A 56,387-nucleotide genomic window follows, 5' to 3' on the forward strand; every position below is an offset into this window, starting at 1 on the left:
TCCCCGGACTTGTAGCGCTGGCCACCGGATACCGGTGGGGTGCGTCGCCTCGGTCTTCCTTACCGTCTCAATCAGCTCGCGCGGCCCGCCTGCCTGTAGGCATCCAGTGCCGCGACGACCACGGATGGATCGCCGTCATACGCGAGGTGAGGCTCGTCAGGCTCCGGGGGTACGAAGCGATTTCGGTACCGCCGCAGGTCACTTTCGGAGAAGTAGATCGAGTTGGGATCGTGCGCGTGGGCTTCGTTGCGCTTGCTGATCCTCGCCCAAAGTTCGTCGTGGCTCGCTTCGAGATACACGAGCACCGGGGCGGCGCCGGCGTCCTCGGCGATGGCTCGCCACCGGGCGCGGTCGTCCGGTGTCCAAAAGCCGTGGTCGACCACGACATCGTGCCCTGCCTGAAGGAGCTGCCGCAGTTCGACCGCCACATCCTCAAGCACCGGGCGTTCCAGGATCGGGAAAGTGCCCGGGGGAAGTCCACCCCGTACACACCGTGACGCCGGTACATCTCTTCGTCCGGGCACAGGCGCACGAATCCTCGATCGGTGAGTGCTCGGGAAAGGGTGGTCTTACCTGAGCCGGGGAGGCCGGCCATGAGGACGCAGAACGGAGGGTGCTCGGACATCGGCCTCGTCAGGGTCTGGGAGATCACAGCCATTTCCGCTTCGGCTTCGGGGCTGAGCTGGCCAGTACGGCGAGCGGTGAGGAGAGCGCCCATGCGGTCTTCGAGCACACGTAGGAGCGTGTCGTCGACGGCTCTCACTGGGAAACCTCAGATTCCGTCCGCCAGGTGCGACCGGGGCCTCCGAGGTCCACGCCGTACTCCACGACGTTGCTCTCGCTGTCGATGAACTTTGCCGTCATCACCACCACGGGTTCCGTCGGCAGGTTTTCGGGGTCCAGCTCCAAGAGCCGCGCGTCATCCGCTGTTAGCAGGCGCGCTGAGGCCGTGTCGATCCGATGAGTGATCGGAAGGCCGGTCGCCTCGGCGATGAGCTGGAGGGACGTACCTCCGGTCAGCCGCTCGCTTATGGCCAACTGCGGGATGAGCTTCCCGTAGCGAGCCGGAATCCATGACGTACTGTGCGCGACGATGCCGTGCCGGTCCCTGTACACCCGGCGCCGGCGGATCACGTCAGTGTGTGGCTCGGTACCAAGAGCCTGTGCCACATCCGGAGGTGCAGGCACGATGGCTGCCTCATGCGAATCGGACCTTTCGCCTGAGCCCCAACTTGAGCCGGTACGGCGACCTCGGTCCTGACGCTGAGATCCCGAAGACATCGGAGCGGGTCGGTCCAGAACCTCCGTCCCGATCCCGTGAATGCCCCTAACCAGGCCCTCGTTTCGCAACTTGCGTAGTGCCTTCTCGGCCGTAGCGGTGCTTACCCCCCACTCCTCCGAGAGGTTCTTGATGCTTGGCAGGAGTGATCCCGGCGGTAGCTGGCCGGACTCGATCAGCTCCGTGTAGTGGGCGGCAATCTTCGCGTACGGCGCCCGGTTGTCGGCCTGACCGGCCATGTCGTCAGCTCCCTCATCAGCGGTTCCCTGCGGTTCCCTAGCTTACTGCTTGACACTGCAGGGAACCCTAGGGAACCCTAGGGATGTGCCCGGAGGAAAGCCCGCGGGGGTGAGTACGAAGTGAGCGCCTGTGCCTTGAGAACTCAACAGCGTGCCTGGGAGGCCGTCCCTCCCCTGCCAATAAGAGGACGGATGCGTGCGGGCGAGCCCCGGGCGCGACTGCACGACCAACCTCCGCAGCACTCGCTGCGGCCGGTTGCCTCCGCCGCTCGTCTCGCACGAGCGGCGCCGAGGGGAGCCGGATCTACCGACTTCAACGGCGCGCGGCTCCCGGGGTGCCTCCCGGGAGCCGCTGTTCGGGCCGTTCCACCACTGAGAGGAACACGACCGCAGATCATCACCCTGGACCGCACGCCGAGCGAGCTGGACGAACGCCGCATCCGCCGGGCCGCCTGGAGCGTCGGTCACGACCTCACCCTGGCCTGGCCCGCCCGCATCGCCGGCGGCGCCGGCATGGGGGTGCTGCTCGCGGCGGCCGGGCTGCTGCTGCGCTCGGTCCGCCCGAACCTGAGTGGCCGGCACGGCTTCCCGTTGTGGGCCACGCTCACCGCGCACGAGATCGCCGACACCGTCTCGCGGGACCTGGCCGCCGACATCGCCGGCCTGTCCCGCCTGGCGGTCGCCAAGTTCACCTGCCTGCGTCGCGCGGTCGACCTCACCCTGGCCGGCGGCGCCCTGCTCGTGCTCGCGGTCCTGCTGGCGATGGGGGGTGCGGCGTGAAGGCCAAGACCGTACTTCCGGCCGTCGCGATGACGGCCGTGTCCATGGTTCTCACGCTGGCCGTGGTCGTGATGTGGCTCGGTGGTGCGATGCCGTGGCTGGTCGCCCTGGTGGTCGGTCTCGGGATCGACGGGGGATGGCTGGCCACCCTCGCCTACGAACGCCGGCTCGCCGCGCAGGGCGACCACAGTCGGACCGTGACAGCGGTCGGCTGGTTCTTCGGGGCGATCGCGACCGGTGTCCTGGTCACCCACGCCCTAACTGCCGACCATGCGGTCGGCGCGTGGCTGGCCGTGGCATGGCTGCCGATCGCCGCGAAGGCGCTGTGGCTGGTCCACGGACTGTGGGAGCGGACCGCGCTCACCCCGACCGCGCTCGATCAGATTCAGTCGATCCAGCAGGAAGCGCGCGACGAAGCGGCCGTGGCCCGTGCCCGGCTGCGGGCCGGGGCGGTGACCGAGGAGACCCGGCTCACGGCCGTGACGGCGGCCGGTGCCCGCGTCGCCCGCGTCCAGGCCAAGACCGCCGGCCACCTCGCCGGCGCATGGTCGGAACTGGAAGGCGCCCGGCAAGGTGACGGCACGGGGCAGGCTCTCGCGAGCGTCGCCACCGGGTGGGAACTGCCCGCCTGGAGCACCACACCGACCACCGATATGAATGTGGAGGAATCGACCGGGAACGGTCGAGAACGGTCTATGGCTGACCAGCCGGAATCGACCCCGGCCACGGTCACACTGACCCGGCTTGTGGTGCCCGATCCTGTGCCGGTCGATCTGGGCAAGCAGGCCACCCCGAGCAAGCCGATCCCGGCGGTCGTTCCGGTCGTCCGGCCGGTGCCGATCGAGGCGCCCCCCGCCCGCACCAGTCCGGCGGAATCGCCCCGGCCGCGTCGGGTGACCGGCCGGGTTCCGGCGGCTGCGAAGTCGCCCCGTACCCGCCGGACGCCCGAGCAACTGTTGGCGCAGGCACGGAAGGCGACGGCCGAACTCGACGCCGGGCAGATCACCGCCGAGGGCATCCGCCGCGAGCTGCGCACCTCGCCGGCCAACGCCCGCAAGCTGCGTGACGCCCTGCTCGCCGAGCGGGCCGCGTGATGGGTGCCCTGCCGGTCTATCGGTGGCGGCTCGCCCCGGACGGCTACGCCACCCGCCGGCAGCTCCGTGCGCGGGGTCTGCGGCCGGGTGGTCAGGAGGTGGCGGCGCAGCTCGAACGGCCGCGCCGCCGCCGTGGCCCGCTGGTCGCCTACCTCTACCGCGTCGACCTGGCCAAGCCGTTGCGCCCGATGACGCCGGCGCGGTGGGCGGCGCTGGCCAAGGCCAACGCCGCGCGCCGCTTTTGCCCCGCCTGCGGCCGGGACGCGGGCTACGTCATCCGCGCCTCTCTTGGGACGTGCGAGCCCTGCGACTCCGCCCGCCGCGCCACTTGATCCCTCGCCTCTTCTGCGCCGAAAGGACCCATCCGATGGGCCTGTACGACCGGATCATGAGCGCCACCAACGACCCCACCAACGTCCTGAGGGTGAACTCCGCCGCCCAGGGCGCCGCCCGTGTGGCCAGCGACACCGGTCACTCCGGTCTCGCCCTGGCCGCCGCTGCCGGCGCGGCTTTGTTCGCGGCCGTGGACACCGTCATGCACGCTCCCAAGGCCAGCGACGGCCCCTACGCCACCTTCCACACCGACGACCGCCGCTAGGAGGCGCTGACATGGGCAAGCCCGACACCCGCCGCCTGGACCGTGAGATTCAGCAGACGGAGCGCAAGTTGAAGGCCGTGCGTGAGCGGGAGATGTGGCCGCTGGACGGCAGGGAGCGCCGTGCGGTCGTGGCCGCGCTGGCCGGCGGCTCGTACCGCGTCGTGCGGGGCAACAGCCCCGGCCGGGCGGAGCGGAAGCTGGAGACCGCCTGGGAGTCGGCCGAGACGCGGCTGAGTGCGGAGATCGACGCCCTGCGTGCCGAGCGTCAGCGCGTCGTGACCGAGGCCGCCGCGACCAAGGCCGCGAAGAAGTCGTCCGGGTGGTGGTGAGCGTGGAGCGCCGTTGTCCTGCCACCCACCCGGACGACCCGACCGGCTGCACGGGCCCTTTCGTGGTGACTGTGCTCGACGCCCAGAACGTCGGGGCTGACGGGTGCGAGCACCACGGCGCCCGGCTGCTGGCCTCCCTGAACGGCGGACGCGTCTTCCCGTTGCCGGACTCCCCGCCGGGTGCCGCCATCCGCGTCTTCAAGGCCGCCGCCGGCATCCGCCCGTTCTGCTGGCTCGACGGCCCGCGTACCGAGCCGTCCTAGCTCAGCCACGCCGAGCCCCGCGCCCCCCCACGGCCGCTGACCTGCTGGCGTCACCCCGCCCGCGCCGAGACCGGCGGGGTGACGCCCCCTCAACTTCCCGCCCCCTGTGGGGCAGTCAGGAGAACCCTTTCTCATGTCCGAACCCGCCACGGTGGCCCCCGAGATGGGGACCGTCCACGACCTTGACGAACACCGGGCCGCCCGCACCAACACGGCACCGGTCGACCTGACCAAGCCCACCCTCACCTCCGTCCCGGCCAGCGAGGAGACGCCCGCGGCGGAGGGTGAGGCCGTCGACCGGCCGGACAACCCGCTGGCCGACTGGCTCACCGTCCCCGACGCGCCCGTGCTGCCCGCCTGGGCCCGCTCCCGCGCCTCCGTGGTCGCCAACGTCCGCGCGTTCGGCCGGCTGACCTGGTGGCACACCCGCTACCACGGCTTCCGCACCCCGAAGTACCTCATCAAGACGGTGCTGCTGGCCGCCCGCGGTTTCTACCGGGCCACGGTCGGGCTGTGGCCGACGCTGTCCGCGCAGGACCACACCGCGACCGTCCGGGCGCTGCGCGCGCAGGTCAAGGCCCGCCCGGAAGACGTGGACCTGGCCGCGCGGTTGCAGGCCGCGCACTACGCCCGTACCCAGACCCGCCGTTGGCGGTTCGGGGCCGCCGCTGTCGGGGTCGCCGCCGCCGCTGTCGGCATCGCGCTCGCGCCGCCGCTGCTTCAGGCAGGCATCACCGCCGCCGTGGTCACGCCCCTGGCCTACCTCGGCCGGGGCAAGGAGACCCACATCCTGGACCAGGCGGCGCCGCCGCTGAAGGTGGAGATGTCCGCGCAGCAGCTCAACGACGCGCTGCGGGCCGCCGGCCTCCTCAAAAGCGGCAGCGGCAAGGACGACAAGGATCTTCCGAAGGTGCACTGCACGATGGGCCCGGTCCGGGACGGCCGTGGCTGGGCAGTGATCTTCGACATGCCCCGTGGTGGCGGCAAGACCGCCTCCGACGTGCTGGCCAAGCGTGAGGTCATCGCGCAGGAACTCGGCGTGGATGAGATCCAGGTCATCATGTCCCGCGTCCGGGCCGCCAAGGGCGGCAACGCCGGCCGGGTGTCGATGTGGGTCGCCGACGACGACCCCTACCTTGGCACCCCGAACCCGTCCCCGCTGGAGAAAGCCGAACGCTTCTCGATCTGGGACGCGGTGCCGTTCGGGCAGGACGCACGCGGCAACCGCATCAACGTCCCCGTCATGTGGCAGTCGATGTTCTTCGGCGGACTGCCCCGCCGGGGCAAGACGTTCACCCAGCGGCTGCTCACGGCGGCCGGTCTGCTGGACGCCTACGTGCGCCACTACGTCGCCGACGGCAAGGGCGGCGCCGACTGGATGCCCATGAAGGCCGTCGCCCACCGCCTCGTGATGGGCGCCGAAGACGACGCGATCGAAGCACTCAAGGCCATGCTTCAGGAGCTGCTGGCGGAGATGGAACGCAGGTTCGCGCTGCTGCGGGACCTGCCGACCTCGGTGTGCCCGGAAGGCAAGCTCACCCCCGACATCATGGTCAAGTACAACCTGCCGGTCATCTTCGTCACCATCGACGAGTTGCAGGAGTACTTCACCGCCATGGAGCGCGACGACCGCGAGCAGGTCATCAACGACCTGTGCCGCATCGCCCGCCGGGGACCCGCCGCCGGGTTCATCTCCAACTTCGCCTCCCAGCGCCCCGACGCGGAGTCGGTACCGCCGAAGCTGCGAGAGATCATCACCATCCGCTACTCCACCCAGGTCGTGGACCGCACCAGCAGCGACATGGTGCTGGGCAAGGGCAAGGCCGCCCAGGGCGCGGACGCCTCCGTGCTGTCCGAGGACCACAAGGGCGTCGGCGTGCTGGTCACCGGCCCCGCCTCGTACGTGACCGTGCGCGCGGACTACCTCGACGGGCCCGCGTTCGCCGCGCTGTGCCGCAAGGGCCGCGCCCTGCGCGAGGCCGCCGGACAGCTCACCGGCGACGCGGCCGGCGACGTCACCGCCGCCGCCGACGCCGCCGGACTGACCGTGCCCGCCATCGTCTCCGACGTGCTGGAGGTCATGCGGCACTCCCCGCGCATGTTCACCACCGACCTGCTCGCCGGTCTCGTCAACCTGGACGAAGACGTCTACGGCGACTTCAACGCCGAACGCCTCGCCTCCGAACTCGAAGCGGCCGGCGTCAAGCGCACCAGCAAGCAGGTCAAGATCAGCGGCGCCAACGGGGCCGGCTACCAGCGGCGCGACATCGAAGCCGCCGTGCCCGCCGAGATCCTGCTCAGCACCGGCAGGTAAAGCCCCCCGGCCCTACCTCACCCCCTCCCCGCACCCCCTCTACTCCACGACGCGGCACCTGCCGTGAGCGCTACCGAGTAGAGGGGGCTCTTTACCCCGGTAGAGGGGGAGGTAAGGGCCCCTGACCTGCAAGGTAAGGCCGGTAAAGGGGGCCGCGGCGCCCCCTGCCCGCACCCCTCCACAGCCCCTCTCAGCGGCCCAGCCGCACCCCCGCCGAGCACCGGAAGGGACCCCCGCATGCACCCCGAGACCACCCCCGGCACCACCCAGCCGCACACCGTGATGAGCGACGCCCAGGCCGCCGCCGAAGCCCGCCGCATCCTCGCCGACGCCTACGGGCCCACCGCCTACCGCGACGACACCCCCGCACCCGCCTACGGCCACACCCCGCCCGTCACCCAGCCCGGCCGGCCGCCGATGAGCCAGGGCGCCACGGACGCCAGCGTCATGATGCTCGCCGGCGGCGCCTCTACCGCCATGGTCGGCGGCACGGCGGCCGTGCTGATGTACGTCTCCCAGTTCGCCGACCCGGTCGTGTGCGGACTCGTCTTCAGCGCCCCCACCGCCCTCGTCCTCGCCCTCGCCCGGCTGGTCAAGCGCGCCAAGCCCACCCCGGACGTCCACCACCACTACACCGGTCCCGTCTACCAGGACCAGCGCAACGTCCACAGCACCACGCGCGGTGTGTGGGCCAAGACCACCAACCAGCAGTGACAGCAAGGGCGGCCCCCCTCTCGCCAAAGACCGAGGCCGCCCTGCTCCATCCATCCAACTGAACAGTGGAGGACTCCCAGCATGACCCAACTGACCGACGTTCGGCGAGTGTCCGGCAATTGGTCGCGCCCCACGCATGATCTTTTGCGCGCCGCCCTGGACCTCACGGCGGCCGGCGTGCCGGTGTTGCCCCTTCGCAAGGGGAAGGTGCCGTTCGGGAACTGCCGTGCGTGCGCCAAGAACGTCTGTGGCGGACGGCCGAACATGAAGACTTCCGGTCCCTGCCAGTGCCCGGCGCCCTGCCACGCGTGGGCCGCTGCCACGACCGACCCGCAGGTGATCACCTCGCCCGCGTGGGTGCCGGCATGGCGTGAGGCCGTCTGCATCGGCTACCACCCCGGCGGCGCCGGGCTGACCGTGGTGGACCTCGATAACGCGGACGCCATCGCATGGGCACGTACAGCCCTGCCCGCCACGCAGACCGTGGCGACGACGCGCGGTGAGCACTGGATCTACCGGGGCGCCATGACCTCCCGCAACGCGGTTCGCCCCGGTGTCGACATCAAGTCGTCCATGGCCTACGCCCGCTACCTCGGCCCCGGCACCGGCAGTATGGCTGACCTGCCGGACGCTGTACGCGCCCTGGCCGTCAAGGCGCCCTCCCCGGTCCGGCCGGCGCTGCACGCCGCCCCCGTGCCCGCACGCACCGGCGGCGGGGAGTGCCCGCACCGTACGCCCGTCTTCCTGGAACGCGGCATCGTCATGGCCGTGGAACGCATCACCGAGGCGCGCAGCGCGGTCCACGCGACCGTGTACCGGACGTTCCTCGCCGTGCTGTCCACGCACGGCCGGTGCGGCTGCCTCACCGACGCGCACGTCGCGCGGCTGTTCGCTGCCGCGCAGAGCAAGGGCGAGTCCCCGCGGCACTGCTCGGACGCGTGGGCCAATGCCCGCACGACGTTGGGACTGTGACCGTGGCCGATGACGACAAAAACCCGGCCCGCGAGATCATCACCAACTACGCGCAGGCGCACTTCCGGTACTTCCGCACCGCCGACGGAACCGTGTACGCGCAGCGCAACGGCCACCCCGTGGCCCGCCCGATCCGCTCCCAGGGCACCACCGGAAGCCACCGCCAGGAACTCATGGTCGACCTCTTCCGCGACGGAGTCGGCGTGTTCAACGGCACGGCGCTGAAGGAGGCGTTGGACCTGATCGAGGCCCTCGCGCTGACCGAGGACGTACAGCCCGTCCACATTCGCGTCGCCCCCGGACTCGACGGGGCGACGTGGCTGGACCTGGGCCGCGCCGACGGGCAGTCGGTCCGTATCCACCCCACCGGCTGGGACATCGCCGTACCCGACCCGCGCGAAGTGTGCTGGCGGCGCACCCAACTCACGGGGGAGCTGCCCCTGCCCGCCAAGGACACCGGCGGCATAGGTATCGACCTTCTGCTTCGGCTGTGCAACTTCGCCAACGCGGAAACCGAATGCCTGGCCATCGCCTGGCTCATCGGCTGCCTCGGGCCGTCCGTACCCGTCCCCGCCCCTTTTCTCACCGGCCCGCAGGGGGCGGGCAAGTCCACCGGCGGGCGAATGCTCGTCCGGGTTATCGAAGGCATGAGCGGGGACCTGCGCCGAGCCCCGAAGGACGAAGAGAACCTGATCGCGGCAGTAGCCGCCGGATGGGTCACCGCCCTGGACAACCTCTCCCACATGACGCCGGACCTGTCCGATGCGATGTGCTGCATCGTCACCGGCGCCGAGAACGTCAAGCGCGCCCTGTTCACCGACGGGGACGTCTTCCGCGCCCGCTACCGCCGCCCACTCCTCCTGACCGGCATCGACGTCGGCGTCATCCGGCCCGACCTCGCCGAACGGCTCCTGCCTCTACGGCTGGAGCGGCCCAAGGTCCGGCGCACGGAAGCGGAACTGTGGGCCGAATACGCTGAGGCCCTACCGGTCATCCTCGGTTCTCTGCTCGACCTCACAGTCAAGGTCCGCGCAGCACAGGCGGACATCCCCACCGACCTGCGGATGGCCGACTTCGCGCACCTGTGCGCGCAGCTCGACGCGGCGACCGGCCTCGGAGCGCTGGGCGCCTACCGGGCCAGCCTGGACGACCTCAACGACGATGTCATTGAGGGGGACTTGCTGGCGCAGACCGTCCTCAAGCACGCCGCCGGCATCGAGCCGGGCACCGAGCAGCGGATGACGTCCGCTGAGTGGCTGCATTGCCTCACGGGCCTCTACACGGGTGAGGACTTCCGCCCCCTGCCCAAAGGGTGGCCGACCACAGGCAAGGTGCTCTCAGACCGCCTCAAACGCCTTCAGCCCACCCTCGCTGCCCGGGGCGTCCTCATCGACTGGGGCCGCACCAAAACGTCCCGCTACATCGAGATCGTGCGGCCGTCCGCCCCACCGTCCCCGCACGAGCAAGCAGCGGCCTTCTGACCGGGCACCACGGCCCCGCACAAGCAAGAGGAGCACCCGGCGGCGCGTGCTCCTCTTGCTGTTCGGCGGCGGCGCCGCCCTGTGATGGTCGCGCCGCGAAGCGGCCCGTTCTTCACTCCCTGAGACGCGCACCACAACAGACACCACCCCCCTCTTTGTCCGAAGTAGAAAGACGCTGCGTCACCTGCGTCACCCACACCCCGCAAACGGCCGGTGACCTGCTGAAGAAGCGATGACGCAGACGGCCGATCTCTGCGTCACCCCGCGTCACCTGCGTCACCCGGTGACGAAGGTCTGCGTCACCGGTGACGCACCCCTCAAACCCTGCGTCACCTCCAAACCGCAGGTCAGACGCGCGAATGACGCAGATGACGCGGGTGACGCAGAAATACGAACCTCGGACACACGCGGCCCTGCCCTCCCCGCTTGGAGCCCCTATGGCAAAGCCGACAGACCCTGACCCCCGCGCCACCCTCCGAGGCGGCCTCCCGGACCGGTACCTCACCCCCGACGACATCGCCGAGATGTTCGGCGTGCCCCTGGAGACCGTCTACCAGTGGCGCAGGAAGCGCACCGGACCGCCCGGCTTCCGCATCGGCAAGCACCTCCGCTACGACCCCGCTGACGTACGCGCCTACGTCACCAACCGCAAGGGCGTTGACCGCGACGCCGCCTAGCCAACCCATCCCAGGAAGCAGGGAGAGCCCCAGCGGGTGGCTCTCCCTGTGGCATGTCGAGAGGACCGCCTACCTGTGGCAGGCCATATCCAAGACCGTTGGTACAAGACAGAGACGGCATCCAACGGCAAGACGATCAGGGTAAAGACCGACCGATACGGGACCGGGTTACGGTATCGGGCCCGGTACGTCGCCCCAGATGGGAGCGAACGCAGCAAATCATTCCCTGACAAGCAGAAGCGACTCGCCGAGTCGTGGCTGACACAGATCGCGGCCGACATGAACCGCGGCCAGTACGTCGACCCGTCGGCCGGCAAGGTGACGTTCAAGGAGTTCGCCACTCAGTGGCTGGCATCCCAGACCACGGACCCTTCCACGATCGTGAACATGGAGTTGCGGTTCCGGCTGCACGCCTTTCCCTATTTCGGCTCTCGCTCCCTGAGTGCGTTCCAACCCGCTCACATCCGCACGTGGGCACGGGCCCTCGCAGACTCCGGCATGGCAGCGTCGTATCAACGGACCGTCTTCGCAAATGTCTCCGCTGTGTTCGGTGCTGCCGTGGACGACGGCCTTCTGACTCGCAATCCCTGCCGCGCGGGTTCCGTACGGGCACCCAAGCTGGATCGGCGGAAGATCAAGCCGTGGACGCGTGACCGAGTGGTCGCAGTCCGGGACGGCCTTCCGAGCCAGTACGCGACGACCGTCGACGTCGGTGCAGGGTGCGGTCTACGGCAGGGCGAGATCTTCGGGCTTGCCATAGACGAAGTCGACTTCGTCGGGGGGGTCGTGCACGTCGTGCGACAGGTCAAGTTGGTTGGCCCGCACATGGTGTTCGCCCCGCCCAAGGGCGGCAAGCTACGAGACGTGCCGCTGCCCGACGTGGTCTCGGATGCGCTTGCCACTCACATCACCCGCCGGCCCCCCATCGACGTCACGTTGCCGTGGAAGACCCCGGACGGCCCGCCCGTCACAGCGAAATTGCTGTTCTACTCGCGGGAGCGTAAGGCGCTGAACAGGAACTACTTCAACATGTACCTGTGGAAGCCCGCCCTGATTGCTGCCGGCGTCATCCCGGAACGGGCGCCGGGGGAGCGGTTCAAACCGTCGCGTGAGCACGGCATGCACGCCTTGCGGCACTACTACGCGTCGGTGCTGTTGGACTCGGGGGAGAACATCAAGGCCCTGGCCGAGTACCTCGGTCACTCCGACCCGGGATTCACGCTCCGGACGTACACGCACCTCATGCCGAACAGCCAGGACCGTGCCCGCAGGGCCATCGACGCCGCGTTCGGCGTGCGGGATGCGGACACCGGCCCCGGCGGAGCCGGTGCGCAGACCTGAGCGGCGGGGCCAGAGCGCTCGACGGCCGTTCGCGGCGCAGGGCCCGAAACAGGCCGTCGGCCGTGCCTTCCCGAGGAGGAAGAGCACGGCCGACGGCCCACAGGCGGCCCAGGCGAGCGGTTACCCGCTCTGACCTGGGGCGATATCACACGTCGAAGTACAGCTCGAACTCGTGCGGGTGCGGACGCAGCTGGAGCGGAGCGATCTCGTTGGTGCGCTTGAAGTCGATCCACGTCTCGATCAGGTCGGACGTGAACACGTCGCCCTGGAGGAGGAACTCGTGGTCGGCCTCGAGGGCGTCGAGGACGGCGTTCAGCGAGGTCGGGACCTGGGCGACGTTCGCGTGCTCCTCGGGAGCCAGCTCGTACAGGTCCTTGTCGATCGGCTCGGCCGGCTCGATCTTGTTCTTGATGCCGTCCAGGCCCGCGAGGAGCAGGGCCGAGAAGGCCAGGTACGGGTTGCCGGAGGAGTCGGGCGCGCGGAACTCGACGCGCTTGGCCTTCGGGTTGGAGCCCGTGATCGGGATGCGCATCGCGGCGGAGCGGTTGCGCTGCGAGTACACCAGGTTGATCGGCGCCTCGAAGCCCGGCACCAGACGGTGGTACGAGTTCACCGTCGGGTTGGTGAAGGCCAGCAGCGACGGGGCGTGCCTGAGGATGCCGCCGATGTAGTAGCGGGCGGTGTCCGACAGGCCCGCGTAACCGGCCTCGTCGTAGAACAGCGGGTCGCCGTTGCTCCACAGCGACTGGTGCACGTGCATGCCCGAGCCGTTGTCACCGAAGATCGGCTTCGGCATGAAGGTCGCGGTCTTGCCGTTGCGCCAGGCGACGTTCTTCACGATGTACTTGAAGAGCTGCAGGTCGTCGGCGGCGGCGAGCAGGGTGTTGAACTTGTAGTTGATCTCCGCCTGGCCGGCGGTGCCCACCTCGTGGTGCTGGCGCTCGACCTTCAGGCCGGACCGCTCCAGCTCCAGGGAGATCTCGGCGCGCAGGTCGGCGAAGTGGTCGACCGGGGCCACCGGGAAGTAGCCGCCCTTGTAGCGGACCTTGTACCCACGGTTGTTCTCCAGGGCGCCGGTGTTCCAGGCACCCGCCTCGGAGTCGATGTGGTAGAAGGACTCGTTCGCGGAGGTGGCGAAACGGACGCTGTCGAAGACGTAGAACTCGGCCTCGGGCCCGAAGTACGCGGTGTCCGCGATACCGGTCGACGCCAGGTACGCCTCCGCCTTCTTCGCCACGTTGCGCGGGTCACGGGAGTACTGCTCGCCCGTGATCGGGTCGTGGATGAAGAAGTTGATGTTGAGGGTCTTGTCGCGGCGGAACGGGTCCACACGGGCGGTGGACAGGTCGGCACGCAGAGCCATGTCGGACTCGTGGATGGCCTGGAAACCACGGATCGACGATCCGTCGAAGGCCAGCTCCTCGTCCGGGTCGAACGCCTCAACGGGCACCGTGAAGTGCTGCATGACGCCCGGCAGGTCGCAGAAGCGGACGTCGACGAACTTGACGTCCTCGTCCGCGATGAACTTCTTGGCCTCGTCGGCGTTCTGGAACATCCAGCTCCTCCTACTCCCGACCGTCGACGCCGGGGTGGTAGATCGTTCGTGCGGCCAGTGCGGTGGCACACGCTGGTCTCGACCCTAGGGACGGGTGATTTCTCGGGCGTGACCCATTTGTTTCGCAGAAGTTAACCGGCCACGTGTCCACCGTAGCCCCGACACACCCCTGTGCGTAGTGCCCGAAACCGGGCACAGTACCGTGGAGGCGTGGACAACAGGCAGGCAATCGGATCGTGGCTCTCCGGGCCGCGCGCGGCCATGGAAGAGGCGGGCGCCGACTTCGGTTACCGGGGCGAACAGCTCGGGCTCCCGGAGCACGGGCCGAACTCGATCGCACGGCCCGGACGGCGCCTCGGCGCAATCGCCGTGGACTGGGCGCTGTGCGTCCTGATCGCATACGGCCTGATCACGGACGGCTACAGCCCCGCTACGAGCAACTGGGCGCTCGGCGTCTTCTTCGTCCTGAGCGCCCTGACCGTCGGCACGGTCGGCTTCACGCCCGGAAAGCGCCTCTTCGGCATCCGGGTCGTCGCCCTCCGGACCGGCACGGTCAACCCGGGGCGCGCCCTGCTGCGCACCGTCCTGCTCTGCCTCGCGATCCCCGCCCTGATCTGGGACCGCGACGGCCGCGGCCTGCACGACCGGCTCGCGAAGACGGTCGAGGTCCGCATCTGACGGAGCGCCCCCGCTGACCGACAGCCGGCCCGGCCCTCTGGATCACCCACGGACTCGTCCCCGCCGCAGCACCGCCTCCGGCGCGCCGCGGCGGCTCCGGGCCGTCCGCCGGATGCGGCTCGCCCGCGGCCGGTCGCGCCACGGGGGCCGGAGCCGCATGGGGCCACGGCCCCGCGGAGCGCGCGCGGCGCCGGGTCCGGCGCAGGCCGGCGGGGACGCGGCCCCCGCCCGGGCGCAGCACCACAGTGCCGGGCCCCCGTCCAGCGCAGCGTCATGGTGCCTGGCCTCGCCCAGCGCAGCCCGGCACCACGGTGCCGACCCCCCGCGACAGCGTCCGGCGCTGCGCCCGGTCACCGGCAGCAGCCACCCGCAGCAGCCCCCCGCACAAGCCACCCGCAGCAGTCACCCCTTCGGTCGTCACCTCTTCCGCAGCACCGCCGCCAGCACCCCCCGCAGCTCCGCCTCCGGATCGCCTGCGGCGTCCGTCGCGCGCCAAGCCACGAATCCGTCCGGCCGGACCAGCACCGCCCCGTCCGGCGTCGTGCCGTGGAGGGCCGCCCAGTCGGTGCCGCCTCCCGGGCCGTCCCCGTCATAGGTGAGGTCGGCGTTCGCCCCCGTACCGATCCGGTACGCCTCCAGTCGTACGCCGTCCGTGCGGGCGATCTGCCGGGCGGCGGCGTGCCAGGCCCCGCCCGCGGCCGACCCGGCGTCGCAGAGCAGCACCAGGGACCGCTCGTAGAGGTCGATCGTGGACAGCCGGTCGCCCGCGCGGCGCAGCCACAGGTGCGGGGCCCGGCTGCCCGGGTCCCCGGTCAGCCGCACCCCGTCGGGTACGACCGGCTGGGCGGGGTCGGCGCCGATGACGGCGCCCTCCAGATAGCGGTAGGCGAGGACGACGGGGAGGATGCCGCTGCGCGGGCCGCCGCCGACGCCGGGCGTGGGCGCGAAACCGGGGTGGCTGTGCTCCACCGAGCGGGCCGAGGCGCGGGCGCTGGTCGCCAGCGCGACGGGCCGGCGCTCGGTGTCGTAGGTCTCCAGCAGGTCGGGACCGGCCCAGCCGTCGAGGACGGCGGACAGCTTCCAGGCCAGGTTGTGGGCGTCCTGGATGCCGGTGTTGGAGCCGAATGCGCCGGTCGGGGACATCTCGTGGGCGGAGTCGCCGGCCAGTAGCACCCGGCCCGCCGTGTACCGCTCGGCGACGCGTTCGGCGGCGCGCCAGGACGCCTTGCCGGTGATCTCGACGTCCAGGTCGGGGACGCCGACGGCCAGCCGGATGTGCCGCTGGAGCCGCTCCTCGGTGAACTCCTCCAGCGTCTCGCCCTGCTCCGGGTGCCAGGGCGCGTGGAAGACCCAGTGCTCCTTGTTGTCGACCGGGAGCAGGGCGCCGTCGGCCTCCGGGTTGGTGAGGTAGCAGCAGATGAAGTGCCGGTCGCCGACCGTCTCGGCGAGCAGCTTGGACCGGAAGGTGACGCTCACGTTGGCGAAGAGGTCGCCGGGGCCGCTCTGCCCGATGCCGAGCCGCCGCCGGACCGGGCTGCGCGGACCGTCGCACGCGACCAGGTAGTCCGCACGGACCGTGTACATCTCGTCGCTGTCCCGGTCCCGGACGAACGCCGTCACTCCTTCGGGGTCCTGCTCGAAGCCCTCCATCTCGTGGAAGTACCGCAGGTCCCCGCCGAGCGCGCGGGCCCCCTTCAGCAGCACCGGCTCCAGGTCGTTCTGGCTGCACAGGCACCAGCTCGTGGGACTGAACTTCGCCAGCCCGCCACCCGGGTCGATGTGCTTGAACAGCCATTCGCCGGCGTCGCCGACCAGGGTCGGGGTCTGCAGGATGCCGTGGTTGGCCGCGAGGAGCGAGGCCGCCGCCTTGATGTCCGGCTCGAGGCCGGCCACCCGGTACAGCTCCATCGTCCGCAGGTTGTTGCCGCGGCCACGCGGGTGGATCGAGGTCCCGGAGTGCCGCTCGACGAGCATGTGGGGTACGCCGAGACGGCCCAGGAACAGGGAGAGGGACAGGCCCACCAGCGAACCGCCCACGACGAGGACGGGCACCTGGTGATCGGCTTTCTGCTGCATCAAGGCTCCAGAGGCAGGGGTCGGGGATGTGGGGCGCGTTGCTGTTTCTGTGCCCTCTGGGACGGCTTTCGCGTGCTCAATCACCCACGTGGTTCACGCGAGTCGCGCGTTGTGCGGGAAGCGGCACAGGATCAAGAAGCGCTGACGTCGCGTCATCGGCGGCCGGCGTTCGCCTCTGCCCCCGTGAAGGAGATGCGCAGCATGACCACCTTGTCGGAAAAGATCTCGGACCAGTCGACGCGTCAGGTGTCGAAGAGGGTCTCCCAGTCCGTGTTCGACGGCTCCCGTCTCCGGGTCGTCCTGCTCGTGGACGTCCACGACGGCGCCCAGCAGCAGTTCCTGGAGGCCTACGAGCAGCTGTGCAACCAGGTGGCGCAGGTGCCCGGCCACGTCAGTGACCAGCTGTGCCAGTCGATCGAGAACCCCTCCCAATGGCTCATCACCAGCGAGTGGGAGAGCGCCCCGCCGTTCCTCACCTGGGTGAACAGCGAGGAGCACGTGCGGATGGTGGAACCGCTGCACAGCTGCGTCCGGGACACCCGGTCGCTGCGGTTCCACATCGTCCGCGAGACCGGCGGCGAGCCGGCCGAGGCGGCCTCGCGGCGCCGGCTCCAGTCGTCCCCGCGGATCGGGGACGGCGTGATCCGCCACGCGCTGACCTTCACGGTCAGGCCCGGCAGCGAGGAGAAGGTCGCGAAGATCCTCGCGGACTACGCCTCGCCCCAGGCGCGGGTCGACGAGACCACCCGGCTGTGCCGCACCTCCCTGTTCATGCACGGCAACCGGGTCGTGCGGGCCATCGAGGTGCGCGGCGACCTGCTCGCGGCGCTGCGGCACGTCGCCCGGCAGCCCGAGGTGCGGGCCGTCGAGGAGGCCATCAACCCCTACCTGGAGCAGGAGCGGGACCTGAACGACCAGGAGTCCGCGCGGGTGTTCTTCACCCGGGCGGCGCTGCCGGCCGTGCACCACGTCACCGCGGACGAACTCGCCGAGGGCGAGCGGCAGGCGCTGTACTACCCGGCCCGGCCGGACTGCGGGATGCGGCTGGCGGAGCTGCTCGCCCAGCAGGACGAGGCGGCGGCGGCGGACCCGGACAGCCCGGTGCTGCGCAGCACGATCTTCCAGCGCGACGACGTCGTCGTCCGGCTGATCGACGTACGTCCCGGCGTCGGCGCCCGCGCCCTGCTGCCGCAGCCCCGCCTTCAGGCCGCGCTGAGCACCCTGCTGGACGGCGAGCCCGTCGGCATGGACCTCGTCACCGACCGCCGCTCGCCGGACGCCTGAGCCCGGCAGCCCCAGCACACCAACGGAGGAACGTCGTGATCAAACCCCTTCCGAAGATCGTGGATCTCAGCGAGATCGAGCCCAACACCCGGCGCGGCGGCGATCTGCGGGCCATGCTCACCCCGGCCACGGTGGGCGCCACCAGCGGCTTCATGGGCGTGGCCATCGTGCAGCCCGGCGACCGCATCGGTGAGCACTACCACCCCTACTCCGAGGAGTTCGTGTACGTCCTGTGCGGACAGCTCGAGGTGGACCTGGACGGCGAGCCGCACCCGCTGCGGCCCGAGCAGGGGCTGATGATCCCCATGAACATGCGGCACCGCTTCCGCAACGTCGGCAACGTGGAGGCGCGGATCGTCTTCCACCTGGGCCCGCTGGCCCCCCGGCCGGCCCTCGGCCACGTCGACACCGAGGAGACGGAGGCCGTCGCCGTCGCCGCCGATCCGGCCGACCGGGCGCAGGTCCGCTCATGAACCGGCGCGTGGCGGTCACCGGCATAGGTGTCGTCGCCCCGGGCGGGATCGGCGCACCGGCGTTCTGGGACCTGCTCGCCGAGGGCCGTACCGCGACGCGGGGCATCACGTTCTTCGACCCGACCGGCCTCAGGTCCCGGATCGCCGCCGAGTGCGACTTCGACCCCGCGGCGTACGGCCTGGACGCCGAACAGGTCGAGCGGGCGGACCGGTACATACAGTTCGCCCTGGTCGCCGGCGAGGAGGCGGTCCGGGACTCCGGTCTCGACCTCGGGCGGGAGGACCCGTGGCGGGTCGGTGTCTCCGTGGGCACCGCCGTCGGCGGCACCACCCGGCTGGAGCACGACTACGTCCTGGTCAGCCATCGCGGGCAGCGCTGGGACGTCGACCACACCGAGGCGGAGCCGCAACTGCACCGGGCGTTCTCGCCGAGCACCGTGGCCTCCGCGGTGGCGGAACGTTTCGGCGCCCAGGGCCCCGTGCAGACCGTGTCCACCGGCTGCACCTCGGGACTCGACGCGGTCGGGTACGCCTTCCACACCGTCCAGGAAGGCCGCGCCGACATATGCATCGCGGGAGCCTCGGACTCTCCGATCTCCCCGATCACCATGGCCTGCTTCGACGCGATCAAGGCCACCTCACCGAACAACGACGACCCCGCGCACGCCTCCCGCCCCTTCGACAACAACCGTGACGGTTTCGTCATGGGCGAGGGCGGCGCGGTGCTCGTCCTGGAGGAACTGGAGCACGCCCGGGCCCGCGGCGCCCACGTGTACTGCGAGTTCGGCGGCTACGCCACCTTCGGCAACGCCTACCACATGACCGGCCTGACCAAGGAGGGCCTGGAGATGGCGCGGGCCATTGACACCGCCCTCGACCAGGCGCGTCTCGACCCCACGGCGATCGACTACGTCAACGCGCACGGCTCCGGCACCCGGCAGAACGACCGCCACGAGACGGCGGCCGTGAAGCGGGCGCTCGGCCACCACGCCTACGACACCCCGATGAGCTCCATCAAATCCATGGTGGGGCACTCCCTCGGGGCGATCGGCGCCATCGAACTCGTCGCCTGCGTCCTGGCCCTCGCCAAACAGGTCGTCCCGCCGACCGCGAACTACGAGATCCCCGACCCCGAGTGCGACCTGGACTACGTCCCGCGCGTCGCCCGCGAACGGAAGCTGACCAGCGTGCTGTCCGTGGGCAGCGGGTTCGGCGGTTTCCAGTCCGCGGTGATCCTGACCCGGCCGAGGGAGTGAGGACACGATGAGCGAACCGAAGGACCGGCACGCGGCCATCACCGGTATCGGGGTGGTCGCGCCCAACGGCACCACCACCGGCACCTTCTGGAAGGCCACCCAGGAGGGTCTCAGCGTCCTCGACCGGGTCACCCGCGAGGGCTGTGAGCACCTTCCCCTCAAGGTGGCCGGTGAGGTCCGCGCCTTCGAACCGGCCGCCACGATCGAGGAGCGCTTCCTCGTCCAGACCGACCGGTTCACGCACTACGCGATGGCCGCGGCCGACTTCGCACTGGACGACGCCCGGCTCGCCCTGGCCGACATCCCCGACGCGCCGTACTCCATCGGCGTCGTCACCGCGGCCGGGTCCGGCGGCGGCGAGTTCGGCCAGCGGGAACTGCAGCAACTGTGGGGCAAGGGGAGCCGGTTCGTCGGGCCGTACCAGTCCATCGCCTGGTTCTACGCCGCGAGCACCGGCCAGGTGTCCATCCGCCGCGGCTTCAAGGGCCCCTGCTCGGTCGTCGCCTCCGACGAGGCCGGCGGCCTGGACGCCCTCGCCCACGCGGCACGGGCCGTGCGGCGCGGCACCGACGTGATCGTGGCCGGCTCCACCGAGGCGCCGCTCGCGCCGTACTCGATGGTCTGCCAGCTCGGCTACGAGGAACTGAGCCGGGAGACGGACCCGTCCCGGGCCTACCGCCCGTTCACGGACGGGGCCTGCGGGTTCGTGCCCGCCGAGGGCGGCGGGATGCTCGTGGTCGAGGCGACCGGCGCCGCCCGGGCCCGCGGCGCCGACATCAAGGCCGTCGTGGCCGGACACGGGGCCACCTTCACCGGCGCCTCACGCTGGGAACGGTCCCGGGATGGACTCGCCCAGGCCGTCCGGCAGGCCCTGGCGGAGGCCGGCTGCGCCCCCGAGGAGGTCGACGTCGTCTTCGCCGACGCCCTCGGGGTACCGGAGGCCGACCGGGCCGAGGCGCTGGCCATCGCCGACGCCCTCGGCGAGCACGGCACCCGGGTACCGGTCACCGCGCCGAAGACCGGGATCGGCCGGGGGTACTGCGCGGCCCCCGTCCTGGACACCGCGGCGGCCGTGCTCGCGATGGAGCACGGCCTGATCCCGCCGACGCCGAACGTCTTCGACGTCTGCCACGACCTCGACCTCGTGACCGGCAGCGCCCGCGCCGCCGAACTGCGGACGGCGCTGGTCCTCAGCCGCGGACTCATGGGGTCGAACTCGGCGCTGGTGCTGCGACGCGGCACCGCGCAGTGAGTACAGAGAAGGAGGAGAGCACATGCCCCAGATCACCGTGGAAGAACTCGCCGCGCTGATGAAGAAGGCCGCCGGGGTGACCGTCAGCCCGCAGCAGCTCGCGGAGAAGCCGGACACCGGCTTCGACGTCCTCGGCGTCGACTCGCTCGGCCTGCTCGGCATCGTCGGCGAGCTGGAGAACACGCACGGCACCCCGATGCCGGTGGACGCCGAGCGCTGCAAGACACCCCAGCAGTTCCTCAACCTCGTCAACAGCACCCTCATGGCAGGAGCCTGATATGGCAGGGCACACCCAGAACGAGATCACCATCGCCGCCCCGCTGGACCTGGTCTGGGACATGACCAACGACCTGGAGCGCTGGCCCCAGCTCTTCAGCGAGTACGCGTCGGTGGAGGTCCTCAAGAAGGAGGGCGAGAAGACGACGTTCCGGCTCACCATGCACCCGGACGAGAACGGCACCGTCTGGAGCTGGGTGTCCGAGCGCGAGCCGGACCGCGCCACCCGCACCGTCAAGGCCCGCCGGGTGGAGACCGGGCCCTTCGCCCACATGGACATCCACTGGCGGTACGAGGAGGTTCCCGCCGGCACCCGGATGGTCTGGACCCAGGACTTCGCGATGAAGCCGGACGCGCCGGTCGACGACGACTGGATGACCGACAACATCAACAAGAACTCGAAGATCCAGCTGGACCTGATCCGGCAGAAGATCGAGAAGGCGGCGGCCGGTGAGCGTCCCGCCCCGGCCCTGGCCGACTGAGCCGGACGACAGGAGACGACCGTGCACCAGGCCCTGATCGTCGCCCGCATGGCCCCGGGCTCCGCCCCCGACATCGCCAAGGTGTTCGCGGAGTCCGACCGTGGAGAGCTGCCGCACCTCGTCGGAGTCGTCCGGCGCAGCCTCTTCCAGTTCGGCGACGTGTACATGCACCTGATCGAGTCCGAGCGGGAGCCGGGACCGGCCATCGCCAAGGTCACCTCGCACCCCGACTTCAAGGAGGTCAGCGAGCGGCTGTCGGCGTACGTGAGCGCGTACGACCCTCAGACCTGGCGCTCCCCGAAGGACGCCATGGCGGAGCGCTTCTACCTCTGGGAGCGTGACGCCGGCTGAGCGCTCCGCTGGGACAGCGGCGACGCGCCGTGATCATCCGCGGCTCCGTCGTGGCCGGCCGCGCAGTTCCCCGCGCCCCTTCGGGGCGCGGGGAGCGGTCATGCGGGCACGATGCAGTCGAACGCGTGCAGATAGGGGTTGACCGGCCGGATGTCGCGGACCGCCAGGCCCGCCGCCTCCAGTCGGCCGACCATGCTGTCGGTGGTGTGCTTGGCCCCGCCGACGTTCAGGAGCAGCAGCAGGTCCATGGCCGTGCTGAACCGCATCGACGGGGTGTCGTCGACGAGGTTCTCGATCACCACCACCCGGGTGCCGGGACCGCCCGCCTCGACCACGTTGCCCAGCAGCCGGGCCGTGGACTCGTCGTCCCACTCCAGGATGTTCTTGATGATGTAGACGTCGGCCTCGACCGGGACCGCCTCCCGGACGTCGCCGGGCACGATCCGCGCGCGGTCGGCGAGGTCGCCGCCCTCGCGCAGCCGCGGCAGGGCGTGCTCCACCACCCGGGGCAGGTCGAGCAGGCTGCCGCGCATCGCCGGGTACTTGTCCAGCAGGCACGCCACCACGTGCCCCTGGCCGCCGCCGATGTCCGCGACCGAGCTGCTGCCGGACAGGTCCAGCAGGGCCGCCACCTCCCGCGCCGACTGCTCGCTGGAGCGGGTCATCGCGCGGTTGAAGACGTCCGCGGACTCGGGGGCGTCCTCGTTGAGGTAGCTGAAGAACTCCTTGCCGTAGAGGTCCTCCACGACGTTCCGGCCGGTGCGCACGGCCTGGTCCAGCAGCGGCCAGGCGTCCCAGGTCCACGGCTCGGTGCACCACATGGCGATGGCCCGCAGGCTGTTCGGGTCGTCCTCGCGCAGCAGCCGGGACATCTCGGTGTGGGCGAACGTCCCGTCCGGCCGCTCGGCGAAGACGCCGTAGCAGGACAGGGCGCGCAGCAGCCGGCGCAGCGGCTTCGGCTCGGCGCGCACCGCGGTCGCCAGGCTCTCCGCGGTCATGGGGGCGTCGCCGAGCGCGTCGGCGACGCCGAGCCGGGCGGCGGCGCGGACCGCGGCGGCGCAGGCCGCCCCGAACACGAGCTCACGCAGCCGCATCGACGGGGGAGGGGAGGGGGGTGTCCCCGGCTCCGGGGGAGCCGAGGGCGCGCGGGATGGTGCGGTCATGTGCCGCCTTCCTTCCTTGCGTGGATCGGGTACGGCCGTCCGGTCAGCACAGGCCCGCGGGCTTGGAGACCCGGCAGGCGTTGCCGGTGAAGGCGTTGCCGGTCTTGGTGGCTTCCTGGTTGACGAGGTCCGCCGGGGAGTTGTCCGCCAGCCGGTTGCCGGTGATCCGGTTCTTCTCGCTCGTGGCGCCCACGAAGCTCTTGAACAGGACGATGCCGCCCGACAGCGGGGACTTGCCCGTGTGACCGGTGACCCGGTTCCGCGTGACCAGGGCCTTCTCGGTGCCGGTCAGCACGATGCCGGAGCCCTTCAGGTAGGGCAGCCGGGCGGTCTTCGGGCAGTACTTGTTGTTCCGGTCGACCAGGTTGTCGCTCACGACGAGGGCGCCGGCCCGCGGCTTGTTCTCGTCGCCGACGACGAACACGCCCGCGCAGTTGCCGGTGACGTAGTTGCGCGTGACGGCGAGGTTGCGCAGCCGGCGGACGGTGATGCCGATCCGGTTGTCCTCGAGCCGGTTGTGGTCGATCACCGCGCCCTTGCTGTCCTTGGCCCCCTGCTCGGCCTTGACGTTGTTGGCGAGGAACAGCCCCGCGTCCCCGTTGCTCCGGGCGGTGTTGTTCCGGAACACCCCGCGGGTGGAGTGCTCCTGGGCGATGCCCCACTGGCCGTTGTGCTCGGCGATCACGCGCTTCACGGTCAGCCGGTCGGTGCCCATGGTGAACAGGCCGGACTTGGCGAAGCCGGTCACCTTGAGATCGGAGACGGTGACGTCCTTGAGGGGCTTGTTCTTGCCCCCGACCACACAGATGCCGTTGCCGTCCGAGAGGCAGGTGACGGCGGCCTTCTTGCCGTGCGGCGCCGGCTTGGTCTTCTTCTTCGGGGGCTGGATCACGGTGCCGGGGCCCGCTCCCCGCAGGGTCAGGCCCGCGGTCTTCACCGTGACGCTCTCACGGTAGGTGCCGGCGAGCACGAACACGGTGTCGCCGGCCTTGGCGGCGTTGACCGCCTTCTGGATCGACTGACCCGGATGCACCACGAGGGTCCTGTGGGCAGCGGACGCCGGGGTGGCGCCGATGACGGTGCCGACGAGGGTCGTGGCGCATGCCAGGTACGCAATGTGTCGTTTTGTCACATTCCGAAGGCTAGGAGTGCATGAGCCGATTACCGGCCGGATACTCCGTTCGGCGGCGTGTCAGCGGGGTGCGGCGGTCAGCGGCCCCGCGGCCCGCCCTTGGGGAGCTTCATGCCCTTCGGCATGGGCCCCTTGGGCAGTGGCATGTTGCTCATCAGGTCGCCCAGCGCCCGCAGCCGGTCGTTGGTGGCCGTCACCTGGGGGCCGGTCAGCACGCGCGGAAGCTTCAGCATCGTCGTGCGGAGCTTCTTCAGCTCGACCTGGCCCTCGCCGTTGCCCACGATCAGGTCGTGCACCGGCACGTCGGCGACGATGCGGTTCATCTTCTTCTTCTCGGCGGCCAGCAGGCTCTTCACCCGGTTCGGGTTACCCTCGGCGACCAGCACGATGCCGGCCTTGCCGACGGCCCGGTGCACCACGTCCTGGCTGCGGTTCATCGCCACCGCCGGAGTCGTCGTCCAGCCCCGGCCGATGTTGTCCAGCACGGCCGCGGCGGCGCCCGGCTGGCCCTCCATCTGGCCGAACGCGGCCCGCTCGGCGCGGCGGCCGAACACGATCGCGGTCCCCAGCAGGGCGATCAGCAGGCCGAAGATGCCCAGGTAGACCGGGTGCCCGACCAGGAAGCCGATCACGAGGAAGACACCGAGGATGCCGATGCCGACGGCCGCGAGTACAAGACCGATCTTCTTGTCGGCCTTGCGGGTCATCTTGTACGTGAGGGCGATCTGCTTCAGTCGCCCTGCGTTCGCGGCGTCCGCCGCGGTTTCCTTCCTCGCCATGCCACGAAGTCTACGTGCCCCGGGGAGTGCGGACGACGGCGGTGCCCGGCCGACGGGACGGGTCCGCCGGGGCGACGTCAGGAGTGGCCGGCGGCCTGGTCCAGGTACCGCTGGGCCTCGACCCGGTCCTTGGCCCGGCGGCGGTCCTCCAGGACGGACGTCCAGGCGTTGCGGCGGGCGGTGCGCTGACCGCCGCTCATGAGCAGGGACTCCACGGCGCGCAGGGCGCCGGTGAAGGACGGGATGGCGGTGGCGCGTACGGGTGCGGCCTGCATGATCGAGGTCCCCCCTCTGAGCGATGGAGATACGGGGCGTGATATGAGAGTCACTGATTGGTGTTACCAGGGCGTGACCGGCCGGTCAAACACGGATGAAGCCTCGATGTGAGGGGCTGGAACGCCGACGCGGCCCCGACGGCGCCCTCATCAGCGAGGACGGTCGGGACCGCGTCGTCTCGGCCATTACTGGCCAGTAGGAACTTGTGCGCGAATTCACACGCGCGGCTCACACCGCCTGGGCGGCGACGTACGTCCCACGCTTCTCCACGGCCATCTGGTACAGCCGCCCGGCGCGGTAGGAGGAGCGCACCAGCGGGCCGGACATCACACCGGAGAAGCCGATCTGCTCGGCCTCCTCCTTCAGCTCCACGAACTCCTGCGGCTTCACCCAGCGCTCCACGGGGTGGTGGCGCACCGACGGGCGCAGGTACTGGGTGATGGTGACCAGCTCGCAGCCCGCGTCGTGGAGCTGCTTCAGCGCCTCGCTGACCTCCTCGCGGGTCTCACCCATGCCGAGGATCAGGTTCGACTTGGTCACCAGGCCGTAGTCGCGGGCCTCGGTGATGACCTTCAGGGAGCGCTCGTAGCGGAAGCCGGGGCGGATGCGCTTGAAGATCCGGGGGACCGTCTCGACGTTGTGCGCGAAGACCTCGGGGCGGGAGGCGAACACCTCGGCGAGCTGCTCGGGGACCGCGTTGAAGTCCGGGGCCAGCAGCTCCACCTTCGTCCGGCCGCCCTCGCGGTCCGCCGTCTGCTGGTGGATCTGGCGCACGGTCTCGGCGTACAGCCAGGCGCCGCCGTCCTCCAGGTCGTCGCGGGCGACGCCGGTGATGGTGGCGTAGTTCAGGTCCATGGTGACCACGGACTCGCCCACGCGGCGCGGCTCGTCGCGGTCCAGGGCCTCGGGCTTGCCGGTGTCGATCTGGCAGAAGTCGCAGCGCCGGGTGCACTGGTCGCCGCCGATGAGGAAGGTCGCCTCGCGGTCCTCCCAGCACTCGTAGATGTTCGGGCAGCCGGCTTCCTGGCACACCGTGTGCAGCCCCTCGCTCTTCACGAGGTTCTGCATCTTCGTGTATTCGGGGCCCATTTTCGCCCGGGTCTTGATCCACTCGGGCTTGCGCTCGATGGGGGTCTGGCTGTTGCGGACCTCCAGGCGCAGCATCTTGCGTCCGTCGGGTGCGACTGCGGACACGACCGGCTCCCTGTGTCTTCGATTCTTCGGCGTACCCCAGGGTACGCCCGTACTGTGTGCGCCCTGCCGCTGAGGCCAACCCCGCTGTCGCAGGGCGCATTCCCCCGGCGGACGATCAGGCGGACGCCTTCTCGATCTCCCGCGGCTTCAGGTCCGCGTTCTCCAGGACGTCCCGCAGGTGCTTCTCGACCACCGGCAGGACCTCCTCGACCGTGATGGCCCGGCCCAGCTCGTTCGCGAGGGAGGTGACGCCCGCGTCCCGGATGCCGCACGGGATGATCCGGTCGAACCAGGCGTTGTCCGGGTTCACGTTGAAGGAGAAGCCGTGCATCGTGACGCCCTTGGCGACCCGGATGCCGATCGCCGCGATCTTCCGGTCCTCGCGCCGCTGGCCCGCGTTGGAGGGGGCGTACTCGGGGCCGTTCAACCGGGGGTCGAACTCCTCGTCGGTGAGCCGCGGGTCGAAGTCCAGGGAGAGTCCCCCGAGCGCCGGCCGCTGCTCGACCGGGTCGCCGAGCACCCACACGCCGCTACGGCCCTCGACCCGGGTGGTCTCCAGACCGAACTCGGCGCAGGCGCGGATGATCGCCTCCTCCAGGCGCCGCACGTGCGCGACCACGTCCACCGGGCGGGGCAGCTTCTGGATCGGGTAGCCCACGAGCTGGCCCGGGCCGTGCCAGGTGATCTTGCCGCCGCGGTCCACGTCGATGACCGGGGTGCCGTCCAGCGGGCGCTCGCTGTCCTCGGTGCGCCGGCCGGCCGTGTACACCGGGGGGTGCTCCAGGAGGATCACGGTGTCCGGGACCTCGTCGGCGAACCGGGCCGCATGGACCCGGCGCTGCTCGTCCCAGGCCTCCTGGTAATCGACGGCATCCGCACCGAACCCCATGCGGACGAACCGCAACTCACTCACGGCAAGCGCCTCCCTCAGCGACCGGTGTGTCAGGCGCGTAACGCGCCCTCGCCACTGTACGTCCGACCGGAGTACGTCAGCCCTGCGGGCGTTCCTCACACGATCGGATGAATGCACGGCGAAGTGTGCGATCGTCTGCTCACCCTCCGCTACATTCGCGCCGTTCGTGAGGCCATAAGGGCTGCTCAAAGGCAATCCGGGCACTTCGACCGGCCCGGAAGGCAGGAGACCGCACCGCAGATGACGGACCGACCCGCGCAGCGCACCCCCAACCGCCAGCTCGCCGCGCTCATCGCAGAAGCGGGGTTCTCCAACGCGGGTCTGGCTCGTCGCGTCGACCAGCTCGGCCTGGAGCACGGGCTGGATCTCAGATACGACAAGACCTCGGTCACCCGCTGGCTGCGCGGCCAGCAGCCACGCGGTACGACCCCCGCCCTCATCGCCGAGGTCTTCACGCGCCGGCTCGGGCGCCGGCTCACCGCCCAGGATCTCGGCCTGGACGCGTGTGCGCCGGTGTACGCCGGGCTGGAGTTCGCGGCCACCCCCGAGGAGGCCGTCGACATCGTCAGCGGGCTGTGGCGCAAGGACTCCGGCAGCCACGCCGAACTGCGCAAGATCGCCTTCACCCCGGCGGGGCTGGTGGTGCCCAGCCGGGACTGGCTGATCGGCAAGGCCGACGACCGGGTGGCCCGCGAGCCGGCGCCCCGGGTGCCGCAGCAGGGCCGGCCCGGCGCGGCCAAGTTGCCGCAGCCGGGGCCACTGGTCCCGCCGCGGCTGCGGGCGCACGCCGAGCGCGCCCCCGGGCACAAGGTCACCGGCGGTGACATCGCCGCACTGCACTCGGTCGGCGAGCTGTTCCGCACCCTCGACGACCGGTTCGGCGGCGGCCACGCCCGGCAGGCACTGGTGCGCTACCTGGAGCACGAGTGCGAGCCGATGCTGCGCGGCAGTTACGACGAGCAGACCGGCCGCCGACTGTTCGCCGCCGCCGCCGACCTGACCCGGCTCGCGGGCTGGACGTCGTACGACATCGCCGCGCACGGGCTCGCCCAGCGGTACTTCGTGCAGGCGCTGCGGCTCGCCCAGGCGGCCGGCGACCGGGCCTACGGCTCCTACGTCCTGGTCACCATGAGCCGCCAGGCCGTCTACCTCGGCCACGGCCGGGAGGCCGTGCAACTGGCCCGGGTCGCCCAGCAGGGGGTCGGCACGGGCGCCCCGCCGGTCGTCCAGGCGCTGCTGCACGCGTCCGAGGCGCGGGCGCACGGCGTGCTGGGGGAGGTCCGGGCGTGCACCGCGGCGCTCGTGCGGGCCGAGCGCGCCCTGGAGGCGGCCCGGCCCGGGGACGAGGTGCCGTACTGGGCCGCGTTCTTCGACGAGGCGCAGCTCGCCGACGAGTTCGGGCACTGCCACCGGGATCTCCAGCAGTTCCGGGCCGCCGTGCAGCACGCGGAGCGGTCCCTCCAGCTACGGGCGCCCGCCTATGCCCGCAGCCGCCTGTTCTGCCGGGTCGTCCTCGCCACCGCCCGCCTCGGCCTCGGCGAACTGGACCAGGCGTGCGCGCTGGCGGCGGAGGCGGCGGGGCAGGCGGCGGAGATGCGCAGCGCTCGCGCGGTGGAGTACGTGAAGGAGTTCGAGCGGCGGCTGGAGCCCTATCGGGACGCGGCGCCGGTGCGCGTGTACCGGGAGAAGGTGGCGGCGCTGGGGTAGACGGTTCGCCGCGACTGCGATCGTCGCACGGGGCGCCTCACGCCGCCCTCGGCATCGTCGGGACCGGGTCCGCGCTGTGCATCGAGCCCCGCGCGCCCAGGTCCGCCAGGATGGCCGACGCGGCCCGGTGGGCCGAGTGCAGGGCGCCCTGGACCGTGCTGGTGTCCCGGTGGTCGCCGCAGACGTAGAGGCCGGCCAGGAGGCGTACCGGGCGGCGCAGGTCGTGGGGCGGGCGCATCGAGGGAACCGCCTCCGGGGTGTGGTGCACGGCCAGCGTCTCCCAGCGGCGCGTGGAGGTGCCGTAGAGGCGGGAGAGGTGGATGCGGACGGCGGTGTCGACGCTCTCCGGTGGGGTGCCCAGCACCGTCGAGGAGATCAGGACGCGGCCGGCCGGTGCCCGGCTCGGGTCCACGTTGCTGAGGACCGCCGTGTGCGCCACCGGCCCGCCCCGGTCGGCGTCCAGCAGCAGCGAGGTGCCCGTCGAGAACGCCGCCGCCGGCTCGTCCGTGGTGTGGTGGACGACCGTCACCGGGTGGAAGTCCGGCACCCTGAGCCCCGGCAGCAGCTCGGCCGCGGCGCGCGCGTCCGTCGCCAGCAGCACCGCCCGGCAGCGGATCTCCCCGTGCTCGGCGGTCGCCACCGAGGTCGTGGACACCGAGGTGACCCGCACCCCGGTGTGCACGGTGCCCGGCGGCAGCCCCCCGGCCAGCAGCTCCGGCAGCACCTCCGCGCCGCCCTCGGGCACGCACAGCCGCCCGCTCGCGAAGGCCCGCAAGGCCAGGTCGGCGCACCTGCTGGAGGTGGTCAGCCCCGGGTCGCACAGCAGCGTGGCGAGCAGCGGGCGCAGGAAGCCCTCGATGGTGCGCGCCGGGACCCCGCGCTGGGCGAGGGCCAGGGCGGCCGGCATCTCGGGGCGGGCCAGGATGCGTTCGACGGGGGTCGCGGCGATCCGGCCGAGCGCCGCGCCCAGCCGGGCCTGGTCCACCGCGCCGCCCACCGGCGCGCCCGGCGGTACCGACGTACCCCGGGGAGCGTTGGCGAGGGCGCGCACCACATGGAGTGCGCCCCGTGCGCCCCGTGCGCTCCCACCGCCCGCCGGGGTGCCCGCGCGATGGGTGCGGCCGTCGTGGTGCAGCAGCACGCCCGGTGCGAAACGGCGTACGGTCAGGGCGTCCAGGCCCGGACTCAGGCGGAGTTCGGGGTAGGACGTGGACAGGAGCTGTCCGATGCGGTCGAGCCGGAAGCCGTCGACCTTCTCGGTCGACATGCGGCCGCCGACGTACGGGGCGGCCTCCAGGACCGCGGTGGTGATTCCTGCGCTGGTCAGCCGATGAGCCGCCGAGAGACCGGCGATTCCGGCTCCCACGATGACGACGTCCACCTGGTACGCGGGCTCAGTCACGAGGCCCCTCCTGTGGTTGCGCGACCGGTGGAGACGTCATGCCCCCAACGGGCGCAAGAGATACCCGGGTTCGGGTCGAGGGTAGGGGCGTGATCGGTCAGAGACAGTCGCGCATCAACAGGGCACGGTCGCATGGAGGTCGCATATGGTCACTTTCGTTCGCCGGTGTTACCGGCCGGCTCATCCCGTCGCGCTCGTCCCACCCGCTCACAGCGCCGCGCGGATCGCCTCGTCGATGCCCGGGAACGCGAACCGGAACCCCGACTCCAGCAACCGCCTGGGCACCACCCGCTGACTGCCCAGCACATCACCGGCCATCTCCCCGAGCGCCGCCCGCAGCACCGGGGCGGGCACCGCCAACACCGCCGGCCGGCGCAGCACCCGCGCCATCGCCTCCGTGATCTCACCGTTCGTCAGGGGCTGGGGCGCCGTCAGGTTGAACGGCCCGGACAGCCCGTCGCCGTCGATGAGATGCCGGATCGCGGCGACCTCGTCGTGCAGCGCGATGTACGACCAGTACTGCCGCCCGTCGCCCAGCCGCCCCCCGAGCCCTGCCCGGAACAGCGGGAACAGCCGCCCCCAGGCCCCACCGCCCCGGGCCACCACCAGCCCCGTGCGCAGGAACACCGTCCGCACCCCCGACTCCGCCACGGGCGCTGCCGCCTCCTCCCACTCCACGCACAGCGCGGACAGGAAACCGTCGCCCGGCGGCGTGTCCTCGTCCACCACCCGGTCACCGGTGTCACCGTAGAAGCCGATCGCGCTGCCGTTCACGAACACCCTCGGCGGCCGCGGCAGCGAGGCCGCGGCCTCGGCCAGCGCGGCCGTGCCCAGCACCCGGCTGTCCCGCAGCAGCCGCTTGTACTCCGGCGTCCAGCGCCGCTCGCCCACCCCGGCCCCCGCCAGGTTGACCACCACGTCGCACCCGGTCAGCCCGGCCGCGTCGACGTGACCCCGCTCGGGGTCCCAGCGGACCTCGTCCGCGCCCCTGGGCTCCCGGCGCACCAGGCGCACCACCTCGTGCCCGTCCGCGGTCAGGGACCGCACCAGAGCGCTGCCGATGAGACCGGACGCCCCGGCCACCGCGATACGTGAACGTTCCATGGCCCCAGCATGACCGCACCGGCGGCCGGAAACCCGTTGGGGCCGCCCGGACCGCCCGCCGTAGGGTGATCGCCATGCCGGAGCCGTACATACGCCACGCCCATGCCGCCGACGAGGAGCCGCTGGCCGTCCTCGACCGGGCCACCTGGTCCCCCCTGCACGCGGTGATGCCCCAGCCGCAGCCGCCGTACCAGCCCTTCTTCGACGAGCGGCACCCGCCGCAGGAGTACCTCGTCGCCGAGGCCGACGGGCGCGTCCTCGGCTACATCCGCCTCACCCACCCGACCCCGCTCGCCTCCAACGCGCACGTCCTGGCCGTCCAGGGCTTCGCCGTCGCCGACGAGGCGCGCGGACGGGGCGTCGGACGCGCGCTGATCCGGGCCGCCGTCGCGGAGGCAAGGCGGCGCGGCGCGCGGCGCCTCACCCTGCGCGTGCTCGGGCACAACACCCCGGCCCGTGCTCTGTACGAGTCGGAGGGCTTCACCGTCGAGGGCGTGCTGCCCGGGGAGTTCCTCATCGACGGCGCGTACGTCGACGATGTGTGCATGGGCCGCGCCCTGTGAACCCCGCGGCGCCTAAGAACTGACCAGCTCGCCCGTGTCCACCGGCGTCGTCGCCGTGGCCGCGCTCCGGGCGTCGCCCGCCACCTCGGCCGCCGTCAGCACGTACCCCGTCTCGGCGTCCGAGGTGGAGCGGGCGAAGACCACCCCGAACACCCGTCCCTCCGTGGTCAGCAGCGGGCCGCCGGAGTTGCCCGGCCGGACCGTGGAGCGGATCGCGTAGATCTCCCGGGTGACCGTGCGGTCGTTGTAGATGTTCTGTCCGGTCGCCCGCACGCGGTTCCCGACCGTCGCCGCCTGCAGGTTCAGGCTCCCGTCCTGCGGATAGCCCGCCACCACCGCCGAGTCACCGCGCACGGCACCTCCGTCGAACCGCAGCACCGGGGCGCGCAGATCCGGCACGTACAGCACCGCCACGTCCCGGTCCGGGTCGAAGAGCACCACCCGGGCCGCGTACGACGGCCCGACCCCGCCGACCCGCACGCTCGGCCGGTCGATGCCGGCCACCACGTGCGCGTTGGTCATCACACGCCGGGGCGCGTACACGAACCCGCTGCCCTCGCGGCCCTCGGTGCCCACAGCGCCCTCGATCTTCACGGTGCTGAGCCTGGCGGCGTTCGTCGCGGCAGGCGTGACGCTGTCACCGGTCGGCCGGGCCACCCGGGCCGTCGACTCGTTCTCGAACGGGTTGAACACCTGCGGGAAGCCCGCCTCGGTCAGCGCGGACGTGGCCCGCGAGAACCACGCGGGCGTGGTCTGCGGCATCGCCTCCTGCACCGCGCCCAGCAGCGTCGAGTTCCGTATCGCCGTCGTCAGGGACTGCGACGGGGCCGCGCTCAGCACGCTCGCCGCCACCCAGGCCACGATCAGCACCGCGACCGAGTTCGCCGCCGCGCCCCCTATCCCGTCCGCCACCCGCAGCGGCCCCCGGTCCAGCTCCCCGCGCAGCCGCAGCGCCAGCCGGCCCGCCAGCTCGTGCCCCACGACCGCGGGCACCAGCACCGTCAGCACGGCGAGCACCGTCGCCGTCGCCGTGCCCCGCTCCACCTGGCCCGTCACCCACGGCAGCACCCACACACCGACGGCCGCGCCGCCCACGAACCCGGCCAGCGAGACACATCCGGCCACCAGTCCGCGGCGATATCCGGACACCGCGTAGACGACGATCACCAGTACGAGCACCAGGTCGAGCAGGTCCACCGAGCCGCCTTTCTCTCAACCTCTCACTACGGACGGGACCGGTCCGCCGATCAGCCACCCGCACGCGGGGCGGCCACCGGGCGGCGGAACCGGCCACGTACGCCTGTACCTCCGGAAACGACCCGGACCTGGACGATGGTTCCACCAGGTGGCACAGCGCGCATCGCGGGCACGCGCAGGAGTCCGGGAGCGCGGTCGCGCCGAGACACAGGAAGGCCACAGGCGGCACACGGCCCGCATCGAGCCGACCGCCCTACGGTCGTGCACGACACGCACCGATCGCAGGCGGGGACGGGGGAGGTTCATGAGCGGCGTCCGCACCGACGGCCGTGGCGAGCGCGCGCGGGAGCGGGCCGGCGAGGACCGGAGCGCCCGTGGACCCTGGGCGGTGGTCCGCGCGGTCGCGACCGTCCTCCTCGGCCCGGCCGCCGTCACCGCGTCCGCCCTCGACCAGGCCAACGCGGCCCCGATGCACCAGCCGGCCGAGGCCGACCGGACACGGGCCCACCCGCCCGCGGACCCCACCCGCAGGCGCACGGCCGCCCGGCACCGCCCTCACCCCCGGAACCGCTGCCACAGGCAGGGGTACCGCTGAGCGAGCACCCGGTCGTCCTCCAGGTCCAGGGCAGTGCCCTCCGGCTCGGCCGGCGCCGGGGCGATGCCCAGGTCGGGCGCCACGGTGCCGGTCAGCTGCTCGTACGCCTCGTCCGCCGCGTACCCCAGCTCCTCGCCGTCGCCGTCGATCTCCTCGTCGAAGTCGCCCAGCAGCTCGGCCAGCGCGTCCGGCTCGTGCAGGGCGCCCTCGAAGACCTCCCGGCCCTGGCCGATCAGCCAGCACCGGAAGAAGTCGAACGCGTCGTCGCTGCACCCGTCCAGCAGCAGCCAGGCGGCACCCCACAGGTCCCAGCGGTAGGCGCGGTTGTAGCGGGCCTCGAAGTGACGGGCGAAGTCCAGGACGAGGTCGGGCTCCAGCTGGAGCAGCCGCTCCACGAGCGCGTCGGCCTGCTCCTCGGGATCGCCCCCGGCGGCCTCGCGGGTGGCGTCGATCAGCTCCCAGAACTCCGTCTCGTCCATCACGCCACCAGCATCGGGCCTCGGCCGGTGGGGCGCACGCGGAGTACGACGGAGCACCGTCAGCCGTCCCTGCGCCGGTACAGCGCGGCGAGCCGGGCCGCGTCCGCCGCGCAGCGCTCCCGCAGGCTCGCCGGGGCCAGCACCTCCGCCTCCGGCCCCAGCGCGGTCAGCTGGCCGTGCGCGACCTCCTCCGACTCCACCGGCAGCGTCACCGTCACCCAGCCCTCGGCATCCGGGGCGCCGGCGTCCGCCAGCGCCTCCCGCGCGCCGAGCGGATCCACGGTGTGCGGCAGCCGGCGCACGCCGTCCGGGGACAGCCGTACGACCACCTCCGCGCGCAGGATCGACCGGGCGAACCGCTCGGCCTGCTCCGCCCAGAACCCGGGCAGGTCGAACCCGGGATCGCGGTCGAACCGCTCGTCGAGCGCGGCCACGCCGGTGAACCGGTCGATCCGGTACGTCCTGAAGGCTCCCGCCCCGGCCACCCGCGCGCACAGGTACCAGACCCCCGCCTTCAGCACGAGCCCGTACGGCTCCAGCCGCCGCTCGACGGTCCCCTCCCCGCGCCGGTAGCCGACGTCGACCCGCCGGTCCTCCCACACCGCCTCGGCGACCACGGGCAGCCACGCGGGTGTCACGGGCTCGCGGAACCAGGCCGGGGCGTCCAGGTGAAAGCGCTGCGCGGCGGTGTCCGGCGCGTCCCGCAGCGAGGGGAGCAGCGCCGCCGACACCTTCAGCCGGGCCGCCGAGGCCGCGTCCTGAAGCCCCATCTCGCGCAGCGCCCCCGGCACCCCGCTCAGGAACAGCGCCTCCGCCTCGCTCCGGGCCAGCCCGGTCAGCCGCGTCCGGTACCCGCCGACCAGCCGGTACCCGCCGGCCCGGCCCCGGTCGGCGTACACCGGCACCCCCGCCTCGGACAGCGCCTGCGCGTCCCGCGTCACGGTCCGCTCCGACACCTCCAGCTCGCGCGCGAGCTCGGCGGCGGTCATGGCGGGCCGGGACTGGAGGAGGAGAACCATCTTGATCAGACGTGCGGCACGCATGGGGTCATGATGCCCGGGCCCACTGACAAAGAAGGGGTACGGCAGCGGCCGTACCCCTTCTCCTCAGGACTCCGTGTCCTACAGCCCGTACTTCTCCCGGGCCTCCTTGACCGCCGTGGCCTTCACCTCGCCGCGCTTGGCGAGCTGGGCCAGGGACGCGACGACGATCGACTGGGCGTCGACGCCGAAGTGGCGGCGGGCGGCCTCACGGGTGTCCGACAGACCGAAGCCGTCGGCGCCCAGCGAGGACCAGTCCTGCTCGACCCACTGCGCGATCTGGTCCGGGACCTGGCGCATGTAGTCGGAGACCGCCAGCACCGGGCCCTCGGCGCCCTGCAGCGCCTGGCGGACGTACGGCACCCGCTCCTCGCCCCGCAGCAGTGCCGCGTCGGCCTCCATGGCGTCCCGGCGCAGCTCCGACCAGGAGGTCGCCGACCACACGTCAGCGGCCACGCCCCACTCCTCGGCCAGCAGCTTCTGCGCCTGGAGGGCCCAGTGGATCGCCGTACCCGAGCCCAGCAGCTGGATGCGCGGGGCGTTGGCGGGCACGGACACACCCGCGGACTCGGCCGTGTTGAAGCGGTACAGGCCCTTGACGATGCCCTCGTCGATGCCGAGGCCCTGCGGCTTGGCCGGCTGCGGCAGCGGCTCGTTGTAGACCGTCAGGTAGTAGAAGACGTCCTGGTCCTCGCCCGGCTTCGCCTCGCCGTACATCCGGCGCAGACCCTCACGGACGATCACCGCGATCTCGTACGCGAACGCGGGGTCGTACGTCAGCGCGGCCGGGTTGGTCGCGGCGATGACCGGGGAGTGGCCGTCGGCGTGCTGGAGACCCTCACCGGTGAGGGTCGTACGGCCGGCCGTCGCGCCGACGAGGAAGCCGCGGCCGAGCTGGTCGCCGAGCTGCCACATCTGGTCGGCGGTGCGCTGCCAGCCGAACATCGAGTAGAAGATGTAGAACGGGATCATCGCCTCGCCGTGCGTCGCGTACGCGGTGGACGCGGCGATGAAGTCGGCCATCGAACCGGCCTCGGTGATCCCCTCGTTGAGGATCTGGCCGTTCTTGGCCTCCTTGTAGTACATCAGCTGGTCGCGGTCGACCGGCTCGTACGTCTGGCCCTTGGGCGAGTAGATGCCCAGGGACGGGAACAGGCTCTCCATGCCGAAGGTGCGCGCCTCGTCGGGGACGATCGGCACCCAGCGCTTGCCCGTCTCCTTGTCGCGGACCAGATCCTTGACCAGGCGGACGAAGGCCATGGTGGTGGCCACGTTCTGGGAGCCGGAGCCCTTGTCGAAGGCGGCGAAGGCCTTCTCGGCGGGGGCCGGCAGCGGGGCCAGCGCGTGCGTGCGGCGGGCCGGGGCCGGGCCGCCGAGGGCCGCGCGGCGCTCCTGGAGGTAGCGGACCTCGGGGGAGTCGGCGCCCGGGTGGCCGTAGGGCACCACGCCGTCGGTGAAGTCGCTGTCCTTGATCGGCAGGCCGAGCAGGTCGCGCATCGCCTTGAACTCGTCCACCGTCAGCTTCTTCATCTGGTGGTTGGCGTTCTTCGACGCGAAGCCCTCGCCGAGGGTGTGGCCCTTGACCGTCTGCGCCAGGATCACGGTCGGCGCGCCCTTGTGCTCGACGGCGGCCTTGTACGCGGCGTAGACCTTGCGCGGCTCGTGACCACCGCGGGAGAAGTGGAAGCAGTCGAGGATCTTGTCGTCGCTCAGCAGCTTCGCCATCTCGGCCAGCGCCGGGTCCCTGCCGAAGAAGTCCTCGCGGATGTAGGCGGCGCCGCGGGTCTGGTACGTCTGGATCTGCGCGTCCGGTACCTCGCGCAGCCGGCGTACCAGCGCGCCCGTGGTGTCGAGCTGGAACAGCTCGTCCCAGGCCGAGCCCCACAGCGTCTTGATGACGTTCCAGCCGGCGCCGCGGAACTGGGCCTCCAGCTCCTGCACGATCTTGAAGTTGGCGCGGACCGGGCCGTCCAGGCGCTGCAGGTTGCAGTTGATGACGAAGGTGAGGTTGTCCAGCTCCTCACGCGCGGCCAGCGCGAGGGCCGCCGTCGACTCCGGCTCGTCCATCTCGCCGTCGCCGAGGAACGCCCAGACGTGGGAGGCGGAGACGTCCTTGATGCCGCGGTTGGTGAGGTAGCGGTTGAAGCGCGCCTGGTAGATGGCGGAGAGCGGGCCGAGGCCCATCGACACCGTCGGGAACTCCCACAGCCAGGGCAGACGGCGCGGGTGCGGGTACGACGGCAGACCGTTGCCGCCGGCCTCCTGGCGGAAGTTGTCCAGGTGGTGCTCGCCGAGCCGGCCGTCGAGGAAGGCGCGGGCGTAGATGCCGGGGGAGGCGTGGCCCTGGATGTAGAGCTGGTCCCCGGAGCCGTCGCCCTCCTTGCCCTTGAAGAAGTGGTTGAAGCCGGTCTCGTACAGCCAGGCCGCGGAGGCGAAGGTGGCGATGTGGCCGCCGACGCCGTGCTTCGAGCCACGGGTCACCATCGCGGCCGCGTTCCAGCGGTTCCAGGCGGTGATCCGGGCCTCCATCTCCGGGTCACCGGGCAGGGCCGGCTCCGCGGAGGTGGGGATGGTGTTGACGTAGTCGGTCTCGAGGAGCTTCGGCAGCGCGATGCCGCCCGCCTCGGCGCGCTCCAGCGTGCGGCGCATCAGGTACGCGGCGCGGTGCGGCCCGGCCTCCCTGGCGACGGCGTCGAGGGAGGCCTGCCACTCGGCGGTCTCCTCCGGGTCGCGGTCCGGGAGCTGGTCGAGCGCGCTCGGCTGGATGGCGTTGGGGTCGGTCATGTCGCCGCCTTCCTCAGTCGAAGGGGGTTCCCTCATCGGTAAGGGTTCGGGGGTGCCCTTGGTCTTTGGCAGGACAGGGCAGGCGGACCTCGGTGGAAGTCCGTCGGTGACTGTAACTCCCTGATCGATGATCGATCAAAGGGTTGAGGGCCAAAACCTCTTGATTTGGAGAAAGTCGGCACGCGGTGCCTTTGGCGATGGCACCCGGTGACGCTGGAATGCCGAGTTTTCGCAGGTGAGCGCGGGAATGCTCGACTGGGTCACGCGCGCGGGGCGCAGCCCAGCACGTGGGCCTTCACCAGCTCGGCGATCCGGGGGTCCCGGCGCTTGAACGCCTGGACCAGCTCTTCGTGCTCCTCCGCGTACGACTGCTGGACCGTGCCCAGCCAGCGGATCGACAGCGCCGTGAACACCTCGATGCCGAGCCCTTCCCAGGTGTGCAGCAGCACCGAGTTGCGCGCCGCGCGGACCAGCTCCCGGTGGAAGCCGACCGTGTGCCGCACCTGGGCCGTGCCGTCCGCCTTCCGGTCGGCCTCGTACAGCGCCAGGACGTGCGGCTCCAGCGCCGAGCAGTCCTCGGCGAGGCGGTCGGCCGCCAGCTCCGCCGCGATCGCCTCCAGGCCGGCCCGGACCGGGTAGCTCTCCTCCAGGTCCGCCGCCGTCAGGTTGCGCACGCGGACGCCCTTGTTGGGGGCCGACTCGATCAGGCGCAGGGACTCCAGCTCGCGCAGGGCCTCGCGGACCGGGGTCTGGCTGACCTCCAGCTCGGTGGCGATGCGGCGCTCCACGATGCGCTCGCCCGGCTGCCAGCGCCCGCTGACGATCCCCTCCACGATGTGCTCGCGGATCTGCTCGCGCAGCGAGTGGACGACGGGCGCGGTCATGAGGGCTCCTTAGGGAGGGCTGACGTTTAGACAATAAGGCCGGTTCGCTCCGGGGGTAGGGCGCGTCGGGGCGCTCTGGTGCAGGTGAGACGAGGCTTACACGCTCCGTATGCCGACAAACACGAACACCCCGCCCGGAGAGGCTCCGGACGGGGTGCCGTACAGGACAGGAGTTACAGGCCGAGCTCGACCTCGAACTCGCCCGCCTCCAGGATCGCCTTGACCGCCGTCAGGTAACGGGCCGCGTCGGCGCCGTCGACCAGGCGGTGGTCGTAGGAGAGGGTCAGGTAGGTCATGTCGCGGACGCCGATGACCGTGCCCTCCTCGGTCTCGATGACGGCCGGACGCTTGACCGTGGCACCGATGCCGAGGATCGCGACCTGGCCCGGCGGCACGATGATCGTGTCGAACAGCGCGCCACGCGAACCGGTGTTGGAGATGGTGAAGGTCGCGCCGGACAGCTCGTCCGGAGTGATCTTGCTGGCGCGGACCTTGCCGGCCAGCTCCGCCGTGGCCTTGGCGATGCCCGCGATGTTGAGGTCGCCGGCGTGCTTGATGACCGGGGTCATCAGGCCCTTCTCGGAGTCCACCGCGATACCGATGTTCTCGGTGTCGAAGTAGGTGATGGTCCCCTCGGCCTCGTTGATCTTGGCGTTGATGACCGGGTGGGCCTTCAGCGCCTGCGCGGCGGCCTTGACGAAGAACGGCATCGGGGAGAGCTTGACGCCCTCACGGGCCGCGAAGGAGTCCTTCGCCTGGGCGCGCAGCTTCATCAGGCGCGTGACGTCGACCTCGACGACCGACGAGAGCTGGGCCTGCTCGTGCAGCGCCTTGACCATGTTGTCGCCGATGACCTTGCGGATGCGAGGCATCTTGACGGTCTGGCCGCGCAGCGGGGAGACCTCCAGCGCCGGGGCCTTCTTGGCGGCGGCCGGGGCGGCGGCAGCGGCCGGAGCCGGGGCAGCGGCGGCGGCCTTCGCGGCCTCGGCGGCGGCGATGACGTCCTGCTTGCGGATACGGCCGCCGACGCCGGTGCCCTTGACGGTGGCCAGGTCGACGCCGTTCTCGGCGGCGAGCTTGCGCACCAGCGGGGTGACGTACGCGCCCTCGTCCGTCGCCTGGGTGGCGGTCGGGGAGGTCGGCGCGGTGGCCGGGGTGACCGGAGCCGGGGCGGGCGCCGGAGCGGGGGTCGGGACAGCGGCGGCGGGCGCCGGGGCCGGAGCCGGGGCGGGCGCCGGGGCGGGCGCCGGGGCCGGAGCGGCGGGGGCCGGAGCGGGCGCCGGGGCCGGGGCCGGGGCCGGAGCGGCAGCCGGAGCGGCCGGGGCGGCGGCGGGGGCCGGGGCCGGGGCGGCGGGAGCCGGAGCGGCGGCCGGGGCGGCACCCGGGGCGCCGATGACGGCGAGCTTGGCGCCGACCTCGGCGGTCTCGTCCTCGCCGACCACGATCTCCAGCAGCACACCGGAGGTGGGCGCCGGGATCTCGGTGTCGACCTTGTCCGTGGAGACCTCGAGCAGCGGCTCGTCGGCCTCGACGCTGTCGCCGACCGACTTCAGCCAGCGGGTGACGGTGCCCTCGGTGACGGACTCACCGAGCGCGGGCAGGACCACGTCCGTGCCCTGGGCGCCACCGGCCGGGGCGTCCGGGGCGGCCTCGGCGGCGGGGGCGGGAGCCGGGGCGGCCGGGGCCTCGGCGACCGGGGCCGGGGCGGGCTCGGCGGCCGGAGCCGGGGCCGGGGCCTCGGCGGCGGCGGGGGCCGGGGCGGCGGCGGGCGCGCCCGTGCCGTCGTCGATCAGGGCCAGCTCGGCGCCGACCTCGACCGTCTCGTCCTCGGCGACCTTGATGGAGGCCAGCACGCCGGAGGCGGGGGCCGGGATCTCGGTGTCGACCTTGTCGGTCGAGACCTCGAGCAGCGGCTCGTCGGCCTCGACGCGTTCGCCCTCGGCCTTCAGCCAGCGGGTGACAGTGCCCTCGGTGACGCTCTCACCGAGCGCCGGAAGGGTTACGGAAACCGCCATGGTTTCGGTTGCTCCTAACGAATTGCGGAAGTCTGTGTCGTCGCGCCCGTTGACCGAAGGCTCAGTCGTGGGAGTGCAGCGGCTTGCCGGCCAGGGCCAGGTGGGCCTCGCCGAGCGCCTCGTTCTGCGTCGGGTGGGCGTGGATGAGCTGGGCGACCTCGGCCGGCAGCGCCTCCCAGTTGTAGATCAGCTGGGCCTCGCCGACCTGCTCGCCCATGCGGTCGCCGACCATGTGGACGCCGACGACGGCACCGTCCTTGACCTGGACGAGCTTGATCTCGCCCGCGGTCTTCAGGATCTTGCTCCTGCCGTTGCCCGCCAGGTTGTACTTCAGAGCGACGACCTTGTCCGCGCCGTAGATCTCCTTGGCCTTGGCCTCGGTGATGCCGACGGAGGCGACCTCCGGGTGGCAGTACGTCACCCGCGGAACACCGTCGTAGTCGATCGGAACGACCTTCAGACCGGCCAGCCGCTCCGCCACCAGGATGCCCTCGGCGAAGCCGACGTGCGCGAGCTGGAGCGTCGGGACGAGGTCACCGACGGCGGAGATGGTCGGGACGTTGGTGCGCATGTACTCGTCGACGAGGACGTAGCCGCGGTCCATGGCGACCCCGGCCTCCTCGTAGCCCAGGCCCTGCGAGACCGGGCCGCGGCCGACGGCCACCAGCAGGACCTCGGCCTCGAACTCCTTGCCGTCGGCCAGGGTGACCTTCACGCCGTCCTGGGTGTACTCGGCCTTCTGGAAGAAGGTGCCCAGGTTGAACTTGATGCCGCGCTTGCGGAACGCGCGCTCAAGAAGCTTCGAGCTGTTCTCGTCCTCGACCGGGACGAGGTGCTTCAGGCCCTCGATGATCGTGACGTCGGAACCGAAGGACTTCCACGCCGAGGCGAACTCGACGCCGATGACACCGCCGCCCAGGATGATCGCGGACTTCGGCACGCGGTCCAGGACGAGGGCGTGGTCGGAGGAGATGATGCGGTCGCCGTCGATCTCCAGGCCCGGCAGCGACTTCGGCACGGAGCCGGTCGCCAGCAGCACGTGGCGGCCCTGGATGCGCTGGCCGTTCACGTCCACGGAGGTGGGGGAGGACAGCCGGCCCTCACCCTCGATGTAGGTCACCTTGCGGGAGGCGATGAGCCCCTGCAGACCCTTGTACAGGCCCGAGACGACCTCGTCCTTGTACTTGTGGACGGCCGGGACGTCGATGCCCTCGAAGCTGGCCTTGACGCCGAACTGCTCGCTCTCGCGGGCCTGGTCGGCGATCTCGCCCGCGTGCAGCAGGGCCTTGGTGGGGATGCAACCCCGGTGCAGGCAGGTGCCGCCGACCTTGTCCTTCTCGATCAGGGCGACGTCCAGGCCCAGCTGCGCCCCGCGCAGGGCCGCGGCGTAACCACCGCTACCACCGCCGAGGATCACTAGGTCGAAAACGGTGCTGGCGTCGTTCGCCACGTCACGTCCTCCATGCATGTGCGCCGTACGCCGGGCACCCTTGTCCCTTCGGGAGGTGACCGGCCGGTCGGCTGGTGTCCGGCCGCTTGATGCTTCGGCCCTTCGGTGGGGGCCCTGTCCTGCCGGGCTCCATCTTTGCACTTGTCGGACGGGATCGAGACGCCGGGCCGGTGTGTGAGACGTCCCACGTTCCCTGGAAAACGAAGGCGCGCGATGGCAGGGGCGCGGGGAACTGCGCGAACAGCCCCCACGCCCCTGCGGACGACGCCCTACCGACCGGACCGAGCCGTCAGGGGACTCAGCCCAGGTCACCCGCGGCGGTGAGCTCCGCGAGCCGCACCAGCGTGCGCACGGCCGACCCGGTGCCGCCCTTCGGCGTGTAACCGAACGGGCCGCCCTCGTTGAACGCCGGCCCGGCGATGTCGAGGTGCGCCCACGTGATCCCCTCGCCCACGAACTCGCGCAGGAAGAGACCGGCGACGAGACCGCCGCCCATCCGCTCGCCCATGTTCGCGATGTCGGCCACGGACGAATCCATGCCCTTGCGCAGGTGCTCCGGCAGCGGCATCGGCCAGGCCGGCTCGCCGACCTCCTCCGCCGCCTCGTGCACCGCGGAGCGGAACGCGTCGTCGTTGGCCATCACACCGAACGTCCGGCTGCCCAGCGCCAGCATCATCGCGCCGGTCAGCGTGGCCACGTCCACGATCGCGTCCGGGTTCTCCTGCGAGGCCGCCCACAGTGCGTCGGCGAGCACCAGCCGGCCCTCGGCGTCGGTGTTGAGCACCTCGACCGTCTTGCCGCTGTACATGCGCAGCACGTCACCCGGGCGCACGGCGGAGCCGGACGGCATGTTCTCGGCCAGCGCCAGCCAGCCGGTGACGTTGACCGGCAGGCCGAGGCGCGCGGCGGCGACGACCGCGGCGAACACGGCGGCGGCACCGCTCATGTCGCACTTCATCGTCTCGTTGTGCCCGGCCGGCTTCAGCGAGATGCCGCCCGAGTCGTAGGTGATGCCCTTGCCGACGAAGGCCAGGTGCTTCTCCGCCTTCGGGTGCGTGTACGACAGCTTCACCAGGCGCGGGGTGGCCGCGGAGCCGCCGCCGACGCCGAGGATGCCGCCGTAGCCGCCCTTGACCAGGGCCTTGTCGTCGAGCACCTGCACCTTGATGCCGTGCTCCTTGGCCGCGGCCTGCGCGATGCCGGCGAAGGCGGCGGGGGTGAGGTCGTTCGGCGGGGTGTTGACCAGGTCGCGGGCGCGGTTCAGCTCCTCGCAGACCGCGACCGCGCGGGCGAGCGCGCCCTTGTGGGCGGCGTCGCGCGGCTTGCCGCCGAGCAGCGTGGCCTCCGCGAGCGGCGCCTTGCCGTTCTTGGCCTTGCCGTTCCCGGCGTCCTGCGTGTTGCCCTTGTAGGTGTCGAAGGAGTAGGCGCCGAGCAGGATGCCCTCGCCGATCGCGCCGAGGTCGCCGGGGCCGTCGACGGGCAGCGCGAACGCGGCCTTCTTCGACCCGGCGAGCGCGCGGGCGGCCACGCCGGCAGCCTTGCGCAGCGCCTCGGCGTCGTAGCCGCCGTCCTCGCCGTCCTCGCCGTCCTTGTCGGCGGGCTGCGCGCCGAGGCCCACCGCCACCACGAGCGGGGCCTTGAAGCCGGCCGGCGCGGGCAGCTTCGTCAGCTCGCCCTCGGCACCCGAGGCGCCGAGGGTCTCCAGGACGCCGGCCAGCTTGCCGTCGTACGCCTTGTCCACGGCCTCGGCGCCCGGCGCGACGACGGGCCCCTGGGCGCCCTTGGCGACACCGATCACGATCGCGTCGGCCCGCAGGCCGGGCGCCGCGGCGGTGCTGAGAGTCAGAGCAGTCACGGTGGTGAAATCTCGCTTCCGATGTGAAGTTCGCTGTGGCCGATGTGGGGTGGGTCGACCGGGCCCGAGAGCCGACCCTAGGCCCAGGCCCGGGCACTGGCGGCAACCGGGGCCTTCACCCTGTCGGCGAACACCCGTGACGAGACTACGCCCGTTGCCGACGCGCCCCGAAGGGGCGCGAGCCGGTGCCCGACGCGCGGCTGCGCCGCGGGCACGACCGGGCACGACGGACATGCGGCCGCCGAAGCGCGTACGACCCCGGGCCGGAAGGTCTCAACGGCCGAGGGCCAGCACCACGAGTGCCGTGACCGCGGCCGTCTCCGCGACCGCGCCGAACACATCGCCGGTGACCCCGCCGAACCTGCGGACGCACCTGCGCAGCAGCAGGTCGGCGACGGCGACGGCGGCGGCCACCGCGAGGGCGGTGCGCGCGCCGTCGTACCCGCCGAGGGCGGCGCCCGCCGCCCCGGCCGCCGCCACGACGGCGCAGGCCACGGCCAGTGCCGCGCCCTTCGGGACCACCCCGGCCACCGCCGCCCCCAGCCCTTCCGGGCGGGCCGCCGGCACCCCGGCGCGGGCGGCCAGGGTGAGCGCCAGCCGGGCCGCGACCGCCGACGCCACGGCCGCCACGGCACCCCTGGCCCAGGAGCCGGCGTAAAGCTGCGCCAGCACGGCGACCTGGGCGAGCAGCACCAGGACGAGGGTGAGCACCCCGAACGGTCCGATGTCCGACTGCTTCATGATCCGCAGCGCGTCCTCGGCGGGCTTGCCGCTGCCCAGCCCGTCGGCGGTGTCGGCGAGCCCGTCGAGGTGCAGCCCACGGGTCAGCGCGGCCGGTACGGCGACCGAGGCGACGGCGGCGAGCAGCGGGCCCGCGCCGAGGAGGAGCAGCAGCAGGCCGAGCCCGGCCGCGCACCCGCCGACGACCAGCCCGGCCACCGGCGCGCACAGCATGCCCCCGCGCGCGGCCCCCCGGTCCCAGCGGCGCACCCGGACGGGCAGCACGGTGAGCGTGCCGAAGGCGAACCGAAGTCCGTCCCGGAGGGAGGCCGGAGGGGACGGGGAGGACGTGGAGGACGTGAGCACCGGCGCAGGCTACCCGCCGACCGACCGGCCCACCCCGCCCCACCCCGGCAAACCGGCCCCGGGTCTCCGCCGGACCGTGGCCCTTCGCGCGGTCTGGCTCTCGTTGTCCGGTGTTCTCTGGCCGTCGCCTTCCGGGCTCGGCCGGGCCGTCGTCCTCCGGGCCGTCTGGCCGTGGCCCTCCGGCGTTCTCTGGTCGTGGCCTTCCGGGCTCGGCCGGGGCCGTCGTCCTCAGCGTCGTCTGGCCGTCGCCCTCCGGTGCTCCCTGGCCGGTCGCCTCCCGGGCTCCGCCGGACCGTCTCCCTCCGCGCCCCCGACCGTCGCCTTCCGCGCCGGTCTGGCCGTCTCCGCCGGACCATCGCTTTCTGAGCCGTCCGGCCGTTGCCTCGCCGGGGCTCCGCCGGGCCGTCGTCCTGGAACTCCACCCGCCGGCCCGGCTCCCGGCTCCCCCCGGCCGCCAGCCGTCCGTGGTCGGCCCGGGCCGCCCGCCCACCAGCCTCCGCGTACGTCCCTTCCCCGTCACCCGGAGGGATAAAGTGCGCACATGGGGCACTGGTGGGTGCGGAACATCGTCGAGCCGGGCAAGCTTCCGCTGCTGCTGGCCCTCGCCGCCTTCGTGCTGACCTTCGTCGTCACCCGGCTGATCACCCGGCTGATCCGGGCCGGCAAGGGCCCGTTCGGCAACGTCAAGGCGGGCGGGCTGCACATCCACCACGTCGTCCCCGGGGTCGTCCTCACCGTCGTCGGCGGCTTCGGTGCGGTGGCCAGCGACCGGCACGGCGCCGGCGGGGTCGTCTCGGCCGTGCTGTTCGGCATGGGCGCGGGCCTGGTCCTGGACGAGTTCGCGCTGATCCTGCACCTGGACGACGTCTACTGGACCGAGGAGGGCCGCAAGAGCGTCGAGGTCGTCGTGCTCACCGCCGCCCTGGTCGGCCTGTTGCTCGCCGGCTTCGTCCCGTTCGGCGTCAACGACCTCTCCCAGGAGGAGCTGGCCGACCGTGGCACGGTCATCTCCAACGTCGTCGCGAACTTCCTCTTCTCCCTCGTCGCCCTGCACAAGGGCAAGGCCCGCACCGCCCTGTTCGGGGTGATCGTGCCGCTGGTCGCGCTCGTCGGCGCGGTCCGGCTCGCCCGCCCGGGCTCCCCGTGGGCCCGCCGCTTCTACGGCCGCCGTCCCCGCGCCCGCGCCAAGGCCGCCCTGCGCGCCTACCGGCACGACCGCCGCTGGGTGCGGCCGAGCCGCGCCGTTCAGGACTGGATCGGCGGCAAGCCCGATCCCCGCCCGGCGCGCCTGCCCGGCCACCGCTGACCGCGGGCGCGACCGGCGCGACGGGACAGGGTCGCGCCGCGGTGCCGCGCTGCCGCCAGCAGGCACAGCAGCCCCACGGCCGTCAGCGCGGCCAGATGCTCCTTGCCCGCCAGGTTCTCCTTGAGCAGTACCTCGACGACCATCGCCAGCGTCACCGCGCCCGCCGTCGCGTAGGCGCCGTACCGCCAGCTCACGAACACCGCGAGTCCCACGACGGCCGCCGAGGGGCCGGTGTCCACCACCTGCCCGTCGGTCCACGGCAGCCCGAACGGGGCGTGCGCGCCCAGGGTGATGCCGAGCCGCGCGTACAGGGTTCCGGCGAGCGTGGCGACGTAGGCGATGGTCAGCGTCCGCCACCAGCCCAGGCACAGCTCGGCGATCCCGAACACCACCAGGATCTGCGCCAGCGCCCCCCACACCGGCAGGTCCAGCGCGGGCACGAACAGCGACAGGGGGGTGCGCAGCAGGGCCGACCACAGCGGGTCGTCGGCCCGTACGGCACCCAGGTTCTGCACCAGCTCGTACCCCCACGACTGGTTCTGCACGTACTGCAGGAACGCCGTCAGGCCCACCGCCGCGACCGTCAACGGGACCGCCACCGGGCCCCGTCTCCGCAGGGGCTCGCGCACGGCGGCGTACAGCGGCCCCCACTCGGCGCGGGCCCAGCGGGCCGGCGTCCTCATCGGACGCCCCTCCTCGAACGTTCCCCCGCCGAGCGTCGTGGCCATCGAGCGTTCCCCCGTCGTACGTGTCTCATCGGTGCGTGCCCAAGTGCCTGCGATGCAGCCACTTGGGCAGCCCCGGTGCCTCCAGGAACCCCTCCGCGCGGGCCGAGGCGAGGCCGATGCGCGGTAGGTCCGCGCTCTTCTCGAAGAGCAGGAACCGCGGCTCCCAGATGGGCCGGTACTTGGCGTTGGCGCGGTACAGCGACTCGATCTGCCACCAGCGCGAGAAGAAGCTGAGCAGCGACCGCCACAGCCTCAGCACCGGTCCGGCACCGAGGCGCGCGCCACGTTCGAAGACCGATCTGAACATCGCGAAGTTGAGTGAGACCTGCGTGATCCCGATCTCGTCGGCCCGCCGCAGCAGCTCGATGACCATGAACTCCATCAGCCCGTTGTCGGAGTCCCGGTCCCGCCGCATCAGGTCCAGGGACAGCCCGTGCGGCCCCCACGGCACGAAGGACAGCAGCGCCCGCAGCCGCCCGTCGGCGTCCGTGCACTCCAGCATCACGCAGCGGCCGTCCTCGCGGTCCCCGAGCCGCCCGAGCGCCATGCTGAAGCCGCGCTCGGTGGCGCCGTCGCGCCAGTCGTCGGCACGCTCCACGAGGTGCGCCATCTCGCGGGCCGGGATGTCCTCGTGCCGGCGGATGCGCACCCGGTACCCGGCCCGCTTCACCCGGTTGTACGCCTGCCGGACGGTGCGCATCGCCCGGCCCTCCAGCGTGAACTCGGCGACCTCCACGACCGCCTCGTCCCCGAGTTCCAGCGCGTCGAGACCGTGCCGGGCGTAGACGGTCCCGGCCTCCTCGCTCGCCCCCATGACCGCCGGGATCCACCCGTGCGCCCGCGCCTGGGCGAGCCAGGGCACGATCGCGCCCGGCCAGGCCTCGGGGTCCCCGACCGGGTCCCCGGACGCGAGACTCACCCCGCCGACGACCCGGTAGGCGACGGCGGCCTTCCCGGTCGGCGACCACACCACGCTCTTCTCCCGGCGCAGCGCGAAGTAGCCCAGCGAGTCGCGGTCTCCGTGCCGCTCCAGCAGTTCGCGCAGCCGCTTCTCGTCGTCCTCGCCGAGCGGGTCGACGGCCCGCCGGGAGCGGAAGGCGGCGTAGAACACGACGAGGACCAGGGCCGTGCTGAGCACGTTGATCGCCACGTTGGCCCAGTTGGGCGGGTCGATCCCGGGGAAGTGGGACTCCTCGGCCGCCACCGACACCAGGCGCAGGGTGCCGTAGTGCCAGCGCTCCGGGAACGTGGACCGTGCCGCGTCCGGAGCCTGGTTCGTGACCGTCACCAGCAGCCCGGCCAGCAGGCTCGTCACCAGCCCGCCGCCGACGGCCACCGTGGCCGCGAGCCGGGGGTTGGAGCGGTCGCCCTTGGCGTAGAACTCACGGCGGCCGACGAGCAGCGCGCCGACGAAGGCGGCCGTCAGCGCGAGGGAGACCCAGTTCTGCGGGTACCGCCGGATCTCCGGGAACGCCATGGCGAACGCGAACAGGGCCAGGAAGAGCCCGCTCATCACCAGGTTGAGGATCCATGCGGCCCGCTTCCGGCGCCGCATGGTGACGGCGAGGAAGGCGGTGAACACACCGGAGGCGAAGCCGGCCGTCAGCAGGTACGGCGTGAAGAAGTCGTCCTGGTTGTGCCGGCGGACGTCCTGGCCGAGCGAGACCCACACCGCGCTGAGGAAGTTGACGAAGGCGACGGTCCGCAGGTACCAGACGGCGAACGCGGCGGCCCGCCGGGAAGTCCCGGTGGACCGCCGCGCCCGCCCACCCGTCCGCGCCGCCTCGGCTCGCTGCTCCACGGCAATTCGGACATCTCCCATGGTGCAGGATCATATGGGCGCGGCTCCGGCGAACCGCACTTTTCAGCCCGTTGGTGGCATCGGGCTCAGATTTCCTGCTCTCCGGCCGGCTCCTGCGCCGGTTCCTCCTCCGGCTCCTGCTCCGGCTCCTTCTCGGCCGCCGGCTTCTCGGGAAGCTCCGCGGCCAGCGCGGCGGCGCTCTGCACGAGCGGCAGCGCCAGCAGCGCGCCGACGCCCTCGCCGACCCGCACCCCCTGCTCCAGCAGCGGCTCCAGGGCCATCCGGTCCAGCGCCTTCGCCTGCCCCGGCTCCCCGCTGTCGTGCCCGGCCAGCCACCAGTCCGGTGCCCGGAACGCGACCCGCTGCGCGACCAGCGCACACGCGGCGGCCACGACCCCGTCGAGGATCACCGGCAGCTTCCGCACCGCGCACTGCAACAGGAACCCGGTCATCGCCGCCAGGTCCGCCCCGCCCACGGTCGCCAGAAGCTGCAACTGGTCCCCGAGCACCGGCCGGGCCCGGCGCAGCGCGTCCCGGATCGCCGCGCACTTGCGCATCCAGGCCAGGTCGTCGATCGCGACCCCGCCCCGCCCGGTCACCACGGACGCGTCGGTGCCGCACAGCGCCGCGATCAGCACCGCCGCCGGCGTGGTCCCGCCCACGCTGACATCGCCGAGCACCACCAGATCGGTCCCCGAGTCGGCCTCCTCGTCGGCGACCGCGACCCCCGCCCGCAGCGCGGCCTCGGCCTCCTCCGCGGTGAGCGCGTCCTCGACGTCGATACGGCCGCTGCCCCGCCGCACCCGGTGCCGCGCCACGTCCTTGGGGAAGACGTCCGGCTCGCAGTCCAGGGCCATGTCCACGACCCGTACGGGCACCTCCAGCCGGCGCGCGAGCACGGCCACCGGGCTCGCGCCCTCCAGCACCGCCCGCACCAACTGCTCCGCACCGCCCGCGGGCCGCGCCGAGACGCCCAGCTCCGCGATGCCGTGGTCGCCGGCGAACAGCACCACCCGGGGCCGTTCGACCGGCCGTACCGGCACGGTGCCGCGCGCGGCGGCCAGCCATTCGCCCAGCTCGTCCAGGCGGCCCAGCGCTCCCGGCGGCACGATCTGACGCTCCCGCCGGGCCTCGGCGTCACGGCGTACGCCCCCGTCCGGGCGCTCGATCAGATCGGTGAAGTCGTCCAGATTAAGGCTGCTCATTCGCCGAACAGTACCGCCAGAGAACGAACGCGCCCGCGCCACATCGCCACCACACCCCTACGACGTCTTTGCACCTCAGAGCGTGATCCCATACGTTCCGGTTTGCCGCGGAATGTCGCACAGGGAGCACGCCCATGCCGACCTCGCCCCTCACCCCGCAGATCACCACCCCCCACGACCCCTTCCAGGAGCCCCGCCGCGAGGACTGCCCCTGGTGCGGCTCCCCGCGCCTGCGCACCCGGCTGCGCGCGCCCGACCCGCTGCGGCACCGGTCGGGCAGGTTCGTCCTCGACGCCTGCCGGGACTGCGGCCACGCCTTCCAGAACCCCCGGCTCAGCGCGGAGGGGCTCGCCTTCTTCCACCGCGACTTCTACGAGAGACACCTGGAGGAGTTCGCCGCGCAGTTCCGCTCCGCCCGGGCCGTGCGCCACCGGCACCGCGCCACCGCCTGGCGGCTGTCCGCCCTGCGGGAACCGGAGAGCTGGCTGGACGTCGGCACCGGCCGCGGCGGATTTCCCGAGGCGGCGAAGGAGTTCTTCCCCTACACCAGCTTCGACGGGCTGGACCCCACGGCCCGGGTGGAGCAGGCGCTGCTGGAGGGGCGCGTGGAGGAGGCGCACCGCGGTTACCTCACTACCCCCGGCATGGCCGCCCGGCTGCGCGCCCGCTACGACGTCGTCACCATGTTCCACCATCTGCAGCACGCGCCCGACCCACGCGCCGAACTGCGCGCCGCGCTGACCGTGCTGCGGCGCGGGGGCCACCTCGTCGTCGAAGTCCCGGACCCGCGCTGCCTGTTCGCCACACTGCTGGGCAGGTGGTGGCTGCCGTACGGCCAGCCGCGCCATCTGCACCTGGTGCCGCCGGCCAACCTCCGGGCGGAACTGCGGTCCCTGGGCTGCACGATCCTGGTCACGGACCGCACGACCCCGCATGTGCCGTACGACCTCTCGGCGGCCGTCGCCCTCGCCGTGGCCCAGGCCCACCCCGTCGTCCAGCTGGCGGCGATCCCCGTGCAGACCCTGGCCTCGGCCCTGGACCACGGGTGCGCTCCGCTGTTGCGCCGCACCCGCTTCTCCAACGCGTACCGGGTGGTGGCGCGGAAGGACGGGGGGTGACCGCGGACCGTCGCCGACGGCGGGCCCCCGGGGCCTGGTCGCACCCGCGCGGCCCGTCAGCCTCTGAGCACCAGCGCCTGGCCCGCCACCACCAGCAGGACCTGCTCGCACTCGTTCGCGAACGCCGCGTTCAGGCGCCCGAGTTCGTCGCGGTAGCGCCGGCCGGAAGCCGTCGCGGGGACGATCCCGGAGCCGACCTCGTTGGACACCGCCACCACGGTCCGCCGAGTTCCCCGCACCGCCGCCGTCAGCTCCCGCACCCGCTCCCGCAACGCCTTCTCACCGCCGCCCGCCCACTCCGCGTCGTCCCACGCCCCCACGGAATCCATCACGTCCGTCAGCCACAGCGACAGACAGTCGATCAGCACCGGCGGCCCGTCCTGCGCGAGCACCGGCACCAGGTCCGTCGTCTCCGCCGTACGCCACGACCCCGGCCGCCGGTCCCGGTGCACGGCCACCCGGGCCGCCCACTCGGTGTCCCCGCCCCGCGTGCCGCCCGTCGCCACGTACAGCACCTCCGGGAACGCCTCCAGCCGCCGCTCCGCCTCCACCGACTTGCCCGAACGCGCCCCGCCCAGCACCAGCGTCCGCCGCGGCACGTCCGGCACCTCCTCGTACGCCCCCACCACCAGCGTCGTGCCGTCCGGGACGGCCCGTGCCCCCGCCGCCGCGAGCCGGCGCCGCAACTCCACGCCGGGCGGCACGTCGTGGTCCAGGTGAACGGCGAGCACATCCGTGGTGGGGCCGACCGAGCCGACCGCGCGGAGCCGGGCGAGCGCGTCGGGACGGCCCACGACGTCCGCGAGGAGCATGTCGTACGACTCCGCCGTCGCCCCCTCCAGGCCCGCCGGCGCCCCGCCCGGCGGCAGATACAGCAGCCGCTGCCCGTCCGGCCCGGTCACCGCGTACCCGGTGCCGCCCGCGTCCATCGCCACGGCCCGCACCCGATGCCCCGTCAGCAGCGCCAACTCCCGCCCGTCCGGCACCCGCCCGGGCTGCGGCAGCCCGGCCGGGACCTCCACCGCCGGCCCGTCGTGCGGATGCGACAGCAGCACCTGCCGTACCCCGCCCAGCGACTGCCCGGCACGGGCCGCCGCGAACGCCGCGCCCGGCGTCAGGTCCAGCAGCAGCGTCCCGTCCACGAGCGCCGCGGTCGCGGCCCGCGCGTCCGGCCCGAGCGCGGTCGCGCACGCGGCACAGGAACAGTCGGGGCGAGGCAGTCCCGCCGGGGCACCGGTACCGAGCAGAGTCACTTCCACGGACTGATTTTCGCCTGCCCCCGGAGGTCTCGCGCGACCGGCCACCCGGATGATCCACGGCCTCTGACGGTGACCCGGCGTAGCGCATACGCTGCGGGGGCAGGTGTCGGATCAAAGGAGGCCAGATGACGGCATGGACGTGGCGGTTCGAGAAGGCCGACGGGACGGAGGTCCAGCCCGCGGTGCAGCCCGAGGAGTTCACCACGCAGGGGGATGCCGAGTCCTGGATCGGGGAGCACTGGAAGGCGCTGCTGGAGGGCGGGGCCGACCAGGTGCGGCTGTTCGAGGAGACCGCCGAGATCTACGGGCCGATGAGCCTGCACGCCGACGCGTGACCCGGGCGTGAACGGAGTGAGGAGGGGTCACCCTCCTCACTGCTCGCCCAGCGTCACCTCGACCGTCTTCTCGGTGCCGTCCCGCTGGTAGGTCACCGTGGTGCGCTGTCCCGGCTTGTCGTCCGCCAGCGCCTCGGCGAGTGAGGTGATGGTGGTGACGGACCGGTCACCCAGCCCGGTGATGATGTCGCCGGGGCGCAGACCCGCCCGGTCGGCCGCGCCGCCGGCGCGGACGCTGACCACCGCGGCCCCGCTCGGCTGGTAGCGGTCGTTCACGACCGTCCGCGCGGTGATGTCGAGGGCCGCCCGCCCGGACTCGACCACCTTCCCCTCCCGGACGATCTGGTCGGCGACCGTCCGCACCATCGACGCCGGGATCGCGAACCCGATGCCGGGCGCCGCGCTGTTCCCGAAGTTCGGGTCGGCCGCCGCGAGCGTCGGGATGCCGATCACCTGCCCGTCCAGGCCGACCAGGGCGCCGCCGCTGTTGCCCGGGTTGATCGCGGCCGAGGTCTGCACCATGTTGGCGATGGTCGCGCCCGTACCGCCGCCCGTGTCACCCTCGCTGACGGTCCGTCCGGTCGCCGAGACGATGCCCTGGGTCACGCTGGACGACAGCCCGAGCGGCGACCCCATGGCCAGCACGATCTGGCCGACCTGCACCTTCTCGGTGTTCCCGAACACCGCCGGCTTCAGCCCGTCCGGCACCTTGTCCAGCCGGACCACGGCGAGATCCTGCTCGGGGTAGGAGTAGACCAGGGTCGCGGTGAGTGGTTCCTCGTTGTTGGCCGTGGTCACCTGGAAGGTCTTCTCCGACCCGACCACGTGCGCGTTGGTGACGATGTGCCCCTTGTCGTCGTACACCACCCCGGAGCCCAGGTCCCGGCTCGCCTGGATCTGCACGACCGACGGCAGGACCTCCCGGATGACCTTCTGGTACTGGCTCTGCAGGTCGTTCGCGGCCATCGGCAGGGCCGCCCTGGTGGCCGCCGCGGTGTCCCGCCCGGCCTGGGCGGCGGGGGCGGTGCAGCCGGCGGCGAGGGCCGCGCAGCACACCAGCGCGGCGGCCAGGACGGCTCTTCGGAGGGCACGCGCGCGGGTACGGGAAGCGTCCATGTCCCGAGTCTCACCGCACGCGGATCACCCGTCCCGCGCTGTTCCCCCGAACGTGCTCAGCCCCGTACCCCGCACAGGTGCAACAGCGCCGCCACCCCGCGGTAGGGGTCCGTGCGCCCGGCCCGCTCCTCGACCGCGAGCAGTGTCTCCAGGTCGTCCGGGACCGCCGCGTCGTCCGCCGCCGTGTCCGTGAAGACCCGCACCCCGTACCAGGCGTGCAGCGGGGCGGCGATGCCGTCGAGCGTGGCGGTGAGGGCCGCGAGCCGGTCGGCGCGTACGTCCAGGCCGAGGCGGTTGCGGTAGGCGGTGGTGTCGAAGGCGGCCAGGGCGGACGACCAGTCCCCGGACAGGCCCGGACGCATGGCGAGCGCGTCGCCGTTGCGCACCAGCAGGGAGAGGAGGCCGCCGGGCGCCAGCACCCGGGCCAGGCCCGCCACCAGCGGGTCCGGCTCCTCCACGTACATCAGCACGCCGTGGCACAGCACCACGTCGAAGCTGCCCGGCAGGAAGTGCACACCGGTGTCCCGCCCGTCGCCCTGCACCAGGCGCACCCGCTCCCGGATGCCCTCCGGCTCCCGGGCCACGGCGTCCCGCGCGGCGGCGATCATCGTCGCGTCCTGCTCGACCCCGGTCACGTGGTGGCCGAGCCGGGCCAGCCGCACCGCCTGCGTACCCTGGCCCATCCCCACGTCGAGCACCCGCAGCCGCTGCCCGACCGGGAACCGCCCGGCTATCTGCTCGTCGAGCTGCCGGGCCACCAGCTCCTGGCGTACGACGTCCCGCAGGCCGCCCAGCTTGTCCAGCCAGGCATCGGCCGCGCCCCCGGTGAAAGCGTCTGCGCTCAGGGCCGCTCTCCGCGCTTGACCTGCGGCTTCGGCAGCCGAAGCCGGCGCATCTGCAGGGACCGCATCAGGGCGTAGGCGACCGCGCCGCGCGTGTTCTCGTTCGGGAAGCGCTCCTGGAGCCGCTTCTTCAGCCGGAAACCGCTGACCGCCGCGTCCAGCACGATCAGCACGATCACGATCAGCCACAGCAGCAGCGCGACGCTCTGGATCGCGGGCACCCGCACCACGCTCAGCACCAGGATGACCACGGCGAGCGGCAGGAAGAACTCCGCCACGTTGAACCGCGAGTCCACCCAGTTCCTGGCGAACTTGCGGACCGGGCCCTTGTCCCGGGCCGGCAGATACCGCTCGTCCCCGCTGGCCAGCGCCTGGCGCTGCCGCTCCAGGGCCTGGCGCCGCTCCTCGCGCTGGCGCTTCGCGGCCTCCTTGCGGTTCGTCGGCGTACGGGCGACGCTGCGGCGCTGGGACTGGGCCTCACTGCGCTTGGGCGTGGGCCTGCCCTTCGGGGCCTGAGGGTCACGGGTCTGCTTGGAGAGGGTCACCGGCGCCTTGTCGGCGGTCGGGGCCTTCTCTTCCTTGGCGCGGCTACGGAACACAAAACCCAAGGGTAAGGGCTGCGGCGGCATGGACCCCAGTCCGGTGGGGAACGATCCGGCAACACCGGACGTCTTCAGGGGGACAGAGGGGACACACAGAGGGCTTCCGGCGCATCAGGGTGGATCACCTACTCCCTACGCCGGAGCGGGACGGTCCGCAGTCGTCCTCGGGGATGAGCGCATCACCCCGCGAACAGTGCGGTAATGGAAGCAGGGCCCGTACTGTGGGTCCTGTCGCAGGATCTGTGAGCTGGAGTCCGTCAGAAGGGGGCGCGCGAAGCCCATGAGCGGTGTCATGAAGCGTATGGGGATGATCTTCCGCGCGAAGGCGAACAAGGCCCTTGACCGGGCCGAGGACCCGCGCGAGACCCTCGATTACTCGTACCAGAAGCAGCTGGAGCTGCTCCAGAAGGTCCGCCGTGGCGTCGCCGACGTGGCCACGTCCCGCAAGCGCCTGGAACTCCAGCTCAACCAGTTGCAGCAGCAGTCCTCCAAGCTGGAGGACCAGGGCCGCAAGGCGCTCGCGCTCGGCCGTGAGGACCTGGCCCGCGAGGCGCTGTCCCGCCGCGCCGCCCTCCAGCAGCAGGTCACGGACCTCGAAACCCAGCACGCGACCCTCCAGGGCGAGGAGGAGAAGCTCACCCTGGCGGCCCAGCGCCTCCAGGCCAAGGTGGACGCCTTCCGTACGAAGAAGGA

At 72.1% G+C, this 56,387-nt stretch carries 55 protein-coding genes and 1 pseudogene (1 of these 56 running past the window's edge); 27 read left to right on the plus strand and 29 right to left on the minus strand.

The genetic code is table 11. From position 1 onward, the window contains the following. Positions 1-71: 71 nt before the first annotated feature. The 3 genes and pseudogenes from OO52_RS54295 to OO52_RS29745 all read right to left on the minus strand — a co-directional run bounded on the left by OO52_RS54295 (position 72) and on the right by OO52_RS29745 (position 1,518). Complete coding sequence (locus OO52_RS54295; RefSeq protein WP_348539054.1) at positions 72-440, minus strand: AAA family ATPase; 369 nt, start codon at positions 438-440, stop codon at positions 72-74. 83 nt (positions 441-523) lie between these two features. Further along, a pseudogene (locus OO52_RS54300) lies at positions 524-718 on the minus strand (zeta toxin family protein); the annotation flags it as partial. A gap of 41 nt (positions 719-759) precedes the next feature. After that, positions 760-1,518, minus strand: coding sequence for a GntR family transcriptional regulator (locus tag OO52_RS29745; RefSeq protein WP_030656618.1), 759 nt, complete (start codon positions 1,516-1,518; stop codon positions 760-762). Positions 1,519-1,710: 192 nt separating this feature from the next. Here OO52_RS29745 and OO52_RS54700 point away from each other — a divergent pair, with 192 nt between their 5' ends. From OO52_RS54700 to OO52_RS29805, 12 genes are all read left to right on the plus strand, one after another. Continuing rightward, complete coding sequence (locus OO52_RS54700; RefSeq protein WP_432422518.1) at positions 1,711-2,298, plus strand: DUF6284 family protein; 588 nt, start codon at positions 1,711-1,713, stop codon at positions 2,296-2,298. Next, positions 2,295-3,392 (plus strand): hypothetical protein, encoded by a 1,098-nt coding sequence (locus OO52_RS48050; protein ID WP_078877450.1) that lies wholly within the window; start codon positions 2,295-2,297, stop codon positions 3,390-3,392. The genes OO52_RS54700 and OO52_RS48050 overlap by 4 nt, the downstream gene beginning before the upstream one ends. Further along, a complete protein-coding gene (locus OO52_RS29760; RefSeq protein WP_030656622.1) occupies positions 3,392-3,724 on the plus strand; it encodes an RRQRL motif-containing zinc-binding protein in 333 nt (110 codons plus the stop codon). The genes OO52_RS48050 and OO52_RS29760 overlap by 1 nt, the downstream gene beginning before the upstream one ends. A gap of 35 nt (positions 3,725-3,759) precedes the next feature. Next, positions 3,760-3,990: a hypothetical protein gene (locus OO52_RS29765; protein WP_030656624.1), complete on the plus strand. Its 231-nt coding sequence runs from the start codon at positions 3,760-3,762 to the stop codon at positions 3,988-3,990. Positions 3,991-4,001: 11 nt separating this feature from the next. Then, a complete protein-coding gene (locus tag OO52_RS29770; protein ID WP_030656626.1) occupies positions 4,002-4,319 on the plus strand; it encodes a hypothetical protein in 318 nt (105 codons plus the stop codon). 65 nt (positions 4,320-4,384) lie between these two features. Then, a complete protein-coding gene (locus OO52_RS29775; protein WP_234339941.1) occupies positions 4,385-4,582 on the plus strand; it encodes a hypothetical protein in 198 nt (65 codons plus the stop codon). A gap of 133 nt (positions 4,583-4,715) precedes the next feature. After that, entirely contained in the window at positions 4,716-6,896 is a 2,181-nt protein-coding gene (locus OO52_RS29780; RefSeq protein ID WP_030656630.1) for an FtsK/SpoIIIE domain-containing protein, read from the plus strand. Between the two features lie 237 nt (positions 6,897-7,133). Then, positions 7,134-7,610: a hypothetical protein gene (locus OO52_RS29785; RefSeq protein ID WP_030656632.1), complete on the plus strand. Its 477-nt coding sequence runs from the start codon at positions 7,134-7,136 to the stop codon at positions 7,608-7,610. Between the two features lie 81 nt (positions 7,611-7,691). Beyond that, positions 7,692-8,582 (plus strand): bifunctional DNA primase/polymerase, encoded by an 891-nt coding sequence (locus OO52_RS29790; RefSeq protein ID WP_030656636.1) that lies wholly within the window; start codon positions 7,692-7,694, stop codon positions 8,580-8,582. After that, positions 8,579-10,063, plus strand: coding sequence for a hypothetical protein (locus tag OO52_RS29795; RefSeq protein WP_030940288.1), 1,485 nt, complete (start codon positions 8,579-8,581; stop codon positions 10,061-10,063). The genes OO52_RS29790 and OO52_RS29795 overlap by 4 nt, the downstream gene beginning before the upstream one ends. A 437-nt stretch (positions 10,064-10,500) precedes the next feature. After that, complete coding sequence (locus OO52_RS29800) at positions 10,501-10,740, plus strand: helix-turn-helix domain-containing protein (RefSeq protein WP_030656640.1); 240 nt, start codon at positions 10,501-10,503, stop codon at positions 10,738-10,740. Between the two features lie 75 nt (positions 10,741-10,815). Continuing rightward, positions 10,816-12,081: a tyrosine-type recombinase/integrase gene (locus OO52_RS29805; protein ID WP_030656642.1), complete on the plus strand. Its 1,266-nt coding sequence runs from the start codon at positions 10,816-10,818 to the stop codon at positions 12,079-12,081. 145 nt (positions 12,082-12,226) lie between these two features. Here the strand turns inward: OO52_RS29805 and glnA are convergent, their stop codons facing one another. Continuing rightward, complete coding sequence (glnA, locus tag OO52_RS29810; RefSeq protein WP_014672291.1) at positions 12,227-13,636, minus strand: type I glutamate--ammonia ligase; 1,410 nt, start codon at positions 13,634-13,636, stop codon at positions 12,227-12,229. Between the two features lie 210 nt (positions 13,637-13,846). On the opposite strand from glnA, the gene OO52_RS29815 reads away from it, so the two are divergent. Further along, entirely contained in the window at positions 13,847-14,314 is a 468-nt protein-coding gene (locus OO52_RS29815) for an RDD family protein (RefSeq protein WP_030656644.1), read from the plus strand. A gap of 417 nt (positions 14,315-14,731) precedes the next feature. Here OO52_RS29815 and OO52_RS29820 read toward each other — a convergent pair whose 3' ends face one another. Continuing rightward, complete coding sequence (locus OO52_RS29820) at positions 14,732-16,390, minus strand: FAD-dependent oxidoreductase (RefSeq protein WP_030656646.1); 1,659 nt, start codon at positions 16,388-16,390, stop codon at positions 14,732-14,734. Positions 16,391-16,591: 201 nt separating this feature from the next. Here OO52_RS29820 and OO52_RS29825 point away from each other — a divergent pair, with 201 nt between their 5' ends. Genes OO52_RS29825 through OO52_RS29855 form a run of 7 tightly spaced genes read left to right on the plus strand, consistent with a single transcriptional unit; the run spans position 16,592 to position 21,764 of the window. After that, complete coding sequence (locus OO52_RS29825; RefSeq protein ID WP_030656648.1) at positions 16,592-17,674, plus strand: SchA/CurD-like domain-containing protein; 1,083 nt, start codon at positions 16,592-16,594, stop codon at positions 17,672-17,674. 59 nt (positions 17,675-17,733) lie between these two features. Continuing rightward, positions 17,734-18,147: a cupin domain-containing protein gene (locus tag OO52_RS29830; RefSeq protein WP_106972087.1), complete on the plus strand. Its 414-nt coding sequence runs from the start codon at positions 17,734-17,736 to the stop codon at positions 18,145-18,147. Then, on the plus strand, positions 18,144-19,403 hold the full coding sequence (locus OO52_RS29835) for a beta-ketoacyl-[acyl-carrier-protein] synthase family protein (RefSeq protein ID WP_030656652.1): 1,260 nt from the start codon (positions 18,144-18,146) through the stop codon (positions 19,401-19,403). Before OO52_RS29830 ends, OO52_RS29835 begins: the two co-directional genes overlap by 4 nt. Positions 19,404-19,410: 7 nt before the next feature. Beyond that, the gene (locus tag OO52_RS29840) at positions 19,411-20,655 is read left to right on the plus strand and encodes a ketosynthase chain-length factor (RefSeq protein ID WP_030656654.1); all 1,245 of its coding nucleotides are present in this window, start codon (positions 19,411-19,413) and stop codon (positions 20,653-20,655) included. Between the two features lie 22 nt (positions 20,656-20,677). Beyond that, positions 20,678-20,932 carry an acyl carrier protein gene (locus tag OO52_RS29845; protein ID WP_030656657.1) on the plus strand — a complete coding sequence of 85 codons (255 nt, stop codon included), beginning with the start codon at positions 20,678-20,680 and terminating at the stop codon, positions 20,930-20,932. A gap of 1 nt (position 20,933) precedes the next feature. Beyond that, on the plus strand, positions 20,934-21,413 hold the full coding sequence (locus OO52_RS29850; protein WP_030656659.1) for an SRPBCC family protein: 480 nt from the start codon (positions 20,934-20,936) through the stop codon (positions 21,411-21,413). A 21-nt stretch (positions 21,414-21,434) separates the two neighbouring features. Then, the gene (locus OO52_RS29855) at positions 21,435-21,764 is read left to right on the plus strand and encodes a TcmI family type II polyketide cyclase (RefSeq protein ID WP_030656662.1); all 330 of its coding nucleotides are present in this window, start codon (positions 21,435-21,437) and stop codon (positions 21,762-21,764) included. 98 nt (positions 21,765-21,862) lie between these two features. Here the strand turns inward: OO52_RS29855 and OO52_RS29860 are convergent, their stop codons facing one another. From OO52_RS29860 to lipB, 6 genes are all read right to left on the minus strand, one after another. Beyond that, complete coding sequence (locus OO52_RS29860) at positions 21,863-22,927, minus strand: methyltransferase (RefSeq protein ID WP_231406581.1); 1,065 nt, start codon at positions 22,925-22,927, stop codon at positions 21,863-21,865. A 43-nt stretch (positions 22,928-22,970) separates the two neighbouring features. Continuing rightward, positions 22,971-24,059 (minus strand): right-handed parallel beta-helix repeat-containing protein, encoded by a 1,089-nt coding sequence (locus tag OO52_RS29865; protein ID WP_030656667.1) that lies wholly within the window; start codon positions 24,057-24,059, stop codon positions 22,971-22,973. Between the two features lie 77 nt (positions 24,060-24,136). Then, on the minus strand, positions 24,137-24,838 hold the full coding sequence (locus tag OO52_RS29870) for a DUF4191 domain-containing protein (RefSeq protein WP_030656670.1): 702 nt from the start codon (positions 24,836-24,838) through the stop codon (positions 24,137-24,139). Positions 24,839-24,915: 77 nt separating this feature from the next. After that, a complete protein-coding gene (locus tag OO52_RS29875) occupies positions 24,916-25,113 on the minus strand; it encodes an SCO2195 family GlnR-regulated protein (protein WP_030656673.1) in 198 nt (65 codons plus the stop codon). A gap of 229 nt (positions 25,114-25,342) precedes the next feature. Next, positions 25,343-26,308 (minus strand): lipoyl synthase, encoded by a 966-nt coding sequence (gene lipA, locus OO52_RS29880; RefSeq protein ID WP_030656676.1) that lies wholly within the window; start codon positions 26,306-26,308, stop codon positions 25,343-25,345. Positions 26,309-26,423: 115 nt separating this feature from the next. After that, positions 26,424-27,221, minus strand: coding sequence for a lipoyl(octanoyl) transferase LipB (lipB, locus tag OO52_RS29885; RefSeq protein ID WP_030656678.1), 798 nt, complete (start codon positions 27,219-27,221; stop codon positions 26,424-26,426). A gap of 240 nt (positions 27,222-27,461) precedes the next feature. Between lipB and OO52_RS29890 the strand changes: the two genes are divergently transcribed. After that, complete coding sequence (locus OO52_RS29890) at positions 27,462-28,928, plus strand: hypothetical protein (RefSeq protein ID WP_030656680.1); 1,467 nt, start codon at positions 27,462-27,464, stop codon at positions 28,926-28,928. Positions 28,929-28,965: 37 nt separating this feature from the next. Here OO52_RS29890 and OO52_RS29895 read toward each other — a convergent pair whose 3' ends face one another. Beyond that, positions 28,966-30,330 (minus strand): NAD(P)/FAD-dependent oxidoreductase, encoded by a 1,365-nt coding sequence (locus OO52_RS29895; RefSeq protein ID WP_030656684.1) that lies wholly within the window; start codon positions 30,328-30,330, stop codon positions 28,966-28,968. Between the two features lie 207 nt (positions 30,331-30,537). Beyond that, positions 30,538-31,434 carry a TIGR01777 family oxidoreductase gene (locus OO52_RS29900; protein ID WP_030656686.1) on the minus strand — a complete coding sequence of 299 codons (897 nt, stop codon included), beginning with the start codon at positions 31,432-31,434 and terminating at the stop codon, positions 30,538-30,540. A gap of 74 nt (positions 31,435-31,508) precedes the next feature. On the opposite strand from OO52_RS29900, the gene OO52_RS29905 reads away from it, so the two are divergent. After that, positions 31,509-31,997 carry a GNAT family N-acetyltransferase gene (locus OO52_RS29905; protein ID WP_030656688.1) on the plus strand — a complete coding sequence of 163 codons (489 nt, stop codon included), beginning with the start codon at positions 31,509-31,511 and terminating at the stop codon, positions 31,995-31,997. Between the two features lie 12 nt (positions 31,998-32,009). Here the strand turns inward: OO52_RS29905 and OO52_RS29910 are convergent, their stop codons facing one another. Next, complete coding sequence (locus OO52_RS29910; protein ID WP_030656690.1) at positions 32,010-33,194, minus strand: MarP family serine protease; 1,185 nt, start codon at positions 33,192-33,194, stop codon at positions 32,010-32,012. A 304-nt stretch (positions 33,195-33,498) separates the two neighbouring features. On the opposite strand from OO52_RS29910, the gene OO52_RS29915 reads away from it, so the two are divergent. Further along, on the plus strand, positions 33,499-33,789 hold the full coding sequence (locus OO52_RS29915) for a hypothetical protein (protein ID WP_051818987.1): 291 nt from the start codon (positions 33,499-33,501) through the stop codon (positions 33,787-33,789). Here the strand turns inward: OO52_RS29915 and OO52_RS29920 are convergent. From OO52_RS29920 to OO52_RS29955, 8 genes are all read right to left on the minus strand, one after another. Next, positions 33,750-34,268, minus strand: coding sequence for a DUF4240 domain-containing protein (locus OO52_RS29920; protein ID WP_030656693.1), 519 nt, complete (start codon positions 34,266-34,268; stop codon positions 33,750-33,752). The genes OO52_RS29915 and OO52_RS29920 overlap by 40 nt on opposite strands. A gap of 59 nt (positions 34,269-34,327) precedes the next feature. Next, positions 34,328-35,311: a helix-turn-helix transcriptional regulator gene (locus OO52_RS29925; protein WP_030656695.1), complete on the minus strand. Its 984-nt coding sequence runs from the start codon at positions 35,309-35,311 to the stop codon at positions 34,328-34,330. Between the two features lie 78 nt (positions 35,312-35,389). Further along, entirely contained in the window at positions 35,390-38,092 is a 2,703-nt protein-coding gene (gene aceE, locus OO52_RS29930) for a pyruvate dehydrogenase (acetyl-transferring), homodimeric type (protein WP_030656697.1), read from the minus strand. Positions 38,093-38,352: 260 nt separating this feature from the next. Next, entirely contained in the window at positions 38,353-38,976 is a 624-nt protein-coding gene (locus tag OO52_RS29935) for a GntR family transcriptional regulator (protein ID WP_030656699.1), read from the minus strand. 173 nt (positions 38,977-39,149) lie between these two features. Further along, complete coding sequence (gene sucB, locus OO52_RS29940; protein ID WP_037670993.1) at positions 39,150-40,991, minus strand: 2-oxoglutarate dehydrogenase, E2 component, dihydrolipoamide succinyltransferase; 1,842 nt, start codon at positions 40,989-40,991, stop codon at positions 39,150-39,152. Between the two features lie 61 nt (positions 40,992-41,052). Next, a complete protein-coding gene (lpdA, locus tag OO52_RS29945; protein ID WP_030658304.1) occupies positions 41,053-42,441 on the minus strand; it encodes a dihydrolipoyl dehydrogenase in 1,389 nt (462 codons plus the stop codon). Between the two features lie 298 nt (positions 42,442-42,739). After that, a complete protein-coding gene (locus tag OO52_RS29950) occupies positions 42,740-44,296 on the minus strand; it encodes a leucyl aminopeptidase (RefSeq protein WP_030658306.1) in 1,557 nt (518 codons plus the stop codon). Between the two features lie 273 nt (positions 44,297-44,569). After that, the gene (locus tag OO52_RS29955) at positions 44,570-45,382 is read right to left on the minus strand and encodes an adenosylcobinamide-GDP ribazoletransferase (RefSeq protein ID WP_030658308.1); all 813 of its coding nucleotides are present in this window, start codon (positions 45,380-45,382) and stop codon (positions 44,570-44,572) included. Positions 45,383-45,923: 541 nt separating this feature from the next. Between OO52_RS29955 and OO52_RS29960 the strand changes: the two genes are divergently transcribed. Next, positions 45,924-46,688 carry a hypothetical protein gene (locus tag OO52_RS29960; protein WP_030658311.1) on the plus strand — a complete coding sequence of 255 codons (765 nt, stop codon included), beginning with the start codon at positions 45,924-45,926 and terminating at the stop codon, positions 46,686-46,688. Here OO52_RS29960 and OO52_RS52200 read toward each other — a convergent pair. The 3 genes from OO52_RS52200 to cobT all read right to left on the minus strand — a co-directional run bounded on the left by OO52_RS52200 (position 46,628) and on the right by cobT (position 50,422). After that, on the minus strand, positions 46,628-47,371 hold the full coding sequence (locus OO52_RS52200; RefSeq protein ID WP_030658312.1) for a hypothetical protein: 744 nt from the start codon (positions 47,369-47,371) through the stop codon (positions 46,628-46,630). The two genes, OO52_RS29960 and OO52_RS52200, sit on opposite strands and share 61 nt — an antisense overlap. Positions 47,372-47,441: 70 nt before the next feature. Continuing rightward, entirely contained in the window at positions 47,442-49,238 is a 1,797-nt protein-coding gene (locus tag OO52_RS29970) for a phosphatidylglycerol lysyltransferase domain-containing protein (protein ID WP_030658314.1), read from the minus strand. 65 nt (positions 49,239-49,303) lie between these two features. Next, positions 49,304-50,422: a nicotinate-nucleotide--dimethylbenzimidazole phosphoribosyltransferase gene (gene cobT / locus OO52_RS29975; RefSeq protein ID WP_030658317.1), complete on the minus strand. Its 1,119-nt coding sequence runs from the start codon at positions 50,420-50,422 to the stop codon at positions 49,304-49,306. Between the two features lie 134 nt (positions 50,423-50,556). Between cobT and OO52_RS29980 the strand changes: the two genes are divergently transcribed. After that, complete coding sequence (locus OO52_RS29980; RefSeq protein ID WP_030658320.1) at positions 50,557-51,540, plus strand: class I SAM-dependent methyltransferase; 984 nt, start codon at positions 50,557-50,559, stop codon at positions 51,538-51,540. Between the two features lie 56 nt (positions 51,541-51,596). Here OO52_RS29980 and OO52_RS29985 read toward each other — a convergent pair whose 3' ends face one another. Further along, positions 51,597-52,799, minus strand: a complete 1,203-nt coding sequence (locus OO52_RS29985; protein ID WP_030658322.1) for a bifunctional adenosylcobinamide kinase/adenosylcobinamide-phosphate guanylyltransferase — start codon at positions 52,797-52,799, stop codon at positions 51,597-51,599. A gap of 125 nt (positions 52,800-52,924) precedes the next feature. Between OO52_RS29985 and OO52_RS29990 the strand changes: the two genes are divergently transcribed. After that, positions 52,925-53,134: a hypothetical protein gene (locus tag OO52_RS29990; RefSeq protein WP_030658323.1), complete on the plus strand. Its 210-nt coding sequence runs from the start codon at positions 52,925-52,927 to the stop codon at positions 53,132-53,134. Between the two features lie 36 nt (positions 53,135-53,170). Here OO52_RS29990 and OO52_RS29995 read toward each other — a convergent pair whose 3' ends face one another. The 3 genes from OO52_RS29995 to OO52_RS30005 all read right to left on the minus strand — a co-directional run bounded on the left by OO52_RS29995 (position 53,171) and on the right by OO52_RS30005 (position 55,721). Then, positions 53,171-54,250, minus strand: a complete 1,080-nt coding sequence (locus OO52_RS29995; protein ID WP_030658324.1) for a S1C family serine protease — start codon at positions 54,248-54,250, stop codon at positions 53,171-53,173. Between the two features lie 56 nt (positions 54,251-54,306). Beyond that, entirely contained in the window at positions 54,307-55,008 is a 702-nt protein-coding gene (locus tag OO52_RS30000) for a class I SAM-dependent methyltransferase (RefSeq protein ID WP_030658326.1), read from the minus strand. Positions 55,009-55,091: 83 nt separating this feature from the next. Then, positions 55,092-55,721 carry a DUF3043 domain-containing protein gene (locus tag OO52_RS30005; protein ID WP_196945292.1) on the minus strand — a complete coding sequence of 210 codons (630 nt, stop codon included), beginning with the start codon at positions 55,719-55,721 and terminating at the stop codon, positions 55,092-55,094. Between the two features lie 265 nt (positions 55,722-55,986). On the opposite strand from OO52_RS30005, the gene OO52_RS30010 reads away from it, so the two are divergent. Then, positions 55,987-56,387, plus strand: partial view of a PspA/IM30 family protein gene (locus OO52_RS30010; RefSeq protein WP_078611732.1) — the 5' portion only. The gene runs 379 nt beyond the window's last position; 401 of the gene's 780 nt are visible here — the first part of the coding sequence; its start codon is at positions 55,987-55,989; its stop codon lies off the right edge, out of view.

The sequence above is a fragment of the Streptomyces flaveolus genome (genome assembly GCF_000716535.1).
Classification (GTDB): domain Bacteria; phylum Actinomycetota; class Actinomycetes; order Streptomycetales; family Streptomycetaceae; genus Streptomyces; species Streptomyces flaveolus_A.

Coding starts and splice junctions, on each gene's coding strand:
- OO52_RS29745 (WP_030656618.1), bottom strand. CDS start 1,518: ATGGCCGGTCAGGCCGACAACCGGGCGCCGTACGCGAAGATTGCCGCC.
- OO52_RS54700 (WP_432422518.1), top strand. CDS start 1,711: ATGCGTGCGGGCGAGCCCCGGGCGCGACTGCACGACCAACCTCCGCAG.
- OO52_RS29760 (WP_030656622.1), top strand. CDS start 3,392: ATGGGTGCCCTGCCGGTCTATCGGTGGCGGCTCGCCCCGGACGGCTAC.
- OO52_RS29765 (WP_030656624.1), top strand. CDS start 3,760: ATGGGCCTGTACGACCGGATCATGAGCGCCACCAACGACCCCACCAAC.
- OO52_RS29770 (WP_030656626.1), top strand. CDS start 4,002: ATGGGCAAGCCCGACACCCGCCGCCTGGACCGTGAGATTCAGCAGACG.
- OO52_RS29780 (WP_030656630.1), top strand. CDS start 4,716: ATGTCCGAACCCGCCACGGTGGCCCCCGAGATGGGGACCGTCCACGAC.
- OO52_RS29785 (WP_030656632.1), top strand. CDS start 7,134: ATGCACCCCGAGACCACCCCCGGCACCACCCAGCCGCACACCGTGATG.
- OO52_RS29790 (WP_030656636.1), top strand. CDS start 7,692: ATGACCCAACTGACCGACGTTCGGCGAGTGTCCGGCAATTGGTCGCGC.
- OO52_RS29800 (WP_030656640.1), top strand. CDS start 10,501: ATGGCAAAGCCGACAGACCCTGACCCCCGCGCCACCCTCCGAGGCGGC.
- glnA (WP_014672291.1), bottom strand. CDS start 13,636: ATGTTCCAGAACGCCGACGAGGCCAAGAAGTTCATCGCGGACGAGGAC.
- OO52_RS29820 (WP_030656646.1), bottom strand. CDS start 16,390: ATGCAGCAGAAAGCCGATCACCAGGTGCCCGTCCTCGTCGTGGGCGGT.
- OO52_RS29825 (WP_030656648.1), top strand. CDS start 16,592: ATGACCACCTTGTCGGAAAAGATCTCGGACCAGTCGACGCGTCAGGTG.
- OO52_RS29835 (WP_030656652.1), top strand. CDS start 18,144: ATGAACCGGCGCGTGGCGGTCACCGGCATAGGTGTCGTCGCCCCGGGC.
- OO52_RS29840 (WP_030656654.1), top strand. CDS start 19,411: ATGAGCGAACCGAAGGACCGGCACGCGGCCATCACCGGTATCGGGGTG.
- OO52_RS29845 (WP_030656657.1), top strand. CDS start 20,678: ATGCCCCAGATCACCGTGGAAGAACTCGCCGCGCTGATGAAGAAGGCC.
- OO52_RS29850 (WP_030656659.1), top strand. CDS start 20,934: ATGGCAGGGCACACCCAGAACGAGATCACCATCGCCGCCCCGCTGGAC.
- OO52_RS29860 (WP_231406581.1), bottom strand. CDS start 22,927: ATGACCGCACCATCCCGCGCGCCCTCGGCTCCCCCGGAGCCGGGGACA.
- OO52_RS29870 (WP_030656670.1), bottom strand. CDS start 24,838: ATGGCGAGGAAGGAAACCGCGGCGGACGCCGCGAACGCAGGGCGACTG.
- OO52_RS29875 (WP_030656673.1), bottom strand. CDS start 25,113: ATGCAGGCCGCACCCGTACGCGCCACCGCCATCCCGTCCTTCACCGGC.
- OO52_RS29890 (WP_030656680.1), top strand. CDS start 27,462: ATGACGGACCGACCCGCGCAGCGCACCCCCAACCGCCAGCTCGCCGCG.
- OO52_RS29900 (WP_030656686.1), bottom strand. CDS start 31,434: ATGGAACGTTCACGTATCGCGGTGGCCGGGGCGTCCGGTCTCATCGGC.
- OO52_RS29905 (WP_030656688.1), top strand. CDS start 31,509: ATGCCGGAGCCGTACATACGCCACGCCCATGCCGCCGACGAGGAGCCG.
- OO52_RS29915 (WP_051818987.1), top strand. CDS start 33,499: ATGAGCGGCGTCCGCACCGACGGCCGTGGCGAGCGCGCGCGGGAGCGG.
- OO52_RS29920 (WP_030656693.1), bottom strand. CDS start 34,268: ATGGACGAGACGGAGTTCTGGGAGCTGATCGACGCCACCCGCGAGGCC.
- OO52_RS29925 (WP_030656695.1), bottom strand. CDS start 35,311: ATGCGTGCCGCACGTCTGATCAAGATGGTTCTCCTCCTCCAGTCCCGG.
- aceE (WP_030656697.1), bottom strand. CDS start 38,092: ATGACCGACCCCAACGCCATCCAGCCGAGCGCGCTCGACCAGCTCCCG.
- OO52_RS29935 (WP_030656699.1), bottom strand. CDS start 38,976: ATGACCGCGCCCGTCGTCCACTCGCTGCGCGAGCAGATCCGCGAGCAC.
- sucB (WP_037670993.1), bottom strand. CDS start 40,991: ATGGCGGTTTCCGTAACCCTTCCGGCGCTCGGTGAGAGCGTCACCGAG.
- OO52_RS29960 (WP_030658311.1), top strand. CDS start 45,924: ATGGGGCACTGGTGGGTGCGGAACATCGTCGAGCCGGGCAAGCTTCCG.
- OO52_RS52200 (WP_030658312.1), bottom strand. CDS start 47,371: ATGAGGACGCCGGCCCGCTGGGCCCGCGCCGAGTGGGGGCCGCTGTAC.
- OO52_RS29970 (WP_030658314.1), bottom strand. CDS start 49,238: ATGGGAGATGTCCGAATTGCCGTGGAGCAGCGAGCCGAGGCGGCGCGG.
- cobT (WP_030658317.1), bottom strand. CDS start 50,422: ATGAGCAGCCTTAATCTGGACGACTTCACCGATCTGATCGAGCGCCCG.
- OO52_RS29980 (WP_030658320.1), top strand. CDS start 50,557: ATGCCGACCTCGCCCCTCACCCCGCAGATCACCACCCCCCACGACCCC.
- OO52_RS29990 (WP_030658323.1), top strand. CDS start 52,925: ATGACGGCATGGACGTGGCGGTTCGAGAAGGCCGACGGGACGGAGGTC.
- OO52_RS29995 (WP_030658324.1), bottom strand. CDS start 54,250: ATGGACGCTTCCCGTACCCGCGCGCGTGCCCTCCGAAGAGCCGTCCTG.
- OO52_RS30005 (WP_196945292.1), bottom strand. CDS start 55,721: ATGCCGCCGCAGCCCTTACCCTTGGGTTTTGTGTTCCGTAGCCGCGCC.